56 protein-coding genes and 1 riboswitch (1 of these 57 only partly in view) are annotated in these 57,671 nt (G+C 71.2%); of the genes, 25 read left to right on the plus strand and 31 right to left on the minus strand.

Annotated elements, in window-relative coordinates:
• Positions 1-566: 566 nt before the first annotated feature.
• From LMI96_RS13500 to LMI96_RS13530, 7 genes are all read right to left on the minus strand, one after another.
• Complete coding sequence (locus tag LMI96_RS13500; RefSeq protein WP_228361858.1) at positions 567-2,093, minus strand: DUF4407 domain-containing protein; 1,527 nt, start codon at positions 2,091-2,093, stop codon at positions 567-569.
• Between the two features lie 87 nt (positions 2,094-2,180).
• Positions 2,181-3,020 carry an NAD(P)-dependent oxidoreductase gene (locus tag LMI96_RS13505; RefSeq protein ID WP_228361859.1) on the minus strand — a complete coding sequence of 280 codons (840 nt, stop codon included), beginning with the start codon at positions 3,018-3,020 and terminating at the stop codon, positions 2,181-2,183.
• A complete protein-coding gene (locus LMI96_RS13510; protein WP_223723090.1) occupies positions 3,017-3,802 on the minus strand; it encodes an enoyl-CoA hydratase/isomerase family protein in 786 nt (261 codons plus the stop codon). Before LMI96_RS13510 ends, LMI96_RS13505 begins: the two co-directional genes overlap by 4 nt.
• Positions 3,799-4,563 (minus strand): SDR family NAD(P)-dependent oxidoreductase, encoded by a 765-nt coding sequence (locus LMI96_RS13515; RefSeq protein WP_228361860.1) that lies wholly within the window; start codon positions 4,561-4,563, stop codon positions 3,799-3,801. Before LMI96_RS13515 ends, LMI96_RS13510 begins: the two co-directional genes overlap by 4 nt.
• Before the next feature lie 123 nt (positions 4,564-4,686).
• Positions 4,687-5,472 (minus strand): energy-coupling factor transporter transmembrane protein EcfT, encoded by a 786-nt coding sequence (locus LMI96_RS13520; protein WP_228361861.1) that lies wholly within the window; start codon positions 5,470-5,472, stop codon positions 4,687-4,689.
• A complete protein-coding gene (locus LMI96_RS13525) occupies positions 5,469-6,932 on the minus strand; it encodes an ABC transporter ATP-binding protein (protein WP_228361862.1) in 1,464 nt (487 codons plus the stop codon). Before LMI96_RS13525 ends, LMI96_RS13520 begins: the two co-directional genes overlap by 4 nt.
• Complete coding sequence (locus LMI96_RS13530; RefSeq protein ID WP_223723094.1) at positions 6,929-7,558, minus strand: ECF transporter S component; 630 nt, start codon at positions 7,556-7,558, stop codon at positions 6,929-6,931. Before LMI96_RS13530 ends, LMI96_RS13525 begins: the two co-directional genes overlap by 4 nt.
• A riboswitch (TPP riboswitch) is annotated at positions 7,552-7,662 on the minus strand. Its footprint overlaps the gene before it by 7 nt.
• A gap of 36 nt (positions 7,663-7,698) precedes the next feature.
• Here LMI96_RS13530 and LMI96_RS13535 point away from each other — a divergent pair.
• A complete protein-coding gene (locus LMI96_RS13535; protein ID WP_228361863.1) occupies positions 7,699-9,213 on the plus strand; it encodes a D-alanyl-D-alanine carboxypeptidase family protein in 1,515 nt (504 codons plus the stop codon).
• Positions 9,214-9,572: 359 nt separating this feature from the next.
• On the opposite strand, the gene LMI96_RS13540 is transcribed toward LMI96_RS13535, so the two are convergent.
• The 6 genes from LMI96_RS13540 to LMI96_RS13565 form a co-directional block, all read right to left on the minus strand.
• Positions 9,573-9,950 carry a PPOX class F420-dependent oxidoreductase gene (locus LMI96_RS13540; RefSeq protein WP_228361864.1) on the minus strand — a complete coding sequence of 126 codons (378 nt, stop codon included), beginning with the start codon at positions 9,948-9,950 and terminating at the stop codon, positions 9,573-9,575.
• Between the two features lie 43 nt (positions 9,951-9,993).
• The gene (locus LMI96_RS13545; protein ID WP_228361865.1) at positions 9,994-11,580 is read right to left on the minus strand and encodes an SLC13 family permease; all 1,587 of its coding nucleotides are present in this window, start codon (positions 11,578-11,580) and stop codon (positions 9,994-9,996) included.
• 186 nt (positions 11,581-11,766) lie between these two features.
• Positions 11,767-12,702 (minus strand): J domain-containing protein, encoded by a 936-nt coding sequence (locus LMI96_RS13550; RefSeq protein ID WP_228361866.1) that lies wholly within the window; start codon positions 12,700-12,702, stop codon positions 11,767-11,769.
• Positions 12,703-13,196: 494 nt separating this feature from the next.
• A complete protein-coding gene (locus LMI96_RS13555; protein WP_228361867.1) occupies positions 13,197-13,721 on the minus strand; it encodes a hypothetical protein in 525 nt (174 codons plus the stop codon).
• Entirely contained in the window at positions 13,718-14,548 is an 831-nt protein-coding gene (locus tag LMI96_RS13560) for an LssY C-terminal domain-containing protein (RefSeq protein ID WP_228361868.1), read from the minus strand. The genes LMI96_RS13555 and LMI96_RS13560 overlap by 4 nt, the downstream gene beginning before the upstream one ends.
• A 3-nt stretch (positions 14,549-14,551) precedes the next feature.
• A complete protein-coding gene (locus tag LMI96_RS13565; RefSeq protein ID WP_228361869.1) occupies positions 14,552-15,619 on the minus strand; it encodes an enoyl-CoA hydratase/isomerase family protein in 1,068 nt (355 codons plus the stop codon).
• Between the two features lie 108 nt (positions 15,620-15,727).
• Between LMI96_RS13565 and LMI96_RS13570 the strand changes: the two genes are divergently transcribed.
• A complete protein-coding gene (locus LMI96_RS13570) occupies positions 15,728-16,888 on the plus strand; it encodes an ATP-binding cassette domain-containing protein (protein WP_228361870.1) in 1,161 nt (386 codons plus the stop codon).
• Complete coding sequence (locus LMI96_RS13575) at positions 16,885-17,706, plus strand: ABC transporter permease (protein WP_228361871.1); 822 nt, start codon at positions 16,885-16,887, stop codon at positions 17,704-17,706. The genes LMI96_RS13570 and LMI96_RS13575 overlap by 4 nt, the downstream gene beginning before the upstream one ends.
• 122 nt (positions 17,707-17,828) lie before the next feature.
• On the opposite strand, the gene LMI96_RS13580 is transcribed toward LMI96_RS13575, so the two are convergent.
• Positions 17,829-18,218 carry a hypothetical protein gene (locus LMI96_RS13580; protein ID WP_223723104.1) on the minus strand — a complete coding sequence of 130 codons (390 nt, stop codon included), beginning with the start codon at positions 18,216-18,218 and terminating at the stop codon, positions 17,829-17,831.
• A gap of 125 nt (positions 18,219-18,343) precedes the next feature.
• Here LMI96_RS13580 and cofG point away from each other — a divergent pair, with 125 nt between their 5' ends.
• From cofG to LMI96_RS13640, 12 genes are all read left to right on the plus strand, one after another.
• The gene (gene cofG / locus LMI96_RS13585) at positions 18,344-20,797 is read left to right on the plus strand and encodes a 7,8-didemethyl-8-hydroxy-5-deazariboflavin synthase CofG (protein WP_228361872.1); all 2,454 of its coding nucleotides are present in this window, start codon (positions 18,344-18,346) and stop codon (positions 20,795-20,797) included.
• Positions 20,794-22,317: an NAD(P)/FAD-dependent oxidoreductase gene (locus LMI96_RS13590; RefSeq protein WP_228361873.1), complete on the plus strand. Its 1,524-nt coding sequence runs from the start codon at positions 20,794-20,796 to the stop codon at positions 22,315-22,317. Before cofG ends, LMI96_RS13590 begins: the two co-directional genes overlap by 4 nt.
• Positions 22,314-23,327, plus strand: coding sequence for a glucose-6-phosphate dehydrogenase (coenzyme-F420) (fgd, locus tag LMI96_RS13595; protein ID WP_228361874.1), 1,014 nt, complete (start codon positions 22,314-22,316; stop codon positions 23,325-23,327). Before LMI96_RS13590 ends, fgd begins: the two co-directional genes overlap by 4 nt.
• 166 nt (positions 23,328-23,493) lie before the next feature.
• On the plus strand, positions 23,494-24,141 hold the full coding sequence (cofC, locus tag LMI96_RS13600) for a 2-phospho-L-lactate guanylyltransferase (RefSeq protein WP_228361875.1): 648 nt from the start codon (positions 23,494-23,496) through the stop codon (positions 24,139-24,141).
• Positions 24,142-24,318: 177 nt separating this feature from the next.
• Positions 24,319-24,732 (plus strand): YbaB/EbfC family nucleoid-associated protein, encoded by a 414-nt coding sequence (locus tag LMI96_RS13605; RefSeq protein ID WP_223723109.1) that lies wholly within the window; start codon positions 24,319-24,321, stop codon positions 24,730-24,732.
• Positions 24,729-25,052, plus strand: coding sequence for a hypothetical protein (locus tag LMI96_RS13610; RefSeq protein WP_228361876.1), 324 nt, complete (start codon positions 24,729-24,731; stop codon positions 25,050-25,052). Before LMI96_RS13605 ends, LMI96_RS13610 begins: the two co-directional genes overlap by 4 nt.
• Before the next feature lie 62 nt (positions 25,053-25,114).
• Positions 25,115-26,323 (plus strand): hypothetical protein, encoded by a 1,209-nt coding sequence (locus LMI96_RS13615; protein ID WP_228361877.1) that lies wholly within the window; start codon positions 25,115-25,117, stop codon positions 26,321-26,323.
• Positions 26,320-27,324 carry an enhanced serine sensitivity protein SseB C-terminal domain-containing protein gene (locus LMI96_RS13620; protein WP_223723112.1) on the plus strand — a complete coding sequence of 335 codons (1,005 nt, stop codon included), beginning with the start codon at positions 26,320-26,322 and terminating at the stop codon, positions 27,322-27,324. The genes LMI96_RS13615 and LMI96_RS13620 overlap by 4 nt, the downstream gene beginning before the upstream one ends.
• A 146-nt stretch (positions 27,325-27,470) precedes the next feature.
• Complete coding sequence (locus tag LMI96_RS13625) at positions 27,471-28,196, plus strand: hypothetical protein (protein WP_228361878.1); 726 nt, start codon at positions 27,471-27,473, stop codon at positions 28,194-28,196.
• A gap of 376 nt (positions 28,197-28,572) precedes the next feature.
• The gene (locus LMI96_RS13630; RefSeq protein WP_228361879.1) at positions 28,573-28,746 is read left to right on the plus strand and encodes a hypothetical protein; all 174 of its coding nucleotides are present in this window, start codon (positions 28,573-28,575) and stop codon (positions 28,744-28,746) included.
• Between the two features lie 168 nt (positions 28,747-28,914).
• A complete protein-coding gene (locus tag LMI96_RS13635) occupies positions 28,915-29,229 on the plus strand; it encodes a hypothetical protein (protein ID WP_228361880.1) in 315 nt (104 codons plus the stop codon).
• A gap of 21 nt (positions 29,230-29,250) precedes the next feature.
• Positions 29,251-29,757: a hypothetical protein gene (locus tag LMI96_RS13640; RefSeq protein ID WP_228361881.1), complete on the plus strand. Its 507-nt coding sequence runs from the start codon at positions 29,251-29,253 to the stop codon at positions 29,755-29,757.
• A 30-nt stretch (positions 29,758-29,787) separates the two neighbouring features.
• Here the strand turns inward: LMI96_RS13640 and LMI96_RS13645 are convergent, their stop codons facing one another.
• The 14 genes from LMI96_RS13645 to hemE all read right to left on the minus strand — a co-directional run bounded on the left by LMI96_RS13645 (position 29,788) and on the right by hemE (position 44,558).
• Entirely contained in the window at positions 29,788-30,756 is a 969-nt protein-coding gene (locus LMI96_RS13645; RefSeq protein WP_228362024.1) for an NAD-dependent epimerase/dehydratase family protein, read from the minus strand.
• Positions 30,753-33,419 carry an alpha/beta fold hydrolase gene (locus tag LMI96_RS13650; protein WP_228362025.1) on the minus strand — a complete coding sequence of 889 codons (2,667 nt, stop codon included), beginning with the start codon at positions 33,417-33,419 and terminating at the stop codon, positions 30,753-30,755. The genes LMI96_RS13645 and LMI96_RS13650 overlap by 4 nt, the downstream gene beginning before the upstream one ends.
• Entirely contained in the window at positions 33,413-34,435 is a 1,023-nt protein-coding gene (locus tag LMI96_RS13655) for a 3-oxoacyl-ACP synthase III (RefSeq protein WP_228361882.1), read from the minus strand. Before LMI96_RS13655 ends, LMI96_RS13650 begins: the two co-directional genes overlap by 7 nt.
• A 151-nt stretch (positions 34,436-34,586) precedes the next feature.
• Positions 34,587-35,555: a 2-phospho-L-lactate transferase gene (cofD, locus tag LMI96_RS13660; RefSeq protein WP_228361883.1), complete on the minus strand. Its 969-nt coding sequence runs from the start codon at positions 35,553-35,555 to the stop codon at positions 34,587-34,589.
• 174 nt (positions 35,556-35,729) lie between these two features.
• Positions 35,730-37,052 carry a glutamate-1-semialdehyde 2,1-aminomutase gene (gene hemL / locus LMI96_RS13665; protein WP_228361884.1) on the minus strand — a complete coding sequence of 441 codons (1,323 nt, stop codon included), beginning with the start codon at positions 37,050-37,052 and terminating at the stop codon, positions 35,730-35,732.
• 237 nt (positions 37,053-37,289) lie between these two features.
• A complete protein-coding gene (gene hemB, locus LMI96_RS13670; protein ID WP_228361885.1) occupies positions 37,290-38,273 on the minus strand; it encodes a porphobilinogen synthase in 984 nt (327 codons plus the stop codon).
• Positions 38,270-39,088, minus strand: a complete 819-nt coding sequence (locus LMI96_RS13675; RefSeq protein ID WP_223723123.1) for a uroporphyrinogen-III synthase — start codon at positions 39,086-39,088, stop codon at positions 38,270-38,272. The genes hemB and LMI96_RS13675 overlap by 4 nt, the downstream gene beginning before the upstream one ends.
• Positions 39,085-40,068, minus strand: coding sequence for a hydroxymethylbilane synthase (gene hemC / locus LMI96_RS13680; RefSeq protein WP_228361886.1), 984 nt, complete (start codon positions 40,066-40,068; stop codon positions 39,085-39,087). Before hemC ends, LMI96_RS13675 begins: the two co-directional genes overlap by 4 nt.
• Positions 40,065-40,742: a hydrogen peroxide-dependent heme synthase gene (hemQ, locus tag LMI96_RS13685; RefSeq protein WP_223723125.1), complete on the minus strand. Its 678-nt coding sequence runs from the start codon at positions 40,740-40,742 to the stop codon at positions 40,065-40,067. The genes hemC and hemQ overlap by 4 nt, the downstream gene beginning before the upstream one ends.
• A gap of 72 nt (positions 40,743-40,814) precedes the next feature.
• Entirely contained in the window at positions 40,815-41,087 is a 273-nt protein-coding gene (locus tag LMI96_RS13690; RefSeq protein WP_223723126.1) for a hypothetical protein, read from the minus strand.
• Positions 41,084-41,485 (minus strand): phage holin family protein, encoded by a 402-nt coding sequence (locus LMI96_RS13695; RefSeq protein ID WP_223723127.1) that lies wholly within the window; start codon positions 41,483-41,485, stop codon positions 41,084-41,086. The genes LMI96_RS13690 and LMI96_RS13695 overlap by 4 nt, the downstream gene beginning before the upstream one ends.
• Position 41,486: 1 nt before the next feature.
• Positions 41,487-41,918 carry a hypothetical protein gene (locus LMI96_RS13700; RefSeq protein ID WP_228361887.1) on the minus strand — a complete coding sequence of 144 codons (432 nt, stop codon included), beginning with the start codon at positions 41,916-41,918 and terminating at the stop codon, positions 41,487-41,489.
• A 100-nt stretch (positions 41,919-42,018) separates the two neighbouring features.
• A complete protein-coding gene (gene hemG, locus LMI96_RS13705) occupies positions 42,019-43,476 on the minus strand; it encodes a protoporphyrinogen oxidase (protein ID WP_228361888.1) in 1,458 nt (485 codons plus the stop codon).
• Complete coding sequence (gene hemE / locus LMI96_RS13710; RefSeq protein ID WP_374197928.1) at positions 43,473-44,558, minus strand: uroporphyrinogen decarboxylase; 1,086 nt, start codon at positions 44,556-44,558, stop codon at positions 43,473-43,475. Before hemE ends, hemG begins: the two co-directional genes overlap by 4 nt.
• 86 nt (positions 44,559-44,644) lie before the next feature.
• On the opposite strand from hemE, the gene LMI96_RS13715 reads away from it, so the two are divergent.
• The 5 genes from LMI96_RS13715 (at position 44,645) to LMI96_RS16360 (ending at position 49,942) form a co-directional block, all read left to right on the plus strand.
• Positions 44,645-45,967, plus strand: coding sequence for a glutamyl-tRNA reductase (locus tag LMI96_RS13715; RefSeq protein WP_228361889.1), 1,323 nt, complete (start codon positions 44,645-44,647; stop codon positions 45,965-45,967).
• Between the two features lie 51 nt (positions 45,968-46,018).
• The gene (locus tag LMI96_RS13720) at positions 46,019-46,594 is read left to right on the plus strand and encodes an HhH-GPD-type base excision DNA repair protein (protein WP_228361890.1); all 576 of its coding nucleotides are present in this window, start codon (positions 46,019-46,021) and stop codon (positions 46,592-46,594) included.
• A gap of 149 nt (positions 46,595-46,743) precedes the next feature.
• Positions 46,744-47,307 (plus strand): hypothetical protein, encoded by a 564-nt coding sequence (locus tag LMI96_RS13725; protein ID WP_228361891.1) that lies wholly within the window; start codon positions 46,744-46,746, stop codon positions 47,305-47,307.
• 107 nt (positions 47,308-47,414) lie between these two features.
• Positions 47,415-48,800: a glycine--tRNA ligase gene (locus tag LMI96_RS13730; protein ID WP_228361892.1), complete on the plus strand. Its 1,386-nt coding sequence runs from the start codon at positions 47,415-47,417 to the stop codon at positions 48,798-48,800.
• 116 nt (positions 48,801-48,916) lie between these two features.
• On the plus strand, positions 48,917-49,942 hold the full coding sequence (locus LMI96_RS16360) for an FHA domain-containing protein (RefSeq protein WP_308015774.1): 1,026 nt from the start codon (positions 48,917-48,919) through the stop codon (positions 49,940-49,942).
• Positions 49,943-49,969: 27 nt separating this feature from the next.
• On the opposite strand, the gene LMI96_RS13740 is transcribed toward LMI96_RS16360, so the two are convergent.
• Genes LMI96_RS13740 through eccD form a run of 3 tightly spaced genes read right to left on the minus strand, consistent with a single transcriptional unit; the run spans position 49,970 to position 53,950 of the window.
• A complete protein-coding gene (locus LMI96_RS13740) occupies positions 49,970-51,286 on the minus strand; it encodes a S8 family serine peptidase (RefSeq protein ID WP_223723134.1) in 1,317 nt (438 codons plus the stop codon).
• On the minus strand, positions 51,283-52,617 hold the full coding sequence (gene eccB / locus LMI96_RS13745) for a type VII secretion protein EccB (RefSeq protein WP_223723135.1): 1,335 nt from the start codon (positions 52,615-52,617) through the stop codon (positions 51,283-51,285). The genes LMI96_RS13740 and eccB overlap by 4 nt, the downstream gene beginning before the upstream one ends.
• 4 nt (positions 52,618-52,621) lie before the next feature.
• Positions 52,622-53,950: a type VII secretion integral membrane protein EccD gene (eccD, locus tag LMI96_RS13750; protein WP_223723136.1), complete on the minus strand. Its 1,329-nt coding sequence runs from the start codon at positions 53,948-53,950 to the stop codon at positions 52,622-52,624.
• 287 nt (positions 53,951-54,237) lie between these two features.
• Between eccD and LMI96_RS13755 the strand changes: the two genes are divergently transcribed.
• From LMI96_RS13755 to LMI96_RS13775, 5 genes are all read left to right on the plus strand, one after another.
• Positions 54,238-54,558, plus strand: a complete 321-nt coding sequence (locus tag LMI96_RS13755; protein ID WP_223723137.1) for a WXG100 family type VII secretion target — start codon at positions 54,238-54,240, stop codon at positions 54,556-54,558.
• A 36-nt stretch (positions 54,559-54,594) separates the two neighbouring features.
• On the plus strand, positions 54,595-54,885 hold the full coding sequence (locus tag LMI96_RS13760) for a WXG100 family type VII secretion target (RefSeq protein WP_223723138.1): 291 nt from the start codon (positions 54,595-54,597) through the stop codon (positions 54,883-54,885).
• 114 nt (positions 54,886-54,999) lie between these two features.
• Entirely contained in the window at positions 55,000-55,386 is a 387-nt protein-coding gene (locus LMI96_RS13765; protein WP_228361893.1) for a hypothetical protein, read from the plus strand.
• Between the two features lie 62 nt (positions 55,387-55,448).
• Entirely contained in the window at positions 55,449-56,669 is a 1,221-nt protein-coding gene (locus LMI96_RS13770; RefSeq protein ID WP_223723316.1) for a S8 family serine peptidase, read from the plus strand.
• On the plus strand, positions 56,669-57,671 hold the 5' portion of the coding sequence (locus tag LMI96_RS13775) for a hypothetical protein (protein ID WP_228361894.1). It continues 317 nt past the right edge of the window; only the first 1,003 of its 1,320 coding nucleotides appear in the window; it begins with the start codon at positions 56,669-56,671; the stop codon falls past the right edge of the window. The genes LMI96_RS13770 and LMI96_RS13775 overlap by 1 nt, the downstream gene beginning before the upstream one ends.

Genomic DNA, 57,671 nt, shown 5'->3' on the forward strand with positions numbered 1-57,671 from the left:
CTCTGGAGGAGTTGGCGCGCACGCGGGGCCGGAACCCGCACCGCACCACCCCGGCGTAATCGCGCGGCGCCACTCCTCCGGGGCGCGAGCTGAGCCGGCGTCGACGTCGGCAGCCCCGCGCTAACTCCTCCAAAACGGGTGCCAGGCCCACAGCCAGGCCGCCCAGCGCCGATTCTGGAGGAGTTAGCTCGCACGTCGAGGCCGGAACCCTCACCGCCCGACGTAATCGCGCGGCGCCACTCCTCCGGGTCGCGAGCGGAGCCGCGCGCCGGGGGCGCACCTCCCGGCAGCGCGTCGAGGTGCGGCATCGGATGCGCGGCGAGGCCCCGCGGGCGCCAACCTCGCCGCTAACTCCTCCAAACGGCGACCCGGCCTGCAGCCCGGCCGCCCAGCGCCGACTCTGGAGGAGTTGGCCCGCACCGGCGCCGGTGCCGGCGCCAGCACCGTGCCGGAGTCCTGCGCGGCGCACCGCCGGGGCCGGCCGGGCGACCTCCCAACGGCGCCCACCCGCCCGCCCGAGCCGTGCACCCCGACGCCGGTGCTCCGACGCGCGTCGGCGCTCCGGACTAGACCTTGGTGACGATCGCGGCGCGCTCGCGCCAGGTGCGGGCGGTCACCCGGTCGAGGGCCACCTGGCGGCGCAGGGCGTCCGCCTTCTCGTAGAGCGACGGATCGCCGAAGCTCGTCAGCACCTTCACCAGCACCGGCAGAAGCTCGATCATGAAGAAGAGCGCCGCGATGAGCCAGTGCGCCCAGGCGAGCACGGGTTCCCGCTGCGACAGGCGCTCGAGCGCGGTGATCTGACTGAGGATGCCCTGCGCTCCGGCGTTCGTATCGGCGACGGCCGCCGCGCGCTCGTTGTAGGCGGCCAAGGCGGCGTCGTATTGCGCGCGTGCTGCCGGTAGCTCGTCTTCGGCCTGCTGGGTGTTCTGCGCGGCCGAGTTGGCTGCGGCGTCCGTGCCGGCCGCGTTCGCCGCGGTGAGGGCGGCGGTCGCCTGCTGCAGCTGAGCCGCGAGATCGTCGTACGAGGTCTGCGCCTGCGCGAGCTGCGCCTGCGCGGCATCCGAGCTCGCGCCCGACCCCTGCACGCCCGTGCACCCGGGAACCGTGCCCGCTCCTTCACCGGTGAGCTCGCACTGGTAGAGCGCGCGCGCCTGGTCGATCACCGTCTGCCGCTCGGCGAGTTGCGCCGTGAGCTGGTCGACCGTCTGCTGCGCGGCGACCGACTCGGCGGATGTACTGGAGGTACCCGCCACGATGCCGGTGGCCGCCTGGTTCTCGAGCGCACTCACGCGTGCACTCGCCGCGTCCAGCGCCTGCTTCTCCGGGCCGCTCGTGACCGCATCCTGATCCGACAGCGCCTGCGAGACGTTCGTCGAGGTGACCTCCCGCGCGATGTCGTTCTGGAAGATCTGCAGCACGAGCGGTTCCGCCACGACGATCCCGATCAGTGCGGCCATGATGACGCGCGGGAACGCCAGCCCGATGAGCCGCCAGACGTTTCGGGTGGAGCGCATCGTCGAGGTCAGGAAACGGTCGAGGTTGAAGATGATGAGCGCCCACACGATCGCGAGCACCACCGCGATCCACGGCGAGATCCGCACCCCGGTGACGAGGGCGAACAGCATCGACAGGGCCGACACGAGAGCCGTTCCCGCCAGCACGAAGAACATCTGCACAAAGCGGGGAGTCTCGGTCGGCACGTCATCGAGCACGTCGTTCTCCGCGCCGCCGAGCACCGCGAGCCGTCGACTCCAGGTCAGCCTGCGGCGGGACCGGGGCGAGCGGGGCCCTCGGGAGCGCGGCGGTCGTTCCGCGGGAGTCGCGTCGTCCGCGGGCGGATCCGTCGCCAGGGTCGCGGGGGTCTCCGGCTCGGGTGCCGTGTCCGTCACCGCCGTGTCCGTCACCGCTGTGTCCCCCACCGCCGGGGCAGCCTCCGGCTCGGGGCCTGCGTCCGCCGCGGCAGCGTCGTCGACCGCGGGCGCGTCGCCTCGGACGTCCGACAGGTACAGCGGGTCGCCCTCCGCCTGGGCGGGAACGGTGAATCGACCGTCGGAGCCGAACTCACCGGGACGATGTGCGGAAAATGACATCCGCTCAGGGTAGGAGTCGCAACTTGTGTAAGAGATGGATGCGGAGCGCTCCGCATCCATCTCCTACGTCACTCGAGCATCTCCGCGTCAGTCGAGGAAGATGTCGGGGAACAGCTCGGCATCGGGCGTGCCGGGCACCGCGGCGTAGCGCGAGAAGTCGGTCACGCCGGACTCGGTGAGCACGTCCTCGACCACGAGCGTCCGCCCGGTGCGCTCCGCCGCGGGCCGGCGCAGCACCTCGTAGGCCGCGTCGGCGTAGATCTCCGGCGTGCGGCTCGCGCGCATCATCCGTTCGCCGCCGAGCGAGAACTGCACAGCGGCGGTCGCGATCGTCGTGCGCGGCCAGAGGGTGTTCGCGGCGATGCCGTCGCTTGCGAATTCGGCCGCGATCCCGAGGGTCGCCATCGTCATCCCGTACTTCGCGAGCGTGTACCCGGTATGCGCGCCTAGCCACTTCGGCGACAGGTTCAGCGGCGGCGAGAGCGAGAGGATGTGCGGATTCTCGGCGTCCTTCAGCATCGGCACAGCAGCCCGCGAGAGCAGGAACGTGCCGCGCACGTTGACGTCCTGCATGAGGTCGTACTTCTTGGCCGAGAGGTCGAGCGAGCCGGAGAGGTCGATGACGGAGGCGTTGTTGATCACGATGTCGATCCCCCCGAACTCCCCCTGAGCCTTCATGACGGCGTCCGTGATGTCGTCGTCGTTGCGCACGTCGCCGACGAGCGGCAGCGCGCGTCCGCCCGCCTCGACGATCGCCGCGGCCGCCGTGTGCACGGTTCCTTCGAGCTTCGGATGCGGAGTGTCGGTCTTCGCGAGCAGCACGATGTTCGCGCCGTCACGGGCGGCGCGCAGCGCGATCGCGAGGCCGATGCCGCGGCTTCCGCCCGACATGAGGATGGTCTTGCCGGCGAGAGTGCTCTCGGTCATGAGGTTCCTTTCGAGCGGGACGAGCGTCCGGATGCGGCGGCGAACGCGGCGACGCGCGCGTGCGCGTCGGGGGTGTCGAACGCGGCGCCGATCGTCTGCGCCTCGTCGTCGAGGTTCTCTGCGAACGCCCGGTGCGCGCCGGTGCGGACGAGGCGCTTGGCCTGCCCGAACGCCCCGGTCGCGTTGTCGAGCCAGAAGCGGGCGATCTCGTCGGCTCGCGCGCCCGGGTCCGTCGCGATCTCCGCGATGAGTCCCCAGTCGAGCGCCTCGGCGGAGGACAGCGTGCGGTCTTGCAGCAGGAGCTGTAGCGCGCGGCGCTGACCGATCGCGGCCGGCAGCAGGGTCGACACCCCGAGGTCGGGGGTGAGTCCGATGTTCGCGTAACGGCTGACGAACTTGGCACCCTCGGCCGCCACGATGTAGTCGGCGGTGAGCATGAGCCCCAGCCCGCCGCCGGCGACGGCGCCCTGGACCGCGGCGACCACGGGCGTGTCGGATTCGACGAAGGCCCGGATGCCGGCGTGGATGACGTGCGCCGCATCCGTCACCGCGGAACCATCCGCCCCCGAGGTGGCCATCATCATCACGTCGCCGCCCGCGCAGAACGCGGGCCCGACGGCGTCGATGACGATCGCCCCGACGGCGGGATCCGACGTCACCTGGCGCGCGACGTCGCGCCAGCGCTCACCCATCGCGAAGTCCATGGCGTTCAGCCGGTCGGGACGATTGAAGGTGACACGGGCGAGGCCCGCCTCGACGTGGAGGAGGATCGAGTCGCTCATCGCGGCGCCATCCGGATCGCGCCGTCGAGTCTGATCGTCTCGCCGTTCAGGTAGCCGTTGCGGACGATCTCGAGCACGAGCGAAGCGTATTCGTCGGGCCGCCCGAGTCGCGCCGGGTACGGGACCTGCTCACCGAGCGAGTCCTGCGCGGCCTGCGGCAGGCCCTTCAGCATCGGGGTCTCCATGATCCCGGGCGCGATCGTGACGACCCGGATGCCGTACCGCGCGAGTTCGCGCGCGATCGGCAGCGTCATCGCGTGCACGCCGCCCTTCGATGCGGAGTAGGCGGGTTGCCCGATCTGCCCGTCGAAGGCGGCGACGGACGCCGTGTTGACGATCACTCCCCGGTCGCCGCCGACGCCGTCGGGAGCGGATGCGGCCATCGCGGCGGCCGCCTGCCCGATCACGTTGTAGGTGCCGACGAGGTTGATGCGCACGAGCTTCTCGAAGTCCGCGAGGGGCGTCGGCCGCCCCTCGCGGTCCAGCACTTTCGCGGGAGGGGCGATGCCGGCGCAGTTCACGACCACGCGAAGCGGGCCGGCCCGGGTCGCCGCGGCAACCGCGGCCGCGACCTGGTCGGGGTCGGTGACGTCGGCGGGCGCGAACGTGCCGCCGAGTTCGGCCGCGCGCTCGATGCCCGCGGACGAGGGCAGGTCGACGATCGTGACCGCTGCGCCCGCGGCCGACAGCCGTTGCGCGGTGGCGAATCCGAGGCCGCTGGCCCCGCCCGTGACGAGGGCGGATGCGCCCGTGAGGTCCATGCGTTCTCCTTCGAAGGACGGAAATCCAGTGTCAGCCTACGCGCGACTCGGTGCCACCGTCACCCCGCGTCCGCGCGGTCGCCGCCCGGCCCGCCACCGCCCGCATCCGGTCTTGGAGCAGGCTCAGAGCGCGAAGACGAAGGTCCAGCTGCCGGCGAGAACGGCGCCGGCGACGGATGCGGCGGCCACCGCGACGGCGAGCACCGCGAGCACCGCGTCGCGCCAGCCGAGCCGCGACGGCCGCGCCCAGGTGCGCACGCCGTCGGCGCCGAAACCCCGCGCCTCCATGGCGGTGGCGAGCTTCGTGCCCCGCCGGATCGACAGCACGAACAGCGCGAACGCCTGGCCGAAGAACCTCCGGATGCGGTGCTCGTCCGCCACCCCGCGTGCTCGTCGCGCCATGGCGAGTTCGCGCCAGTCCGTGACGAGAAGTCCGACGAGCCGCAGCCCGGCGAGCGCTCCCAGCACGAAGCGTGCGGGCAGGCGCAGCAGCTGCGCGAGGCCGTCGGCGAGGTCGGTCGGGTCGGTCGTCGCGAATAGCACGACGCTCGGGATGGCGATCGCGAGCACGCGCAGCACGATCGCCGCCGCGAGGTCGATCGACCCGTCCGTGATGCGGATGAGGCCCCACTCGGCGTAGACCTGCCCCGACGGCCGCCCGTACAGCACGGTCGCCGCGCCGCCGATCAGCGCAGCGATGAGGATCGGCCACGTCCGGAGCCAGAGCGCCCGCACCGGAAGCCGTGAGAACGGCAGCAGCACGAGGGATGCGGCCAGCGTGATGCCGGCGGAGACCGGGTCGATCGAGAGCAGCAGGGTGAGGGTGACGACGAGCGTCGCGCCGAGCTTCGTGACGGGGTTGACGCGGCCGAGGGGGCTTCGCCGCACGTCGAGTGCGAACAGGCTCATCGCGCCGCCGTCACGACGAGTCGCTCGTCGGCGAGCGCCGCGACGAGGCCAGGATCGTGCGAGACCATGCAGACCGCCGTTCCCGCGGCACGCACCTCGTCGATCAGTTCGGCGAGTTCCCGCCAGGTGCGCGCATCCTGCCCGTACGTGGGCTCGTCGAGCACCACGACCTGCGGCCGCGTCGCCAGCACGGTCGCGACCGTCAGCCGGCGCTTCTCGCCCCCCGAGAGGGTGAACGGATTCACGTCGGCCAGGCGGGCGAGTCCCAGCCGCTCCAGGAGCGGGTCGATCCGGGCGGCCACCGCATCCGGCGCCATCCCGAGCGCGCGCGGACCTACCGCGAGTTCGTCGCGCACCCGGGTGGTGAGCAGCTGATGCTCGGGGTCCTGGAAGACGGTGCCGATGCGGGTCAACAGCTGCCGGGACCGCCAGCGGATGGGGTCGGCCGCGGCGCCCGCGCGCAGCCCGTCGGCGGCGATGACCCGCCCCGAGACGGGCGCGAGCAGACCCGCGAGGGTCATCGCGAGCGTCGACTTGCCGGCCCCGTTCTCGCCCGTGACGGCGAGGGTCCGCCCGGCGCGCAGCGCGGCGCGGATCCCGGATGCGGCAACCACCGGCATCCGCTCCCCGAACGCACGGCGCCCGACGGCGAGGTCCTCGGCCGCGAGCAGTACGTCGGCCGTGCCGCTCCGGGGGGCGACGCGGGCCGTCACCGGAACGCCCGGCACCCACACGCCGGCGTCGCTCAACGTCTGCGCATGGGCGCCGAAGACGGCGGACGGCGCCCCGTCGGCCAGTACCCCGCCCTCGGCCGACAGCACGACGACCCGATCGACGTGCTGCGCCCACAGATCGACGCGATGCTCGACGACGACGAGCGTCGTGCCCGCCTGCGCCGCCCCGGCGACGACGGCGTCCCGCACCTCCACCGCACCGGCGGGATCGAGATTCGCCGTCGGTTCGTCGAGCAGCAGCAGCCCCGGTCGCATCGCGAGCGCCCCGGCCAGGGCCAGCCGTTGCTTCTGACCACCCGACAGCGCCGCGGTCGGGTGGTCGAGGGCGACGCCGAGGCCCACCGCATCCGCCGCCTCCCGAACCCGCGCGTGGATCTCGTGCGCGGGCACGCCCAGGTTCTCGCACCCGAACGCGATGTCGTCGCCGACGCGGGCGAGCACGACCTGCGCGTCGGGGTCCTGCAGGACGAGCCCCGCCCGTCCCCGCGCACGGAGGGGCGGCACGCCGTCGAGCAGCAGCTCGCCCGCACCGTCGCCGTCCTCGGCATCACCGAGGACCCCGGCCATGGCTTGGAGCAGCGTGGACTTACCCGCGCCGCTCGCGCCGAGCAGCAGCACGCGCTCGCCCGCCTCGATCGTCAGGTCGAGGCTCGAAACCGCCCACCGTCGCCTGCCGGCGTGCCGCCACCCCCACCCGCGCGCGACGACGCGCGCCCCGCCGCTCACGCGGCGTCGGCGGATTCCCGGGTCAGCGCCTGTCGGCCCGAGGCGAATCGGTCGAGGGCGCCGGTCGCGGCGAGCGCGCGGGCGACCAGCCACGAGCCGAGGCCCGCGATCAGGATTCCGGAGACGATGGCTGCCCCGAAGTAGATCGCACGCGGGCCGAAATCGTAGGCCGCGATCGACGAGAAGTTGGTGTCGAGCAGCGCGACGGCGAGGCCGGCGATCGCTCCCGAGGTGAGCGCGACGATCAGCCGGTAGTTCGCGTACGCGAACAGCGCGAAGCCGAGTTCGGCGCCGAGCCCCTGCACCACGCCCCACACGAACGTGAGAAAGCCCCACTGCGTGCCGACAGCCATCGACACGACGGCCGCGACGATCTCGGTGTACAGCGCTGCGCCGGGCTTGCGGATCACGAGCCCGCCGAGCACACCCGCGAACAACCAGCCGCCCGAGAGCAGGCCCTCCAGGCCCGGCAAGAACGCGAGCCCCGTGCTGAGCGGAGTCCAGGCCTGGCCCCAGACCCAGAAGATCACCCCGCTCGCGACGCCGATGACGCTGGCGACGACGATGTCGACGACCCGCCAGCGAGAACGACCCGAACGGACGGATGCGGACGTAGACGTGTGCATTGAATGCTCCTTCCTGCGCTGGCATGACCCAGATCAGGTTCGACGGTCGAAGCGTGGATTCGCTTCCTCTCAGCCCGGCACACCGGACTCCCGTGGTTGACGTGCCGAGTATAGCCCCGGGGTCGCGCTACCGTAGGCGAGTGACCGTCGAGCGCCCGATCCCGCAGACGCGGCGCGCATTGCGCGAGGGCGCGGCCAGCGAATCCGACCGTCTCGACACGGCGCCCGACCCGCTCGACGCCGATCCGGCCGCCGTGCCCGCGATGGTGGCATCCGCCGCTCTCCCCGCCGAATCGGTGACGGTCGTCATCCCGCCCGAGTCGCCCGCCCTCGGCTGGGTCGACGAGACGCTGGTCGTCGCCCGGGCCGCGCAGACGCCGCAGCTCGACACGGGCACTCCGGCCTACGTGCCCGTCACCGCCGACCTCCTCGCCCGCGCACCGCGCCGCTCGCCGCTCCGGCCGGGCGTACTCGTGCCGTTCGGCGTGTTCGTTCTCGTCATCGCGATGTACTGCGCCACGACCCTTTTCTGGCCGCTGTACGCCGTCGCCCCGGCGGTCGCCGACATCTACGTCGAACCCGTTCCCGCGGCCGCCGCCGCCGAACCGTGGCCGGCGACCGGCAGCGCGGCCGTCGCCGTCGAGGGAGTCGCCGCGCCCGCCGCATCCTCCGGCGATGTCGTGCCGATCGCGAGCATCACGAAGCTCGTCACGGCCCTGCTGGTGCTCGACCAGATGCCGCTCGCCCCCGGCGAGCAGGGCCGCGACTACCAGTTCACGTCCGCCGACCGCACCGACTTCCGCAACTACCGCGCCCGCGGCGAGTCATCGCTCGACGTCCCCGTCGGCGGTTCGCTGACCGAATACCAGATGCTGCAGGGCATGCTGATCGGCTCGGCGAACAACTACGCGAAACGCCTGGCGACGACGATCTGGCCGACGGATGCGGTCTTCGCCCAGGCCGCCAACGACTGGCTCGCGCAGCACGGTCTTTCCGGCATCACGATCGCCGATCCCACCGGCATCAACGCGGGCAACACCGCATCCGCGGAAGCGCTCATCGCCCTCGCCGACCGTGCCCTCGAGAACCCCGTGATCGCGGAGATCGTGCGCACCCCGTCGGTCGAACTCCCCGGCGCCGGTGTCGTCACCAACTCGAACCCGCTCCTCGCCGACCCCGGCGTGATCGGCCTGAAAACCGGAACGCTCGACGAGTACAACCTCCTCGCCGCCAAAGAGGTCGCGATCGGCGACACCACCGTGCGCATGTACGCCGCGGCCCTCGGCCAGCCCGACCGCGACACCCGCAACGCCGCCACCCGCGCCCTCTTCGCGCAACTCGAACAGGAACTCCAGCTCCGCCCCTCGGTCGCCGCGGGCACGGTCGTCGGACAGGTGCAGACCAAGTGGGGCGACGCCGTGCCGATCATCACCGCGGGCGACGCCGATGTCGTGCTGTGGAACGGTGCTGCCGCAACCGTGTCGTCCACCTTCGACCTCGGTGACCACCGCGACGACGGCGACGTCGTCGGCACCCTCGACGCGGTCGGCCCGCTCGACAGCACCGCCGTCGACCTCGTGCTCGACGGCGAGATCGACGAGCCCAGCCCGTGGTGGCGCCTCACGAACCCCCTGCAACTCTTCGGCCTCGTCTGACGCCGCGCCGCGCTGCCCCCCCCCCCCCGGCTCGCGTGTCGCAATGCGCCGTCGCGTGGCGCCGATTCGGTCACGTGAGCGCACCCGACCTTCGCTCACGTGACGCAATCCGCCGCCGCGCGGCGCCGATTCGGTCACGTGAGCGCGCCCGACCTCCGGCTCACGTGACGCAATCCGCCGCCGCGCGGCGCCAATTCAGCCGCGTGAGCGCGCCCGACCTTTGGCTCACGTGACGCAATCGGCCGCGCCGGCGGGCCGATTGCGACATGTGAACGAGTAGACCTCTGCGCCACGGCGGGGCGGGCGCGGCGGGCGCGGGCGGCGGGGGCGCGGCGGCGGGGGGCGAGACGGGGCGGGGATCAGGCGCGGAACTGGGTCGATCCGAGCACGCGCTCGACCTGGATCTCGAGCACGACACGGGCGGGGTTGGGACTCGGCTGACGGTAGCGGGCAGCGTAGAGCTCGACCGCGTGGGCGACCGCATCCGCATCCTCGACGATGCGCGCCGGGCCCTCGAAGCTGATCCACCGGCCACCGTCGACCGTGTTGACGGACGCCCGGCCGGTGCGTTCCACGTTGCGGAACTTCTGCGTGCCCCGGCTGCCGATGATGCGGACGACACCGTCGAGGTACGTGATGCCGACCGGCACCGAATGGATGCGACCGTCGCGGCCGAGCGTGGAGAGGGTGGCGAGGTGGTACTCGGACAGGAACTCGCGGGCGGCGTCGGTGATCACCCGACCAGCCTGCCACCTCCCGCTGTGCGATCGGGCAACCCGATCAGAACGGCCAGACGAGCGGCACGTAGAGAACGGCGACCGCGAGGAAGACCAGCGCGAGCGGCAACCCGAGACGCCAGTAATCACCGAATCGGTAGCCCCCGGGCTGCATGACCATGAGGTTCACCGGCGTCGCGATCGGCGTGAGGAAGGCCGCCGCGCCGGCGACGGTGAGCGCCATCATGAACGGCTGCACGCTCACACCGAGCGAGGCCGAGATCGACACCGCGATAGGGGCGACCACCAGCACCGTGGCCACGTTCGAGATGAACTGTCCCAGCACGAGCGTCACCAGGCAGACCACCAGCAGCGCGACGTACGGCGAGCCCGTGCCCCCGATGCGGAGCACCGCATCCGCCACGACATCGGCCGCGCCGGTCGAAACGAACGCCTGCGAAAGCGGGATCATCCCCGCGATCAGGATGACGGTGGTCCAGCTGATGGCCCGATACGCCTGCGCCACGGGAAGCGCCCGCGTCACCACCAACGCCGCGGCCGCCAGAAGACCGACCACGGCGGGCGGCACGACCCCACTGGCGAGCAGCGCGACCGTCAGCGCGAGGATGACGAGGGCTCGCTTCGCACCCCGACCCAGCGGAACCGCGCGCCGAAGCAGATGGGGCGAGGTCACCGCGATCACATCCGGCGAGCGCACGTAGCGGTCGAGCGACGCCCACGGGCCCTGCACGAGAACGGCGTCACCGGCACGCAGCCGCGTCATCTCGCCGGGGCGGGCCGCATCCGTCTCCGCATCCGCGCCGCGGCGCACCCCCAGGATGACCAGGCTCTCCGCCCGCGTCGTCATGCCCGCGCAGACGTCGCGCCCGATCAGGCTCGAGTGCGGCGCGACGAGCACCTCGACGACGCCCTGCTCGGCCGACAGCAGCGCGCTCGTCGTTGCGGAGATGTCGTAATCCCGGCGGAATGCGCGCGCGGCGTCGCGGATGTCGGGCGCCGCATCGCCGAGCTGCACCGGGATGCGCTCCGGCAGCAGCCGCGGACCCAGCACCGTCACCAGCAGCACGGTGAGCACGACCAGCGGCGCGCCCACGAGCGCGAACTCGAAGAACCCGAAGGCGGTGCCACCGGCGCTGACCGCCAACTCGGACACCACGGGATTGACCGGCGTGCCCGCGAGAGTGAGAAGCGACCCGGCGCTCGCCGCGAACGCGAACGGGATGAGGAGCTTCGAAGGCACGAGGTTCGCCCGCACCGCCACCACGACGACCACCGGAAGGAGGGCCGCGACCGCGCCGTTGATGCTGATGAACGCCGCCAGCACCGCCGCACACGCCGACACGATCGCGATCAGGCGGGCGGGCCGGGTGCCGGCGAGGGGCACGATCCGTTGCGCGAGCCAAGCGGTGACGCCCGTGGCATCGAGCGACTCGGACACAACGAACAGCGTCGCGATGAACAGCACCGTCGGATCACTGAACCCCGCCAACGCCTCCGGGAGCGTCAGCACGCCGGTCACCCAGAGCGACAGCAGCACCCCGAGGGACACGACCTCCAGCGGCACCTTGCCCGACACGAACGCGACGACCGCGACGCCCAAGACGACGAAGGTCACGATGATCGGGTCCACCCCGCCACGTTAGCCCGGCGCCCGGGCGGGCGTGGGGCTGGGGGCGGGAAAGGGCGGCGGGTCAGGGCACCACGCGGGCGGGCCGGCGGGCACCGGAGGGCGGGGCGGCGGGGCAGGGCAGCGGGGGGCCGGCCGGTCAGGGCACCGGAGGGCCGGCGGGTCAGGGCACCACGCGGGCAGGCGGGCTCAGACGAAGCGGACGGTCTGGTCCAGCCGCGTACGGATGTCGAACACCTCGTTGCCGCCGATGTCGCGCGCACCCGGCACACCGCGGCGAAGCACGGTCGACAGGGCGGACCGCCCGGCGACCACGACCGGAACCCCGCGCATCGAACCGAGCTCGGTGATCTGCTGCACGACGTCCGCATCCGGCAACACCACGATGGCGCCGCTGAACCGCACGCCGGCCGCGCGGGCGACCGTACGCATCCGTCCGAGCAGGTCGCTCACGGGAGAACCCGGAACCGCCGGCCCCACGATCTCGCCGCGGCGGAACCCGATCGGGCCGCCGAAGTCCTCCGACAGCACCCCGTACAAGCCGCTGGGCCCGAGCACGATGTGATCGAGCTTGTCATCGGGGCTGCCGCCCCGGCGAGCCGCCGCGACGTCGTGCCACACGCTGAAACCCATGCCGAGGTCGGCGACGGTGCGGGCCGTCGCCTCCTCAGCGAGCGCGTCGGCGAGCAGGCGCCGGATCTCGCGGGGCGCGGAACGCACGAGCTGGGCGTCGTACGGGTCCTCGAGCGGGGTGCCCCGACCGACCCACTCGCGGATCAGATCGAGGTAGCGTTCGCGGCGCCATCCGCCGGGCTGACCCGCCGAACGCGCACGCGGGCGGGTGTCGGCGCGCGCCCGCGGCGCGCTCCATCCGGCCGAGATGTCGCCGTCCTCGGGGTCGGGCGCCGCCGATCCGCGCCCGCGGTCGTACGCGGCGCGGGCCGTCGCCGTGCCGACGAGCTCCCAGGCGTGCTGCACGCGAACGAACAGCGCAGCATCGCCGCCGGTGTCGGGATGGGTCTCGCGCAGACGGGTGCGGAACGCCTTCCGCAGCTCGTCGTCGGATGCATCCGCCGCGACTCCGAGCACTTCGTACGCCGACGCGGACAACGGACTGTCGAACACGCCGCCTCCTTCACGCGCCCCCACGGCGCCCTTCAGGCTAACGCGCCCGCGCTGTGCAGGGACCGTGGGCCGCCAAGCGGGGCGCGGGGCAGCGCGCGGTGGCTGGTTCGAGGGATGTGGCACGTGAGTCGTCGGACCGGTGGGGCTGAAGTGAACACATGAGGCAGATGAGGCACCCCACCCGCATCCCATCCGACGACTGCGGCGGCATCCACGCGGAACCTACCCCGGCCGCGGCTCGGCTAGCCCCGAACCACGCGGCTCGGCCCTACCCGGCCGTCGACCGCCGCCGCGGCCCCGCCGCAGGCGCCTCGGCACGTGAGTCGTCGGACCGGTGGGGCTGAAGTGAACACATGAGACGGATGAGGCACCCCACCCGCACCCCATCCGACGACTGCGGCGGCATCCGCGCGAACGCGCCCCTCACCCCGCCCGCGGCGGATCCGCGCCGCGGGCGCCACGCGCCGCACCCGCCACCCACCACCCACCGCGGGTCAGCGCCGTTCGAACCGACGCGCGTAGGCGGCCGCGGAGCGGCTCGACAGCGCCAGCAGCACCAGGATGTCGAGCGAGAGCGTCACCAGGGTCGTGTGGATGCGGATCTCCTGCCCCTGCGCCCACCACGTCACGAACGCGGAACCGATCGAGATCGTCGAGAAGGTCATCACGATCACGCGGGGGATGTTGTGTCCGCGCAGGATCAGCACCGCGAAGGCTCCGTCCGCGAGGAGGACGAGCCCCATGACGACGGCGACCGCGATGAACCCGGTGCCGATCTGGTCGGGCGTAAGCGAGATGCCGGCGATGTCCGCGTCGGCCTCGCCCACGAGCGCGGGCCACTGCACGCCGAGCGAGAGCAGCCACAGCACTCCCGTGGCGACGCGGAGCAACACGAGCGCGGCCCCCGCGACCGTCGACATGGGGCGCTTCATCCCCGGGTCGAACGGCAGCGGGCGCGCCAGCCGCGCGGGCGACTCGAAGGCGGCGCGTTTGCGCGGGGCGCCGGCGGCATCCGTCATGCGGTCACCTCCCGCACGTCGATGATCGGCAGGTCGCCATCGGTGCGGATGCTGTCGCCTCCGCCGTTTCGGGCGTGATACCCGGTGGCGAAGTCGGCGATGACGTCGACGCGCACGCCGATGTCGGCGTCCCGGAGGGTGGCGACGATGTGGTCGCGCTCGATGTCGGTGTCGGCGTCGATGCGGTGGGTGACCTGGAGCGTGAACAGCGACAGACCGACCGCCGTGTCGAACGTTCCGGCGGCGAGCCAGTCGACGCGTCGCCCGCCGGGCAGCAACCACCCCTCAGGGCACCGCCAGAACCGCACGTGATGGCGCTGCGCGGGGTTGCCGGCGACCTCCTGCTGGTAGGCGAAGTCCTGCATCCGCCCGAAGAGGAACAGTGGACTCACGGGCGCTTCGTCGTAGCTCCGGCGCGCCAGGGTCGAGGTCACGATGCGCCACGACGTCGCGAAGGTCACCGGGTCGGCTTTGCGCCACCCGGCCGCGCGCATGGCCGATTCGATCTGCTCCGGCGACCCCATGAGCGCCAGATTCACGGGGTCGCCGAGCAGCCCGTCGCTCGTGCGCGTGCGTCCGATGAAGTAGTCCGGTACGTACACGGTGGTCAGGATGCGGTGCAGTCGCGGCAGCACCAGGTAAGCCAGCAGCACCCAGAACGCGATCGCGGCCGGCAGCCCCCACCATCCGACGCGGAAGGTCTCGGTGAAGCTCAGGTAGGCCAGCCAGCCGGCCGCCACCCCGGCGAAGACGAAAAAGAACCAGTCGATCGCGACACCGACCGAGTACGCGCGGCGATGCCGCGGTGTCGTCTCGGTCGCGGTCACGAGTCAGCTCCAGAGCGGGATGGCGGGTTCGTACGCGAGGGCTTCGGCCGCGATCCCCGGCGGCAACGCGTCGAGGGTCGGCGGCTTCCAGTGCGGTGTGCGGCCCTTGTCGATGACCTGTGCGCGGATCCCTTCGAGCAGGTCGGGTTGCGTGAGGGCGAACCAGGTGACCAGCGCGTATTCCTGCGCCAGCGCGGCACGCAGGTTCGGCAGTTCGCGAGCGCTCCGTACCGCCGCGAGGGTCACGGTCAGCGCGACCGGCGAGAGGGTGCGCAGTAGATCGGCGGTGGCGGCCGCATCCGGTTCGGGGCGCGCGTCGAGGCGCGTGATGATCTCGGCCACCGTGTCGGCGCTGAACGCGGCGTCGATCCAGGGGCGGGCCGTTTCGAGACCGGATGTCTCGGGGGTCTCATCGAACAGCAGCACCAGTTCGGCGGGCCCGGTCGGGTCGGCGCGCGTCTCGAGCGCGTCGCGGAACCCGTCCAGCCGTTCGACGGGCACGAGGTGGTCGGCGAAACCCGCGTAGATCGCGTCGGCGTCGGCCATGGTCGAGCCCGTGAGCGCGAGGTACTCGCCGACGCGACCCGGCGCACGTGCGAGCAGCCACGTGCCGCCGACGTCCGGGGTGAACCCGATGCGCGTCTCCGGCATGGCGAGCGCGGACCGCTCCGTGACGACGCGGAAGGCCGCGTGCCCGGCGAGGCCGATGCCGCCGCCCATGGTGATTCCGTCGGCGAGCACGACGAACGGTTTCGGGTACTCCGCGATCCGCGCGTTCAGGGCGTACTCCGCGCGGAAGAACTCGGCGGCACCGAACGCGCCGGCCGTCATGATCTGCTCGCGCAGCACGCGGATGTCTCCGCCCGCGCAGAGGCCGCGCTCCCCTGCTCCCTCGAGCAGGACCATCTCGATGTCGGCGTCGTGCTCCCACGCGTCGAGCGCGTCGGACAGGATGCGGACCATCTCGATGTCGAGCGCGTTGATGGCGCGCGGGCGGTTCAGGATGAGGCGTCCGACGCCGCGATCGGCGTGCACGAGCACGGGGGCGGCGGGGGCTTCCAGGTCGGTCACGCTCGACACGTTACCCCCACCCCGCTCGCCGACTCGGCGTCGCGGATGTCGCTGGATCGTGAGGATTCGGCGGCTTTCCGGCAGGATGGGAGAAAGGGAGGTACTCGCATGCCAGATGGCCAGGTGCTGGAGTTCTCCGAGGTCACGAAACGATTCCGCGGCGTCGACGCTGTCGCCGGACTCACGGCGCGCATCGAACCGGGCGTCGTCACCGGGTTCCTCGGCCCGAATGGCGCGGGCAAGACGACGTCGCTGCGGATCCTGCTCGGACTCGTCGCCCCGACGTCCGGTCGCGCCCGCATCGGCGGTTCGGCCTACGGCGAGCTGCGGCATCCGCTGCAGACCGTCGGCGCTGCGCTCGAGGCGTCGAGCTTCCACCCCGGACGCTCGGCCGCGAACCACCTCACCGTCTACGCGCAGGCGGCAGGGCTTCCGCGGCGCCGCGTCGACGACGTCCTCGGCCTCGTCGGCCTGGCCGATGTCGCGGGCCGGAAGGTCGGCGGGTTCTCGCTCGGGATGCGTCAGCGCCTCGGTCTCGCGACCGCGCTGCTCGGGGACCCCGGCGTGCTCGTGCTCGACGAACCGTCCAACGGCCTCGACCCCGAGGGCATCAAGTGGATGCGGACCCTGCTGCAAGCCTTCGCCAACGAGGGTCGCACCGTGCTCGTCTCATCCCACCTGCTCGGCGAGATCCAGCAGACGACCGACCGACTGCTGATCATCGCGCGCGGGCGGCTCGTGTTCGAGGGCAACATCGAAGACCTGGCCGAGGCATCCGAGTACGCGACGATCGTCGACGCCCCCGACCGCAACGCCCTCGTGTCCGCGGTGACCGCCGCGGGCTACACGTTTGATGTGCTGCGCACGGGCCTCACCGTGCACGGCGCAGAGACGGTCGACATCGGCGCCGTCGCCGCGGCATCGGGCATCACGCTGTCGACGCTGCAGCGTCGCGGCCCGTCGCTCGAGGAGGTCTTCCTCCAATTGGTGGACGGCACCCGCGTACACGCCGGGGTCGCGGCGGCGGGCGACGCCTCAGCGGACGCGGACGCGGACGCGGACGCGGATGCGGATGCGCCGCTCGCGGATGCGCCGCTCGCGGATGCGCCGCTCGGCGACGCCGCACAGCCGCTCGCGAACGCGACGGCGGATCCGGAGGAGGCGACCACAGTGGGCGCCGAGGTCTCGAACGAATCGGATCCCGACGAACCGCGCACCGAACAACCGCGCACCGAACGCACCGACGCCGGCGAGGGGGGTGCCCGATGAGTCTCGCCCACGCGACCCGGTCCGAACTGACCAAGCAGTTCAGCACCTCCATCTGGTGGATCCTCGCGCTCGTTCTCGCCGCCTACCTCGGCGTGACCGCGGCCGGACTCGCGTTCGCGATCGCCGCATCCGACACCGGCATTCTCGGCGGAGCGACGCAGGGACTCCCGACCGGCGCCGGCGCGGCATCCATGCTCTACAGCCTGGCGTCGGCCGTCGGCTACGTCTTCCCCCTCCTGATCGGCACGCTGCTCGTGACCGGCGAGTTCCGTCACAAGACCCTCACGCCGACGTTCCTCGCGACGCCGCGCCGCGGCCGGGTCATCTGGGCGAAGCTCATCGCCGGGGCGATCTTCGGACTTCTGTACGCGGTCCTCGCGCTCGTCGTGACGGTCGGGCCGGCCGCCGGCATCTTGGTCGGATTCGGTCTGGACACCGGTCTCGACAGCACCGATACCTGGGCGATGCTCGCCCGCATCCTGCTCGCCTTCGTACTCTGGGCGATCATCGGGATCGGCGTCGGCCTCGCCGTGCGCAATCAGGTCGCCGCCGTGGTCATCGTGCTCGCGTTCACCCAGTTCATCGAGCCGCTGCTGCGATTCGCGGGCGCGTTCGTCGAGGCCCTCACCGACGTGGCGCGCTATCTGCCCGGCGCGGCGAGCGACACCCTCGTCGGATCGAGCATCTTCACCGCGGCGATGTCCGGCACGGCTGGCGGCGGCCTGGAGTGGTGGGGCGGCGCGCTCGTACTGCTCGGTTACGGGGTCGCGCTGACCCTGATCGGCTACATCGCGGGCTGGCGACGCGACGTCACCTGAGCCGCATCGCGGTGCCCGGGTGAGCCGACCGCCGCGCGATGCAGTCAGCAGCTCAACCGCGGCGAGCCCTGCCGCCCGGTGCAGGTCGACACAACCGCGGCGAGCGCCGCCGCGCAGCGCGTTCAGCCGGCGAGGTCGGCGACGTCGGCCGGTTCGGTTCCGCCGTCGACCCGGAGCGCCTGCGCGAGCTCGACACCGTAGCGCGTCGTCAGGATGATGCGCTGGAACTCGTCGTGACCGTCCAGGTCGATGACGACCCCCGGGCGGCGACGACGGATGAGCGCGAAATCACGGCCACCGGCGTAACGCCAGGTACCGGAAGCAAGCGTGGCGGGGATGTGGGTGCCGGGAGCGCGAACGCCGCGGAGCCAGGTCCAGGCATCATCCGTGAGCTGCACCCGGGTGATCGATGACCGCGCGACGACCACATTCCGTTTGCGGAATGCGAGCGCTCGCTCGGCGACCGACATCACGATCTCCAGCTGAGCCGAGTCGAGCATGAGGGTCACCATGCCTACGATTCTGCCAGCGGGAGCGCCCGGGCGAGACGCCTTTTGCTTACGGACAGGCAACGATCGTGTTGCGCCGATCCGGTTCACGTGACCCCGCCGACACATCTCGGTGGAACACTGGTCAGGTGTCTTCTCGTCCCTCCGGAGCTGTCGCCGCGCCCGTCCCGGATGCGGACGCGGATGCGGTCCCCCTCGCCGACGCCCTGACGCGCGCCCGGAGCGGCGTGCCTCTGCCGGTCGCGGACGTGCTCGCCCTGCTGCACGCGCACGGGCCCGAACGAGACGCAGTGTTCGCCGCCGCTGGCGCGCTCCGCGACGAAGGGCTCGCCCGGGCCGGACGGCCGGGTGTCATCACGTACTCCCGCAAGGTGTTCGTCCCGCTCACGACACTCTGCCGCGACCGCTGCCATTACTGCATCTTCGTCGACACCCCCGGGCAGCTGCTCAAGAAGCGCAAACCCGCGTACATGTCTCCCGAGCAGGTGCTCGCCGTCGTCCGCCAGGGCGCCGCGCTCGGGTGCAAAGAGGCGCTGCTGACCCTGGGCGACCGCCCGGAGGACCGGTGGCCCGAGGCCCGCGCGTGGCTCGACGAGCACGGCTTCGCCTCGACCCTCGACTACGTCGCGCACATCGCCCGCCTCATCACCGCCGAGACCGGGATGCTCGTGCACGCGAACCCGGGCGTCATGCACGACGACGAGCTGCGGATGATGCGGCCCCTCGCGCCGTCGATGGGCATGATGCTCGAGACCACCTCGCGCGACCTGTTCGAGACACCCGGACAGCCGCACTTCGGGTCGCCCGACAAGGACCCCGCGCTGCGTCTGCAGGTGATCGAGGATGCGGGGGCCGCCCGCATCCCGTTCACGACAGGAATCCTCGTCGGCATCGGCGAGACGGTCCGCGACCGGGCCGAGTCCCTGATCGCGCTGCGCGACAGCCACGCCCGGCACGGGCATCTGCAGGAGATCATCGTGCAGAACTTCCGCGCCAAACCCCGCACCGCGATGCAGGACGTACCGGATGCCGACCTGCTGGAGTACGCGCTGACCGTCGCCGTCGCGCGGCTCGTCATGGGGCCCGATATGCGGGTGCAGGTGCCGCCGAACCTGTCGGACACGACGGAGTTCGACCTGCTCGTCCGGGCCGGAATCGACGACTGGGGCGGCGTCTCGCCGCTGACGGCCGACCATGTGAACCCCGAGCGGCCGTGGCCGCACGTCGACGACCTCGCCGCACGGACCGCCGACCTCGGTTTCACCCTGCGCGAGCGTCTCACCGCGCACCCGGAGTACGTGCGCGACGCCGCGGCGTGGATCGACGCGTCGCTGCACGCGCCGGTCGCCGCGCTCGCGGGCCCGTCGGGTCTCGCCACCGTGGCGGGTGAGGCGGGTGCTGCGGATGAGGGCGGTGCCGCCGTCGTCGAAGCGGGTGCTGCCGGTGGGGTCGGTGCTGCCGGTGGGGCGGTTCCCGCGAGCAGCCGCACTCGCATCACCGCGACGGCCCTGGCGGAGCGAGCCGCCGCCGACCCGCTGAGCCTCGACGACGCCGAGTGGGTCGCGCTCCTCGAATCGCGCGGCGCCGACCTCGACACCCTCACCGCGACCGCCGACGACGTGCGCCGCTACACGGTGGGCGAAGCGATCAGCATCGTCGTGAACCGCAACCTGACCTCGACCGGCTTCCGGCGCACGGGCGCCACCTCGGCGGCGGAATTCGACCTCGCGGATGCGGCCGCGATCGCCCGCGACGCCGCAGACCTCGGCGCGACCGAGCTGTGCGTGCAGGGTGTGCTGCCCGCGGGGGAGGATCCGTCGTCCTACCTCGACCTCATCCGCACGATCCGCGCCGCAACTCCCGGAATCCACCTCCACGCCTACCGCCCCCAGGACGTGCGCGACCTCGCCGACCGCGGCGGCCTCGGCCTCGACGGTGCTCTGGCCGCGCTCCGCGACGCGGGTGTCGACACGATGCCGGGCACCGGCGTGAAGGTGTTGTCGGAGCGGGTGCGAGCGCGAGTGGCGCCGGGCGATCTCGAGATCGACCGCTGGGTCGAGGGCATCACGGCCGCCCACCGCGCCGGCTTCCATTCCACGAGCGTCCTCTTCTACGGGCACGTCGAGACCGCCGCCGAGCGGGTCGCGCACCTGCGGCAGCTGCGCCACATCCAGGACGACACCCGCGGATTCGCCGAGTTCGTGCCGATCCCCCTGCCCGGACCCGACGGCGGCGTGCCGCTCGTCGCCGGACGCGCACCGCTCGACGAACACCGCGCGATGGTCGCGGTCTCGCGCCTGATGCTCTCGGGCAGCATCCCGCACGTGCAGATCCCTTGGACGCGCCACGACCGAGCGGTCACCGTCGAACTTCTCCGCGCCGGCGGCGACGACCTCGGCGGAACCCTGCTCGACGGTCGCGTGCGCCCCGAAGCCGGTATCGAGCACGGCAACACGCTGCCGCTCGCGGATGCCGCGCGCCTCGCCCGCACGCTGTTCCGCCCGTTCCGCCAGCGCACCACCGACTACCGCGAGCCGGCTTCCACCCCCGCCCGCCCCACGACCGCGGCGGAGCGCGGGTGACCGTCGACGTCGCGATCGTCGGGGCGGGCTTCGCCGGGCTCGCGATGGCCGGCGCGCTTCGACGGGCGGGCCGCGAGTCGTTCGTGGTCCTCGAACGCGGAAGCTCCGTCGGCGGCACCTGGCGCGACAACACCTACCCCGGCGTCGCGTGCGATGTGCCCTCGCACCTGTACGGGCTGGCGCAGCATCCGTGGCCGGACTGGTCGGGCACCTTCGCGCGCGGCGACGAGATCCACCGCTATCTGCGCCACGTCGCGGATGCGGAGGGGCTCCGCGAACGGCTGCTGCTCGATACCCCGCTGCTCGCCGCCCGCTGGACCGGATCCGCCTGGGAACTCACGACCGGTGGGCCCCGCCGGTCGACCGTCCGCGCGCGACGCCTCGTGCTGGCCTGCGGGCGTCTCACGGAACCTCGCATCCCCGAGATCCCGAATCTCGACGCCTTCACCGGCCCGATCTTCCACTCCGCGCGCTGGGATCACACCGTGCCCCTCGCGGGGCGCCGGATCGCCGTGGTCGGCACTGGCGCATCCGCCGTGCAACTCGTTCCCGAACTCGTACGCCGCGGCGCCGAGGTCGTGCTCTTCCAGCGCACACCGGCCTGGATCGTGCCCCGCGGCGCCGTCGACTACTCCGCAGAAGAACGCCGCCGGCTGGCCGCGCATCCCGATGAGCTCGCCGCGCTCCGCGCGCAGCTCTACCTCAAGGGCGAGCAGAGATTCGCGTCCCGGTCGGGGGATGCGGATGCGGCCGCCGCTGCCGAACACGACGCCCGTGCGCACCTGGCCGCCCAGGTCGACGACGTCGCGCTGCGGGCCGCACTCACCCCGGACTACGCATTCGGATGCAAGCGCGTGCTGCTCTCGGACGACTTCTACCCGGCCGTGGCGTCGGACGCCGTGACGTTCGAGGCATCCGCGCTCGACCGCGTCGAGGGCGGCGCGCTCGTGGCCGCATCCGGGGCGCGGCATCACGCCGACGCACTCGTTCTCGCGACGGGTTTCGCCGCGTCGGAGCAGCCATACGCCCACCTGGTGATGGGCGAGGACGGCGTGACGCTCGCCGAACACTGGGCGGGCGGCATGACGTCGTTCGCCTCGACCGTCGTGTCGGGATTCCCGAACCTGTTCGTGCTGAACGGCCCGAACGCGTCACTCGGCCACAACTCGTCGGTGCTGATGGCCGAGGCGCAGGCCGGGTACGTCGTCGGCGTACTGGCGCGGGCCGAAGCGGCGCCGAGCGGGAGCAGGTCCACCCAGGCTCCCGAGGCCCCGGCGCTGCGCGTCGACCCCGACGCCGAACGGCGCTACACGCAGCGCATCGATGCGGCCGCCGCATCCACCCCCTGGATCCGCGGCGGATGCGCCAACTGGTACGTCGACGAGCGATCGGGGCGGTTGACCCTGCTCTGGCCGGGCACGGTCGACGCGTTCCGGGCCATGCTGGACGAAAGCGACGGGTCGGAATTCCTGCCCGCCGGAACACCCCGCGACCCCTCGCGGGCGAGAGGAGAATCATGACGGTTCCGTTGCGTTTCGGGTACAAGGCCTCGGCCGAGCAGTTCGCGCCCGACCAGCTCGCCGACTTCGCGGTGCTCGCCGAGGAGGTGGGCTTCGACTCGGTGTTCATCTCCGACCACTTCCAGCCGTGGATGCACGAGGGCGGACACGCTCCCGCCGCTCTCCCCTGGCTCGGCGCCGTCGGCGCGCGCACCTCGCGCGTCATCCTCGGCACGTCGGTGCTGACCCCGACCTTCCGCTACCACCCGGCCGTCGTCGCGCAGGCCTTCGCCACGCTCGGCGTCATGTTCCCGGGGCGCATCATCCTCGGCGTCGGCACGGGCGAGGCGCTCAACGAAGTGACTCTCGGGCTCGACTGGCCCGATCCGCCGGAGCGCTTCCAGCGTCTGAAGGAGTCGATCGCGCTGATCGAGAAACTCTGGGCCGACGAGCGCGTCACCTACGAGGGCAACTTCTGGCACGTGACGGATGCCACGGTGTACGACCGTCCGACCACCCCCGTCCCGATCTACATCGGCGCCGCCGGACCGGCCGCAACCAAGCTGGCCGGCCGCGTCGCCGACGGCTTCATCACGACCAGCGGCAAGGACCCGAAGCTCTACACCGACACGCTGCTGCCCGCCCTCGCCGAGGGCCTGGCGAAGGCCGGGCGCCCGGATGACGCCATCGACACCCTGATGGAGGTCAAGGTCTCGTACCACCCCGACCACGCCACGGCGCTCGAGAAGACGCGGTTCTGGGCACCGCTGGCGCTCACCGCCGACGAGAAGATGGGGATTCACGACCCGATCGAGATGCAGCGGCGTGCCGCCGAACTGCCGATCGAGCGGGCCGCGTCGCGGTTCATCGTCTCGACCGATCCCGACGAGCACGTCGAGAAGATCGCTCGGTACGTCGACCTCGGGTTCCGCCACCTCGTGTTCCACGACCCGGGTGAGAACCAGGAGGAGTTCCTGCGCACCTACGGTTCGGAGATTCTGCCGCGCCTGCGCGCCCGGTTCGGCGTGTGACGGCGCCTTCTCCCGTCGTTCACGCTCGTTCGGGCTCGACAACTCCTCCAAAAGCGCCGTCTCTGGGCGCGCAGAGGCGAATCGACACCGATCTGGAGGAGTTAGCCGGCGTCACGGCCCGAGCCTCGGCGCTATCTCGCGCACAACACCGGAAGAGCGGCCCCGAATGAGCGCCGAACGCCCGTCGGACGGCGGGTCTCCCGAGGTGCGCTCACCCGGCTGGGTCGTCGTCGTGCCGCTCAAGCCGGCCGCGATCGGCAAGTCGCGCCTGCGCGACGTCGACGAGCAGCTAGTGCGCGCGATCGGACTCGACACGGTCGCGGCGGCGAGCGCGGCCGCGACCGTTGCCCGGGTGATCGTCGTGACCGCGGATGCCGCCACCGCGGCCGCCGCGGCGAGCATGCCCAGCGTCGAGGTGGTGGCCGAACCCGACCCGTCCGGGCTGAACGCGGCGATCGCGGCAGGCGCGGCGACCGCCGCGAGGGCTCCCCGGGCCGCCCTGCTGGGCGATCTTCCGGCGCTCCGACCCGGAGACCTCGACGCCGCGCTGGCGGCGGCCGCATCCGTCGACCACGGCGTGGTGCCGGATGCGGAGGGCACCGGCTCCACCCTCGTCACCGCGGGCGCGGGCATCGCGTGGCAGTCCGCGTTCGGCGCCGATTCGCTCGCCCGCCATACCGCGCTCGGCTTCACCCTGCTGCCGGTGCCGGCATCCTCGACCCTGCGTCGCGACGTCGACACGGCCGAGCAGCTGGCGGATGCCGCCGTCCTCGGCCTCGGCCCCCGCTCGGCCACCCTCCTCGCCCCGCGCTGATCCCCCGCTCGGCCGCCCCGCGCTGATCCCGCGGCCACCCACCCGCGAGACAGCATCTGCGCAACGAGACGTCGGTCGAGAGCCAACGTCTCGCCGCGAAACTGCCGTCTCGCGGGTTTTCCACAGGAGGGAGGGGCGCGGCGCGCGAGGGGCGAAAGGGCGATCTAGGCTGTGCGGGTGAGTGACTTCTTCGCGGCGGGAGCGGATGCGGATGCCGCCATCGCCCGCATCGAACAGCAGATCGCGGATGCCCAGCGGCATGCCGAACGGGCGCGGGAGTTCCAGTCCGAGATCGAGAACGTGCGGGGCGTCGCGCGGTCGCCGCGGCGTGAGCTGCAGGTCACGGTCGACGCGTCGGGCCGCCTCGCCGCCATCGATCTCTCCGACGCCGCCATGGAGCTGGCTCCGCGCGCACTCGCGAAGCTGATCGTCGACACGGCCAACGCCGCCCAGCGCGATGCGGGCGGGAAGGCCGTCGACATCGCGGCGGAGGCCTTCGGCCGCGACTCGGGTGTGGTCGCCCAACTCCAGGCCGAAGTCGACAAAGCCCCGCCATCCGCGGATTCCTCGACCTCGACGATTCGGGAGTGAGCATGGCCGGTCACATCGCGGTCGATCAAGACCTCATCACCTCGCACGCGGCGCGCGTCGAGGTCGTCGCCTCCGACATCGCGGTCGCGCGTGATGCGGCCGGTTCGACGAGCATGGGCGGCGGAGCGTTCGGCGTGCTGTGTTCATTCTTGGTCGGTCCCGCGTCGCTCGCGGCCTCGATGGCGCAGCAGACGGTCCAGGCCGCCGAGGGGATGGTGCGCCGGAGCGCGACCGAGCTCCGCGGGGTCGCCACCGACATGGCCGCGTTCGAAGACGACGTCGTGCAGGGCGTCGCCGCTCTCGAGTCGAGCCTCGGGTGAGCACGGCGAATCCGCTCGTCGCCGCGCCTGTCGACACGGCGACGCCGTTCAGCGGGGCGGGAGTGCTCGACTCCGGCAGTCAGCTCGTGACGGCGATCGAGTCGGGCGACTGGGCGCAGGGCGCGATGGCCGGTGTAGGCGTAGCCCTCGACACCGCGGCCACCGTCATCGATCCGCTCGGCTCGCTGATCGCCGCGGGCCTCGGCTGGCTCATCGATCACCTCGAGCCGCTCAAGGGTTGGTTCAACGACTTCACCGGGGACGCGGGCGAGGTCGCGGCTTTCGGCCAGACCTGGGCCAATGTCCAGTCCCAGCTGCAGACCTCCGGCGACGAACTCGCGCGCATCGTCGGCGATGTCGACGAGCTCGCCGGTGAGGCGATGGATGCGTACCGCCGCTTCCAGTCCGAATCCGCGCAGCACATCAGCGCCGCCGCATCCTGGGCCGGCGCCATGTCGACCGGACTGCAGATCGCGTCGACCATCGTGCAGATCGTGCACGATCTCGTGCGCGATGTGCTCTCGCAACTCGTCGGCTCGATCATCTCCTGGGCGGCGGAGGCGGTCTTCACCCTGGGACTTGCGACCCCGGTGATCGTCGGGCAGGTCACAACGCGGGTCGCCTCGCTGAGCGCGAAGGTCGGCAAGTACGTCACCGACGCGATCTCGTCCTGCAAGTCGCTGTCGAAGCTGCTCGACGAGCTGACCGCCCTCCTCCGTGAGGCGGGAACGCTGTTCGACGGCGTGCTGAAGGGTGGTGGGCCGTCGGGCCGCGGTCCGCACGGACCTCTTCGATCAGAATCGCCACCGACACCCGCGCGGTCGCCGGATGGGCCCCCGACGTTTCGGACGGCCATTGATGACAATGTCGTAGACGTACCGCGCCAGGATTTACCGCCTGGGCTCGCATCAACATTCACCGACGGCCAGTATCGAACTGTGGAAACTATTGAACCTGTTGAGTTGTACCGCGTGTACGGCGGCGACGCCAGCCAAACGGGCGGGTTTGCGACCACCGAGTACGCCACAGACCGCCTAACGGCGATGGACAGGTCGGCGTTGAACCCAGAGTGGAACAACACCAGGGAATGGCAGGCCGTAATCGACGTACCCGCGGGACAAACTCTGCAGATTGGTCAGGTCGCGCCTCAGGTCCTGGACGACGGTCGAATACTCCCGGGAGGCGCAGACCAGATTCTCCTCCCCCAAAACTGGGATCCATCCTGGATTAGGAATGTCGAGCCCGTACCGCCTATCGGGGATACCCGTTGAGCGCGCGCGACCGGTACATCGAGGCGCTGATCACGGCAGATGAGATCGTGCGCGAGATGCCGGAACGTGCGCCGGACGATCCTACGGGTGTGGAATCAGAGACCAAGGCGGCGCTGCGCGTCGCACTGGCAGACGCCGTTCGGCGAGCACGTGATGGCGACGTAACGCCCGGTAGCGCAACTGCAGCGTCCCTCAGCCGCCGGCTGGTTGACGGCAATGGGACCCGTGACCCGTCCGCCACCATCTACTCCGCGTTGGAAGCGATTGACGCTGCGCGCGAAGAAGCCGTCAGCGGCGCCCTGCAGCTGCTGCCACCCGCAACACTCCAGTCACTGGCCGAGTCCGGGCCGACCGTTCCTCCGTCGTATCTCCCGCTCATCGTGCGCTTCGCCCTTCTCGTGCCGACAACGACCGACGCAGACAGAAACACGCGTCTCGTCTCTCTCCAGTCGACCGGCGGACTCCGAATGATTCCTGCATTCGCGTCCCGCGGGCAGTTGGACCGTTGGTCCGCGCAAGCCCGGGCGGACTCCACGTCGGTGTCGCTCACCCAGATCGAGACGCTTCTCCAACTGGCTCAGCGTGCTCAGGTCGACGGAATCGTCATCGACCCGGGTGGCCGGAATGTTGTCATCCCGATCGACAAGTCACCACTGCTGGAAACCCATGATGCTCGCCTACCGGCGCGTGTGCCTCTTTCCTTCGGCGGAGCCGCGAACGTGAGCCCCGAACTTGTGGCGGCCGCACGGCGCGCGGCACAGAATACGCCAGGCGTGTCTGCCGTTTACGCTGTGTCCGTGGTGGAGGGCACCGCGACCCCGCGACTCGTGTGGGTGGTGAAGAACGATGCGGCTGACCAGACGGCCCTGCGGGCATTCGCGAACCACTTCGTCGCATCCGTCCCGTCGGGCTCGCCAATTGACATCCTGGATGCGGACACTCCACTGGGGCAGGCCGTCCAAGAATCCGTCAGCCCCGTGTACCGCGATGAACAGGGCTGACCTCAAGGAGCGATTCAGTGACACCTACACCTCGCGCGGCGACCGCGGGAATTCCTGAACCGCCCGACTTAGCGAGAGAGAACGGTTCGCGACAGCGATCGATAGAGACACAGCCCGACGAGAATTCGGCGAGGAGAGCCTCGACCTTGCCTGAAGCGGAGGAGAGCGACACGGACAGCACGACTGTCGGCACGGACCTCGCGCGGCTCCTGCGCCGGCACTGGGGTGCGCGAGCCAACTCCAACGAGTTCATCCGGAGCAAGGGAATCGCCTCGGTCGTTATCTACGACGCGTGCAAGGTCACTCTCGCGGGCGACCCGGACGGAGTACGCGTCTGGACGCAGCCGGCTCCGCCTGCCACCACGCCCCGCGTGGATGTGATCGTGCCGCGTGAGGACGTCGACGGTGTACTCAAGGACATCGACGCCGCATGCCGTCTGGCCTTCCCGCCGGCGTTCATCCACCGCTTCGACGAGTGGGCGAACTCGGGCGGAGAACTCAGGTCAGGGGGTTCCGACGCTTCGCCACGCGTGCCCGGACCCACTCTGACCGACGCCGATCTGGACGCGGAGATTCATAACTTCTGGAGGGATTCTGCGGTCGTCGTGCCGGGCGACGATTCACTGTCCGGCGACCTCCGACGCACCATCCGCCTGTACGACATGATTAGCGTCGTCGTCGTCCGAAACGAGCCGCACAAGCAGCTGACGGGAGGCATCGTCGTCGGCGACGGCGTCGAGAGTTCCGATTTTGGGACGTGGTTCACGGCCGACCACCCGGACGCGGAAGGACTGCGAGAGCTCATGCAGAGGCTCGATGGCTGGGTCCGGCTGAGACTGGGGCGACCGGCGTCGACCCTGGCACCGCGATGAACGGGTAGAGAAACCCGCTGACCTGGGCAGTAATCCTGATATTGGCCTCTCGTGACGTCGATACCGCCTGACTGGAACAGCCAGGGCTGCGAGGTGTGCAAAGCCCAATGGATGACCGGACAGCAACCGCAGCGAATAGCTGTCAACGCAACCCTGCACGAGACGCTTTACTGGTGCCGGGTGTGCGGGACACTCTGGGTCGAGACCGAGCGATTCGCTGCGGCGATCGACAGCGCGACCGCCCGACGGGACTTCGGAGAGGGGAGCCTCGATACCATCTGATGACGGAACGTTCGACGACACGTACTTCTCCCGCCAGGATCGGTTCTCCGTGGGGACCGAGCGGCCCTCTGGACGGTTCTCCCTCTCGATCCCGGTGAGCAACGGAGTCGTCGACTACGAGGAATACTACGAGCTCACCGAGGCGCAGTACGACGTGTTCGTCGCGGACCGCGCCTCCGCCGCGACCTTCGCCGAAGAGTGCCGGAAGCACGAGCACGACGCGCTCCTGCTGCGCAAGCCCGGATCCAACCGCGGCACCCCCGTGTGACGACGGAGCCGGCCCGACCGTGTGCACAAATCAGGAGAAACAGGGGCCGCAGGCGCGGCGACCACGAGCAGGCGGCCGGTCTTCCTGCGTTGTGCACGCGTCAGCCGGCGCACGCGCGGAGAGCGCGACGCGGATGACGGACCGCCGCGCGCCCGAGAGGAGGAATCCGTGAGCAGAAGCGAGCCGAGTCCCGCGGATGTGGATGCGGCGCTCATCGCCTATGTGGGCCGGGGCCGCACCGGGGTGCCCACGGCGGCGCCCGATGCCGTGCGCACACTCGGCGCCCGGAACCCGGACGCCCTCCTCGCCGAGGTCGAGGCGACGCTGCACGTCGCCGACAGCATCCCCTTCGATGATGTCGCCCCGTTCGACGACGGACTCCGCGGACGCCTGTACCAGAGGCTCCGCGACCTCTTCCCCGAGCGTGGAGACGACGCGATCGAGGCCCTCGGAGGGCGGTGGGCCTACTTCACCCTGAGATGACGCCCGACGTAGGATCTCCCCGTGGACGAGCGAACGACGGGCGACGGGAGTACCCCTTCGGAGCTGAGCTGCGACGTCTGCCGAACCGGTGTCTACTCCGGCGGTCAGCCGCGATTCGTCGTCGCAACCTCCGGCGTCGATCTGCTCTATCGCTGCGACGCGTGCGGCACGTGGTGGATCGGCAACGAACGGGCAACGTGGCCGGCCACGTGGGCCGAAGCCCGCACCCTCTCCCCCGACCACGTGGCAGCAGCAACGTCGGCGCTGAGCCACGGGGTCCGCGCTTATGTGTGGGGTGCCGGCGGGTCCATCCCCGGGCGGCATCCAGAACTCGTCGACGATGCGGCCGTGCGGGAGAGGGTCGAGGACGTCATCGCCGAGGCCGACAACATCCGACCGGATGCCGGTGCCACCGACCTGAATTCCTGGGCCGCGCGCGAAGTCGCGGCGATCTCCACGCGCCATCCCGAACTCGACGAAGCCGCCCTCCGCGTACTCCGGGACCTCCTCACGTGGACGTGGCGCTGAGCGCCCGCCGGCGAACGGAAACCGCGCGACTCAGAGCGCGTAGGACGCGGCGAGGCGCCTGAGCCCCTCGTCGATCGACACCGCAGGCTCCCATTCCAACGCGGAACGGATCCCGCGCTGGTCGAACCAGTGCGCGGTCGACAGCTGCTCCGCGAGGAACCGCGTCATCGGCGGCTCATCGGCACCGGGGCGCACGGCCCAGACACGCTCCACGACCGAGCCGGCCGCACGGGCCACCCCGGCCGACACGCTCCACCGGGGCGGACGCACGCCCGCGGCGCGGCAGATCCCGGCCATCAGCTCACCGACCGGGCGCGGCTCGCCGTTCGTCAGCACGAACGCACGCCCATGCACGCGATCGACGTGCGCGAGGGCGGCGACGATTCCGGATGCGGCGTTGTCGATGTAGGTCGAATCGATGAGGGCGGTGCCGCCGTTCAGGAGCGGGAGGCGTCCGCGCCGTGCGCGATCGACGATGCGTGCCACGAGCTGCGGGTCCCCCGGCCCCCACACGAGATGCGGGCGGATGGCGACGACATGCAGGTCGTCGCCATCGCGTCCGAGCGCGAGCAGCTCGGCCTCCGCCTTCGTGCGGGCGTACTCGCCACGCGCGTGCGCCGGGTCGGCGGGCTCGGCGCCGACGCCCGCGAGGGCAGCGCCCGCGTGCGCCACCGAGGGCGACGACACCTGCACGAACCTCGACACCCCGGCGCGCGCGGCCGCGTCGAGCACGATGCGCGTGCCGTCGACGTTGATCCGCCGGAAGTCCGCAGGGTCGCCCGCGAGCGAGACCTTCGCCGCGAGGTGCACGACGCCGTCGGCGCCCGCCATCCCGCGCGCGACGAGCGCCGCATCCGTCACCGAACCGAGCAGGTCGGTCACGCCGGGTACGCCGGAGGGGCGGCGCTGCAGCGTCCGCACCTCGTGGCCCGCGTCGACGAGCGCCGACGCGACGGCCTGGCCGAGGAATCCGGATGCCCCGGTGACGAGCACGATCACGGCGCCGTGGGCCGTTCGCCGGCGAGGATGCGATCGGCCCACGCCGATAGGCGCGCGCGATCGATCTTCGAGTTGTGCCGGATGTCGGTGGGCAGGCTCGGAACGACCAGCACCGCCACGATCGGCAGCTCGGAACTCGCGCGCACCGCGGCCGCGAGGCGGTCATCGGCGATGGCCGGGCGACGAGCGGCGGGCAGCGTCTCGACGACCGCCACCGCATTCCGAAGCCCCTGCGGCCCGACGCCGACGACCGCGGCGCGACGCACACCCGGCAGGCGCTCCACGTCCTGCTCGGGGCCCACCGGGGCGACGGGCCCCTCCGCGGTGACGATGACGTGCGGCAGGCGCCCCTCGACCCAGAGTCGCCCGTCCGCGTCGAGGTGCCCGACGTCGCCGGTGCGGTGCCAGCGGCGGCCGTCCGCATCCGGAACATCGCGGATCGCCGCGCGATCGGTCAGCCAGAGCCGGTCGTAACCGGTCTTCAGGTGCGGGGCCGAGATCACGATCTCGCCCAGCACGCCCCGCGACTCGGACGGGGCCCCGGATGCGTTGCCGTCGGCGTCCAACGCGCTGATCAGCACCCGGTTCTCACCGATCGCCGAGCCGACGCACACACCGCGATCGGGCGCGGCCTCGGCCGCACGGATCCCGTCGAGCGTGATGTCGGTGACGAGCAGGCACTCGGTCATGCCGTACGGCGTGTGCGGCACGGCGTTCGGCATCAGTTCGCGGGTCGACGCGAGCAGGCCCGCCCCGATCGGAGCGCCGGTCGAAAGGAACGTCTGCACCTCCACGAGCGCCGCGCGGTCGTCCGCGGTCAGCGCATCGGCGGTCGCGACGACGTTGAGGATGGCGGCCGGCGAGAGGAAGACGATCTTGCCGCGCGATTCCCGGACCGCGGCGGCGACGGCGGATGCGGTCAGCGTACGCGGCGCGGACACGTCCATGTCGGGCGTCACCGAGCGCGTTCCGAGCGCCGGGCCGAGCAACGCGAACGGCGCGAAGCCCGTGACGAGCCCGGTGTCGGGCGTGACCTCGAAGTGCCGGCCGAGCGTGTCTCGCAGCGCGGAGAGCTGCCGGTGCGTGTAGACGACGCCCTTCGCCGGACCGGTCGATCCGGAGGTGAACAGGATCGCCGCGAGGTCCTCGGGGCCGGGCGCCTCGGGCAGGTCGCCGCCGCGGACGACGAGGTCGGACAGCGAGGCGGTCACCCCGAGCGCGCGTCGAACGGGCGAGGGGAGGCGGGTCGCCGAGATGCGGATACCGGGCCAGCCCAGCGCGCGTGCGGCGGCGAGCCCGGTGCGCTCGCCGATGACGTACGACGGCCGCGCGCCGCGCACCGCGCGGGAGAGGCCCTTCACGCCGAGTCCCGCATCCGCCACCACGACCACGGCCCCGATGCGCAGGCACGCGTAGATGACGGCGGTCAGCGTCGCCCCGGGCGGCACGAGCAGCGACACCCGGTCACCGCGGCGCACGCCGAGGTCATGGAGCCCCGCCGCGATGCGGCGAACCCGATCGTCGAGCACGCGCCAGCTGACCCGCATCGGCACAGCGGGGCTCATGTCGATCACGGCCGGACCGTCGTCGTCGCGGCGCGCGTCGAGCGCTGCCCAGAGCGGCGTGAACTCGGTCTCGGCAGCGGTACGGACGGCACCGCGCTCGCGCGCCTCGCGGCGAGTAGCCGGCGCATCCGACTCCCCCACGATGCGCGCACGGTTGTCGTCGAGCCAGCCGAGCACGGCGTCGTCGTACGCGCGGTCCTCCGCGAGCAGGTGTCCCGCACCCTCGAATCGGTGCACATCGGCGTGCGGCAGGCGGGTGATCAGGTCGTCGAGATACCGCTCGACGAAGACGGGGTCGCGCGGCCCCCAGAGCAGCAGCGCGGGAACCTCGAGCCCCGCGACGCCCGCGGCGATCCGCTCGAGTTCGGCGTGACTCGCGTGCCGGCGATCGACCGGGATGTCGTCGACGAATCCGCCGACACCGCCGCGGCGGGATGCCCCGCGATACGGCGAGCGGAACGCCGCCTTCACGTCGGCAGCGAGCGCGGGCGAGGCGAGCGCGAGGGTCGTGTCGAGGAACGCAGAGGTTCGCACCGTGGAGGCGGCGAGCATCCCGCGCGCCCGCGCGAGCCGCAGCGGCGCCGGAATCGGCACGCCCTCCGGATGGTGCACGGCGGTGTTGAGCAGCATCACGCCCGAGAGCTGGCCGGGGTGATCGACCGCCCAGCCGAGCGAGACGACACCGCCCCAGTCGTGCCCGAGCGTCACGACCGGACCCTCGATCCCGAGGGCATCGGTGAGAGCCCCGAGGTCGCGCACGCGCGTCGCGAGACGCCGGGTCGTTCCCGTGCGCTCGGAGAACCCCATGTCGAGCTGGTCGACCGCGATCACGCGCCACGCGGTCCGGCCCGCCTCCGCCGCGGCCACCGACGCCGACACGAGCGCCCGCCACAGGTACGACCACGTCGGATTGCCGTGCACGGCGAGGACCGTGCCGGCGACGGGCGCACCGAGGCGCGCGAGCTCGTCACCCGTGTCGAGCAGATGCCAGCGCCGGATGCGGCCGCCATCCGCCGCGTGCTCCGCCACCTCGACGGTCCGCGAGAAACGCGGATCGACACCCGGGAGGTCGGACGGCAGCACCGGGGAGGTCACCAGGCGATCTCCATCATGGCGGTGTTGAGGCCCGATCCGACGCCCATGAGCAGCACCCGATCGCCCTTGTTCAGCGTCGACTGCTCCTCGGCCAGAGTGATCGGGATCGAGGCGGGACCGACGTTCCCGAGCCGCGGGAAGGTCGTCGGCACCTTGTCTTTCGAGAGTTTGACGGCCTTCACGATCGCATTGGTGTGCACCGACGAGACCTGGTGGGTGATGTACCGGTCGACCGTCGACCAGTTCCACTCGGTGGAGGCCTCTTTCCAGGCCGAGACGACCAGGTCGAGCCCGCCCTTCAGCAGAGCCTTCGCATCCGTGAACATGCCGTCGACACTGCCGACGCAGAGCTCGTGGAACTGCGTCGCCGCGCGCGTCACACCGCCGAGGATGCGGTGGCCCTCCGGGTGCTCATCGGCACGGCCGAGCACGGCCGCGGCGGCGCCGGACCCCAGAGTGAGCGACGCGAACTCGCTCATGAACTGGTCGCGGTCGACGTCTTCGCGCTGCAGGCGCTCGATCGTGTTGACCTGGATCTCGTCGGCATCCTCGCCGTTGACGATCAACGCGTAGCGGATCTGCCCCGACTCGATCATGCTCGCCGCCACGCTCATGCCGTTGACGAAGCCGAGGCAGGCGTTGGCGATGTCGAAGTTGATCGCCGAACTCGGCATCCCGAGGCCGTGGTGCAGTCGCACGGCGACCGACGGCTCGAGGTGCTTGCGGCTCACGGAGGTGTTGATGACGAGACCGATCTCGGACGCATCCACCCCGCTCTCGGCGAGCGCCTGGCGCCCGGCCGCGACGGCAGCGTCGTCGGACGACTCTCCCGCGGCCCAGTTGCGCCGTTCCACGACACCCGCGACGCGTCGCAGCAGTCCGCTGCGCAGCCGCAGCCGCGAGAGCGCGGACGAGAGGCGGTCCTCGATATCGTCCGAGGTCGTCACCCGCCCGGGAAGAGCGCTCGCCACGGAAAGCAGCGAAACGTTTGCGAAGCGGGCAGTCGAATTTCCAGCCACGGAACCTCCGTCGGAACGAGGCGTTGGCGCGATCGTTCAAAGCATCAAGTTTACGCGGCGCACATACGCCGGAGTGCATGATGCGCCCGGCAGCGATATGAGGTAGCTGTGACTGCGCGGCGTCCGCCCGCGCCGCGGCGACGGCGGTGCGTCAGGCCCGGAGCGCGGCGTCCGCGATCGCGGCAGAAGCGTCGACGTCGGTCATCCACAGCGGAGCGACGAGCGGGCGGATTCCGACGGCGTCGACGGATGCGGCCGCCTCCGCGTCCTCTTCCGCGAGCAGCCACGCGTCGAGGATCCCGTCCTCCGCGCGCGCTCCGTAGTGCGCCGCGACGGCGGCGGCGCTCGTCTCTACGCCGATCGCGGTGAGGCAGACGTCGGCCATGCCCCGCACGACTCGGCCGCCGATGATCGGGGAGACACCCACCACGCGTGCGCGCGTCGCCCGGAGTGCGTCGCGGATGCCGGGGACCGCGAGGATCGGACCGATCGACACGACGGGATTCGAGGGGGCGACCAGCACGATGTCGGCCCCGGCGATCGCCTCGACGACGCCGGGGGCGGGCACGGCGTTCTCGATGCCCGGGTTCTCAAATGCCGCGGGGGCCAGGGTGGCACGATGGCGCGTCCACCACTCCTGGAAGTGCAAGCGGCCGCCGTCTTCGAGCAGGACGTGCGTGTCGACCTCGGTGTCGGTCATCGGCAGCATCCGGACCCCGAGCGGCCACCGTCGCGCGAGGCGTTCGACGACCTCGGTCACGGTCGCGCCGTTTCGCAGCCAGCCCGTGCGGGCGAGGTGCGTGCCGAGATCCAGGTCACCCAGCGTGAACCACGGCCACCCCGCACCCCACGCCTGCAGCTCCTCGTTGACGCGTTCGGTGTCGCCGGCGCGTCCCCACCCTCGCACGGTGTCGTTCTGCCCGCCGAGGGCGTAGAGCACCGAGTCGATGTCGGGCTGCAGCCGCACACCGCTCAACCAGAGATCGTCGCCGGTGTTCACGATCACGGTCGCGTCGGGTGCGCCCGTGCGCCGGAGCGCTTCGCGCACCCCCAACGTGAACTTCGACCCGCCGACCCCGCCGGCGAGCACGACGACGCGGGGGGCAGAGGACGCAGTCACGCGTCCCAGTCTGTCAGCCCCCGCACGCCACCTCGCCCCGCGTGGCACCATCTTCGGGTGTATCCCGTCCGGGCGCACCGCCGCCCCCGGTTCGGGGCACGATCCTGCGGTTGGGGCACGAAAATGGCGCCCCGACCGCACGAATGTGCCCCAAACCCCCAAGGGGGAGAGAGGTCAGCGGCCAGCGGATGCAGCGGCGCGCGCGGCCGCGGGCAGCGCGGCCAGCACTGCCGCGAGGGCATCGTCGTCGTGTGCGGCAGTGAGGAACCAGGCCTCATAGACGCTCGGCGGCAGCGAGACACCCGCATCCAGCATTGCGTGGAAGAACGCCGGATACCGCCAGGCCTCCTGCGTCTGCGCGGCCGCGTACGAATGCGGAGCCTCGGGCAGGAAGGCCACACCGAACAGCGAGCCCGCGCGCGGGACGGCGTGCGTGACCCCGGCGATCTCGAGCGACCCCGACAGTGCCGTCGCGATGGCGGATGCGGCGGCATCGACCTTCGCGTACACCTCCGGTGTCGCGAGTCGGAGCGTCGCGAGCCCCGCGGCGACCGAGAGCGGGTTCCCCGACAGGGTGCCCGCCTGGTAGACCGGGCCGACCGGCGCGAGGGCGTCCATCACATCGGCGCGACCGCCGAGGGCAGCGAGCGGCATGCCGCCACCCACGACCTTGCCGAACGTGAAGATGTCGGGCGCATAGTGCTCCCCAGCCTCCTGCTGGAGACCCCAGAACCCGGCCGGGTGCACGCGGAAACCGGTCAGCACCTCGTCGAAGATCAGCAGCGCGCCGTGCTGATGCGCGATGTCGGCGAGCGCCGCGTTGAAGCCGGGCTCGGGCGGAACGACGCCCATGTTCGCGGCGGCCGCCTCGACGATGACCGCGGCGATCCGATCGCCGTGCGCCGCGAACACCTCGCGCACCTGGTCGAGGTCGTTGTAGTCGATGACGAGCGTCTGCGCGGCGATCGCGGCGGGCACACCAGCGGAACCGGGCAGCGCGAGCGTCGCGACGCCCGAGCCGGCGGCGGCGAGCAGCCCGTCCGAGTGTCCGTGGTAGTGCCCCGCGAACTTCACCAGCAGGTCACGACCGGTGTAGCCGCGGGCGAGTCGGATCGCCGTCATGGTCGCCTCGGTGCCGGTGGAGACGAGGCGCACGCGATCGATCGGGGCGGCGTCGCCGACGCGCACGCGCTCCGCGATCAGGGCCGCGAGCTCGACCTCCCCCTCGGTCGGCGCGCCGAACGAGAGTCCGCGGGATGCGGCCTCCTGCACGGCGGCGACGACCTCCGGATGCGCGTGCCCGAGCAACGCAGGACCCCACGACGCGACCAGGTCGACGTAGCGGGTGCCGGCCGCATCCGTCACGTAGGGTCCCTGCGCGGACGCGAGGAAGCGCGGTGCCCCGCCGACCGACCCGTAGGCGCGGACGGGCGAGTTCACGCCGCCGGGGATGACCCGCTGGGCCCGGTCGAACAGCTCGTCGTTACGGTCGCTCATGGTTCTCCTCATCACACGTGTCGATCATTGTTCGCCCGACGCGGTTCACGGCCCCAGCGGAGCGCGATGTTCTCTGCGCGAGGCTGGCATCGGGTCTGGCGGGAGCCGCCCGAAGGGCGGCGGGGGCATGGCTCGCGCAGAGAACGTCGCGCGCAGCGTGCGGTGCACGAAACCGAATCCTCCGCTGATCTCGGTCGGACCGCACCCGGCGCGCGGGACGCGCCGGCCGAGAGCACGTCACCGCGTCTCGCGCAGCCAACCGGCGGCCTCGACGGCCCAGTAGGTCAAGATCGCGTCGGCGCCGGCACGACGGATGCCGAGCAGCGATTCGCTGATCGCTCCGCGGCGATCGATCCACCCGTGGGCCGCGGCGGCCTCGATCATCGCGTACTCGCCCGACACCTGGTACGCCCAGACCGGCACATCGACGGCGGCGCGCACGTCGGCGAGAACGTCGAGGTAGGGCATGGCGGGCTTCACCATGACGATGTCGGCACCCTCCTCGACATCCGTCACGGCCTCTCGCACGCCCTCGCGGGCATTCGCGGGGTCGAGCTGGTACGCCCGGCGATCGCCCTTCAGCTGCGAATCAACCGCCTCGCGGAACGGACCGTAGAAGGCACCGGCGTACTTGGCGGCGTACGCGAGCAGGATCGTGTCAGCGTGGCCGGCGTCGTCGAGCGCCGCGCGCACGTGGGCGACTTGGCCGTCCATCATGCCCGACAGCCCCAGCAGCGGCGAGCCGGCGTCGGCCTGGGCGATCGCCATCGCCGCGTAGCGCAGTAGGGTTTCGTCGTTGTCTACCGCGCCGTCTGCGCGCAGCACGCCGCAGTGACCGTGGTCGGTGTATTCGTCGAGGCACAGGTCGGTCTGTACGACGAGCGCATCGCCGACCTCCTCGACGACCGCGCGGGTGGCCACGTTCAGGATGCCGTCGGGGTCATCGGCCTGCGACCCGATCGCATCGCGCACCTCTGGAACGCCGAACAGCATGATGCCGCCGATTCCGGATGCGGCCGCATCCGCCGCCGCCCGGCGCAGCGAGTCGAGGGAGTGCTGCACGATGCCCGGCATCGAGCCGATCGGCACGGGCTCGGTCAGCCCCTCGCGCACGAAGGCCGGGAGCACGAGCTGGGAGGGCACGAGGTGCGTCTCGCGCACGAGTCGGCGGACCGCCGGCGACTGCCGGAGACGCCGGGGGCGGTGGGTCGGAAAGGTCACGGCGGAAATTCGTCGGCGGCGTGCGGCAGGGCGAACTGCGACACGGCTTCGATCAGGGCCTCGACGGTCTGACGATCGGCGATGACGTCGACGCCGAGTCCGGTCTGGCGCGCGTCCTTCGCGGTGCGCGGACCGATCGCGGCGATGACCGTTTCGGACGGAATCTGCGGGAACTGCAGGTAGACCTGCTCGGCGACCGAACCACTCGTGACGAGGATGACGTTGATGCGACCGGAGGCGACGTCTTCGGCGATGCGGTCGGTGACCGGAACACCGACGGTGCGGTACGCGACGACGCTCCGCACCCGGTGTCCGGCGTCGATGAGGCTGCGGGTCAGCACGGGCTTCGCGATCTCGCTGCGAAGCGTGAGGATGTCGCGGGCCTCGGGTTCGAGGGCGATCATCTGCTCGGCCATGCCCGCGGCGGAGTTGTCGCGGTCGGGCACGAGGTCGACCCGATAGCCGGCTGCCTGGAGAGCGGCGGCGGTGGTTTCACCGACCGCTGCGACCTTCGTGGTGGCCGGAATCACCGCGCGGTACGCGAACAGCACGTCGACGGTGGTCGCGCTGGTCATCGTCACCCAGTCGAACTTGCCCGCTGCGAGGTCGGCGAGTGCCGCCTCGAGGGATGCCTCATCGTTCGTCGGCGCGAAATTGATCAGGGGCGCGACGACCGGAACCGCACCTTTGGCGCGAAGGGCGGCCGCAACACCGTCCCCCCAGGGTCCGCCGCGGGGCACGAGGACGCGCCAGCCCGCGAGGGGCTTGTCGGCGTCGTGCCGTTTCACTGTGTCGTGCATGGCTGTGGCTTTCATGGTGCAACCTCGGCTGCCCCCCGGGCGAGCAGCTCACGAGCGATGTCGTCTCCGGTGCGCCTGGCACGCGTGACGGGATCCGCGTCGTCGGCAGTGTGTGCCCCATTGCCACTGCCCGATTCCCCAGCATACCGGTCCGCCATGATCACGGTTCGGTCCAGGCCCACCCGGGCGCTTCCGTCGGGGGCGTAGACGAGGGCGCGCACCCGCAATCCGTCGCCGTGCCACTGCGCGTGCACGCCGACCGGGGCGGAGCATCCCGCGTCGAGTCCGGCGAGCACCGCGCGCTCCGTCGTGATGGCGACACGGGTCCGCAGATCATCGAGTCGGGCGATCGCCTCCCGGAGTTCGTCCGGGGCGTCGTCGCGCGTTTCGACGGCGAGTGCGCCCTGACCGGGAGCGGTCGGCCACTCGGCCAGCCCGAGCGGTTCGCCGACCAGTCCCTCCGCGACATGACCGAGACGGGCGAGGCCCGCGGCCGCGAGGATGACCGCATCCAGTTCACCGGTGCGCACCCGCGCCATCCGGGAATCGATGTTGCCGCGGATGTCCTGCGTCCTGATCCGCGGGTTGCGCATTGCGATCTGCGCCATGCGCCGGGGGGATCCGGTGCCGACGACGGCGCCGGTAGCGAGCGCGTCGAGCGCTGTGCCATCCCGGGTGAGAACGACATCGCGCGCATCTTCGCGCGCGGGCGTCGCCGCGATCACCAGGCCGGGCGCCGCGGCGGTGGGCAGGTCCTTCAGCGAGTGCACGAGCAGATCGCACTCGCCCGCGAGCAGAGCCTCGCGCAGACGGGTCGCGAACACGCCGCGGCCACCGAGCACCGACAGTGAGGCGCGGGAGACATCCCCTTCGGACGTGATCGGCACGAGCTCGACCGGCCGGCCGGCGGATGCGGCGAGCGCATCCGCGATCTGCTGCGACTGCGCGGTCGCGAGGGCGCTGCGTCTCGTGCCGAGCCGGATGGCTCCGCTCACGCGAGCACCTCGGGGATGGCGGACGTCGGGATCCGTCGTCCGGTGAAGAAGGGCACCTCCTCGCGGACGTGACGGCGGGCTTCGGTGTACCGGAGCTCCCGCATCATGTCGACGAGGTCGGTGAGTTCGTCTGCCTCCATCGGCAGCATCCACTCGTAGTCTCCGAGCGCGAAGGACGCGACCGTGTTGGCGACCACGCCCGTGAACGCGGCGCCCTTGCGACCGTGGTCGGCCAGCATCCGGCGGCGTTCCTCTTCGGGAAGCAGGTACCACTCGTAGCTGCGCACGAACGGGTAGACGCAGAGCCATTCCTTCGCGTCGACGCCGCGGAGGAAGCCGGGCACGTGCGAGCGGTTGAACTCCGCATCGCGGTGCACGCCCATCGCGTTCCACACGGGCAGCAGCGGCCGCAGCAGCTCGGTGCGGCGCAGGCGCCGCAGGTCGCGCTGCAATGCCTCGGCCTCGGGGCCGTGCAACCAGATCATCAGGTCGGCGTCGGCGCGCAGACCGCTCACGTCGTAGAAGCCGCGCACCGTCACACCGCCGGCTTCGATGTGGTCGACGATCGCCGCGAGTTCGGCGTCATCCGCCTCCACCACGGGGCTCGAGGGGTCACGGCGCAGCACCGCCCACAGGGTGTACTGCGCGGATGCGGTCTCAGCGGGCGAACTCATGGCTCCAGTCTCTCCCCGGCGTCGGCGCACGGCAAACGCACCCGTCCGTGCGAAGGCGTGCCGCGGGGTGGGTCAGCGGATGTACAGGCGGATCGCGCCCCAGACCGCAACCCCGAGGGCGACGGCGGTGCCGACGACGGCGGTCGTGGCGATCGCGGGGTCACGGCGAGCGAACGCGCGGAACTCGGAGATGCGCTTCTCGGCCTGCCGGGTGGCGCGACGCGGCAGGTTGCCCTTCTCCTCGATGGCGGCGAGCGCGGCCTTCAATTCGGCGCGGGCCTTCTCGACGGGATCGGTGATCCCGAGGGGAACGGCGGTGCGGGGAACGGGGATGGGGGAACTCACTGGCCTGCCTCCTTCACGGCGCGCACGTCTTGGGCGATCGATTCTGCGGGGTTGCCCTTGCCGATGCGCTTGAACCGGAAGAACCCGAGCAGTGCCAGCACGATGGCGATGAGCAGCATGGCGCCGAACACGACCAGAGCCGACAGCCAGACCGGCCACCACGACGACAGCCCGGCGATCACGAAGGCGCCGAGCGCCGGGATCGACCAGAACAGCACGAACAGCGCACCGACGACCCAGCCGGCGCCGATGCCGGCGTTCTTGGCCGCCTTCGACAGCCAGGTCTTCGCGGAGGTGATCTCGGCGACGACGAGGTTGCGGACGAGCTCAGGGATCTCGCCGACGAGAGTCAGCAGGCTCTCGTCGGACTTGTCGCGGAAGCCTCGGGGCGTCGTCATGTCACTTCCCGCTGGCGGAGCCGGTGGCGGGCTTCGACGCAGAACTCGCGCTCCGCGACGCCGCGCTGCGTGCGCCGGCCGTCAGGTCTTTGACCGCCTTCTCCGCCGCTTCCGCGGACGCGTCGGCGGCGTCTTCGATGTCGTCCTTCGCCTGATCGCCCGCGTGGATGGCGGCGTCCAGACGCTGACCCGGTGTGCCCTTGGTCGTCGCGGCCTTCGACACCTTGACGGCGCCCGACCAGAGTGCGCTCGGCACGGCGAGCAGCGCGGACTTTCCGAGGTCCTGCACCTTCGCGACCTGCTTCTGCACCGGATCGAGGTTCCAGACCTTCTCGGCCTGCTCCTTGATCTGTTCGTAGCGCTGACGCCCGGCACGGGTTCCGAGCACGTAGCCCGCGGCCAGTCCGAGGACGAGTCCTGCCTTGCCCCTCATGGGGTCTCCTCACAGTCGGGGTGGATGGAGCTGAATCTGCCTCACACAGTAGCCGCCGTATTCCTCGAACGGCATCCACTTGACAACGTCCGCATCCGGATCAGTCCGCGCGGGGTGCGGAACCCATCGATCCGAACAGCGCCGCGCGGCGCACGCGGTCGGCCTCGCCGATCGCGTCGGGCACGACCTGGGCGAGACCTGTGCCACTGAGCCACGCGCCCACCGCGCCCAGCCCGGGCACGGCGCGGATCGCTCCGCGGGCGGCGGCCATCGCCGCGGCCCGCCCGATCACGGAACCGGGCTGCGACTGCACGTACCGCTCACGGTGGGCACCGCGCAGCTGCGCCGCGTCGAGCGGAACACCCAGCAGCACGGACGCCTCGCGGAGCGCGAGTGCGGCCGCATCCGCGTCATCGAGCGTCTCGGAGGCGGGCGCCTCGCCCTGCGCGCCGAACGATACCCGCACGACATGCACGCCCTGCCCCGCCGCGCGAGCGACCCAGTCCCACTTCGCGGTGGCGTGGGTCAGCGCCTTGGCCTGCGAGGAGTGCGGCACGGTGAGCACTCCGTTGCCGCGGGGGTGCGCATCGAGAACGGATGCGGCGAGCACGAGCGTCACGATCTCGACCACGGGCGCCTCGGCGGTCCGGGCGTCGAGCGCGGGCACGAGAGGCGTCAGCATCCGCCGCGCCTCCGCCTCGGGGACGGCCACGATCACGACATCGGCGGGGACGTCGTCTCCCGCGCGCACGACCCACGCGTCGTCGACGCGATCGATTCCGGCGACCGGTGTCTCCGTGCGGATGTCGACGCCGAGAAGCGTGAGCTGGTCGATGAGAGCGTCGACCAGCCGCGTCATCCCTCCGTCGAGACCGGCGACCGCACCGCCCGGCACCACCCGTCGGCCGCCGCGCAACTGCGCCACGGCGCCCGTCAGGGAACCCGCCCTGGTGAGCGCGGCATTCAGCCCGGGAGCGGCGATGTCGACGTCGATGTCATCGGGGCGCGCCGAGTAGACACCGCTCGTCACGGGCGCGACGAGCCGGTCGAGCACCTTCGCGCCGAGCCGCGAGCGCACGAGAGTGCCGAGGCTGCGGTCGTGCCCGATCGTGAGGGGCGGGCGAAGGCGGTCGAGGTAGGCGCGCCAGACGCCGCCCCAGCCGATCACGCGCCGGACGGCCGGATCCCACGGGTTGTCGGGGATGCCGAGCACGCCCCCGGCCGGCATCGGCGCGGCACCCCCGCCCGGAAGCCCGGTCACCCACGCCCCGTGCGCCGACGGTGACACGACGGCGTCCGCGAGCCCGAGCTCGTCGATCAGGGCGCGCACGTGGCCGCCGCGGGTCGCGTAGCTCTCCGCTCCGACATCGAGGCGCAGCCCGGCGACCTCGGCAGAACGGAGCACCCCGCCCACCCGATCCGAACCCTCCAGCACCGTGACCGGCATGCCGACCTTCGCGAGTTCGAGTGCGGCGACGAGGCCGCCCACTCCCCCGCCCACGACGACGACCCGGGTGTCTCGCGCGTGCGCGATCAACTCGGGAAGCGGCTCGGTCACGCCGAGACCTCGTGCGCGAGCGCGACGATGCGGGTCAGGACGTCGGGATCCGTGTCGGGGGGAACGCCGTGACCCAGGTTCAGGATGTGCGCGCGGGCCGCTGCGCCGCGCGCGATCACGTCGCGGACGTGCGCTTCGACGACGTGCCACGGCGCATGCAGCAGCGCCGGGTCGATGTTGCCCTGCACGGTGATGTCGGGGCCGAGCACCGCGGCCGCCTCATCGAGCGGAGTGCGCCAGTCGACGCCGACCGCATCCGCCGTACCGTCGAGGCGCATGTCGCGCAGCAGATGCGCCGTGCCGACGCCGAAGTGGATGCGCGGGGTGTCGATGCCGGCGAGCGCCGCACGCGAGTGCGGGGCGACGAACGCACGGTAGTCCGCCACCGACAGCGATCCCGCCCACGAGTCGAACAGCTGCACGGCCGAGGCGCCCGCATCCGTCTGCGCGCGAAGAAAGGCGTGCGACACCCGGGCGAGCCAGCCCGCGAGCGCGTGCCACGACTCCGGGTCGGCGTGCATCATGGCGCGGGCGCGCAGGTGCTCCTTCGAGGGCCCGCCCTCGACGAGGTAGGCCGCGAGCGTGAAGGGGGCTCCCGCGAAGCCGATGAGCGGCAGGTCGCCGAGCTCTCCCACGACGATGCGCACGGCGTCGCGGATGGGCTGTGCCGCCGCCGCCACCTGCTCGGGATCGACGGCGACGATCTTCGCGACATCGGATGCGGTGCGCACCGGGTCGGCGAACACCGGGCCCCGGCCGGGCTCGATCTCGACGGCGATCCCCGCGAGGCGGAGCGGTACGACGATGTCGCTGAAGAAGATGCCCGCATCGACGCCGTGGCGGCGCACCGGCTGCAGCGTGATCTCGGCGGCGAGTTCGGGCGTGAGGCACGCGTCGAGCATGTGCGTTCCCACCCGCAGCTCGCGATACTCCGGCAGCGAGCGACCCGCTTGGCGCATGAACCAGACCGGGAGCCGGTCGGTGCGCTCGCCCCGGATGGCGCGCACGAGGGCGGAGGCGGACGGCCCGGCGGGGGCGGGCGCGGAGTCGACGACGGACGAGGACGGAGGCAGGGAGCTCACGCCGACATCCTCGCACTGGTCCCTGACCGGGCGCCCGGATGCGGGGGCCTCCGCCGCCGCCGCGGAGCGGGGCGTAGAATGTGGGGGTGCTGCTGTGTGTGAGCGCGAGTCACAAGACCGCGTCCTTCGACCTCCTCGAGAGGCTCAGCATCCACACCACCCCGATCGCCCCGCTAATCGCCTCGCACGACGAGTGCGTGCAGGGTGCCGTGGTCATCGCGACCTGCAACCGGTTCGAGGCCTACGTCGACATGGACGAGCCCGTCACCGCGGCCGGTGCAGTCGCCCTCGAAGCCGCCATGACCGCAATCGAGAACGCGACCGGAGTCGCGGCCGATGAGCTCACGTCGTCGTCGCGGGTGATCTCCGGCGACGCGGTCGCCGAGCACCTGTTCGCCGTCGCCGCGGGTCTCGAGTCCGTCGTGGTCGGCGAGGGCGAGATCGCCGGGCAGGTGCGACGCGCGCTCACCGAGGCGCGTTCGGACGGCACGACCTCTCCGGAGCTCGAGCGTCTCTTCCAGCGGGCGTCCGAGGCGCAGCGCGACGTGAAGAACGCGACGGCGCTCGGACGCGCGGGCCGCTCGCTCGTACGCCTCGCTCTCGATCTCGCGACGAGCCGCATCACCGACTGGAGCCGTCAGCGGGTGCTGCTCGTGGGCACCGGCTCGTACGCGGCCGCGACCCTCGCCGCCCTCCGCGACCGCGGCGTCACCGACATCACGGTGCATTCGCCCTCGGGCCGCGGCGAGAAGTTCGCCCACAAGCACGCCATCGCCTGGGCCGACCGTGACGCCTACCCGTCGGCGGCGCGAATGTCGGACCTCATCATCACGTGCACGACAGCCGAACACCATGTGCTCGACGCCGCGATCCTCGGGGGCGGCGCCACGGGCGCCGCCGGCTGCCCGGTCGGGCGCGAGGGCGGACGCCGTCTCGTCATCGACCTCGGCCTCCCCCGCAATGTCGACCCCGATGTCGCCGGCGTCCCGCACACCGATCTACTGGACCTCGAGACGATCCGCCTGCACGCCCCGCTCGAGGAACTGCAGGCGACGGATGCGGCGCGCGCCCTCGTGCAGGACGCGGCCCGGCGATTCGCGGTCGTCGGCGAGCGCCGCACGCTCGCGCCGGCAGTCGTCGCGCTGCGCTCGCACGCGACGGCGTTGCTCGAGTCAGAGATCGAGCGCGCTCGCGCGAAGGGCGACGACGGACGCACCGAACAGGCCCTCCGGCACCTCATGGGCCGCCTGCTGCACACCCCGACGATGCGCGCGCACGAGCTCGCCGAGCAGGGCCGGGCCGACGCCTATCTCGACGCACTCGACGCCCTTTTCGGCCTGCAGGTCGATGCCGCGTCCCTCTCGATGGACAGCCCTGCGCAGGACGACCGCACCGATCTCGCCGGCTGAGAGCTGCGGGCACAGCACTCCGACGGGCGCGCCCGGTGGGACGATAGGGCGATGACGCTGCACATCACCGACGACGCCGCTGCCGACGACCTGCTCACCCGGAACCCCCTGGCATTACTCATCGGCATGCTCCTCGACCAGCAGGTCGCCATGGAGACCGCGTTCGCGGGACCGCTGAAGATCGAGCAGCGCATCGGCGCGGTGGATGCGGGAACGCTCGCGGAGTACGACCCGGAAAAGTTCGCGGCGGCGTTCGCCGAGACCCCGGCAGTGCACCGATACCCGGGCTCGATGGCAGGGCGCGTGCAGCAGCTCTGCGCCGACCTCGTGCAGAACTGGCACGGCGATGCGGCCGCCCTGTGGACGGAGGGGAACCCGACCGGACCCGAAGTCCTGAAGCGCCTGAAGGCTCTGCCCGGATTCGGCGAGCAGAAGGCGAAGATCTTCCTGGCACTCCTCGGTAAGCAGTGCAGCTTCGCGGGCGAAGGGTGGCGGAAGGCCGCCGGCCCGTACGGCGAAGAGGGCTCGTTCCGCAGCGTCGCCGACATCACGAGCCCCGAATCCCTCGCCGAGGTGCGCGAGAACAAGCGTGCCGCGAAGGCCGCGGCGAAGGCGGCGAAGGACTGATCGCCGGGACGCTCAGCGGACTCAAAGCGTGCCTCCGGTTACCCTGAACGCATGCCGCTTCCGGGGGAGGCGCCGTCACCGGCGCGCGAAAGAACCCACTCACACCACCCCGCTGCACGCACCCTCCGAGCACGCCCGCGGGTGACCAGATGACCCGGCGGCACGCCGCATCCGGGGCGATCGCCCTGCTCGCCGTGGCGCTCGTGCTCACCGCGTGCAACGCGCAGCCCCGCCCGGCACCGAGTGCGACGGCGCTTCCGAGCGGTGTCACCGCGACCCTTCTGCCCGCGACTCCCGCGCAGACGGCGGACGAGGCCCGCGTCTGGATCGTGAATTCGACCGCGGCCGACCTCGCTCTCACCCGCCTGCGCATCGACGCCCCGGTCTTCGAGGGCATCGGCCGCAAGGCCGACGGCGGGGCGATCGAGGTCGCCGCCGGCAAGAGCGCCGAGATCGTGATCACCCTGCCCGCGATCAACTGCAACGCCGACCGGCCCGCATCCGCGATCCCCACGACCGACGCGACGCCCGAACCCACCGGCACCCCGGATGCGGCGGCCACTCCCGCGGCGACCCCGGCACCGACCGCAGCGCCCGACCAGACCACCGCAACGATCGGGTTCGCCCTCGGCGCGGCGATCGGTGTCGCTGTCGAAGAGCTCGACGACCCCGAGGGCGTCATCGCCGCCCGTACCGCCGCCGCCTGCGACTGACCCGCCGATCCGGCCGAACCCGGCCGAACCCGGCCGACTAGAATCGAAGCATGCGACGCCATCGGCGTCCGCCTCCCCGCGCCTTTCTTCCGACCATTGGAGCCACCGTGGCCGAGCAGTCCCGTCTCGACAAAGTCATCGCCCTGGCCCGCCACCGCGGGTTCGTCTTCCAGGCGGGCGAGATCTACGGCGGCTCCCGCTCCGCCTGGGACTACGGCCCCCTCGGCACCGAGCTGAAAGAGAACATCCGTCGGCAGTGGTGGCAGACGTTCGTGCGCGGCCGCGGCGACATGGTCGGCCTCGACTCGTCGGTCATTCTGCCCAAGCGGGTGTGGGAAGCATCCGGGCACATCGCGACCTTCACCGACCCGCTCGTGGAGTGCCTGCACTGCCACAAGCGGTTCCGCGCCGACACGCTGATCGAGGACTTCGAGGCCCGCAAGGGTCGCGCGGCCGAGAACGGCCTGCTCGACATCCCGTGCCCCAACTGCGGCACCAAGGGTCAGTACACCGAGCCGAAGGCGTTCTCCGGCCTCGTGAAGACCTACCTCGGGGTCGTCGACGACGAGTCCGGCCTGTACTTCCTGCGTCCCGAGACCGCCCAGGGCATCTTCGTGAACTTCTCGAACGTGCTCACCGCGAGCCGCAAGAAGCCGCCATTCGGCGTCGGCCAGGTGGGAAAGGCGTTCCGGAACGAGATCACCCCCGGTAACTTCATCTTCCGCACCCGCGAGTTCGAGCAGATGGAGATCGAATTCTTCACCCCGCCGGCCGAGGCCGACGAGTGGTTCCGCCACTGGGTCGAGGCGTGCTGGAACTGGTTCCTCGATCTCGGCATCGACCCCGAGAACATGCGCCAGTACGACGTCCCCGAAGACGACCGGGCGCACTACTCGGCGGGCACGATCGACGTGGAGTACCGCTTCGGCTTCCCGGGCAAGGAGTGGGGCGAGCTCATGGGGGTCGCCAACCGCACCGACTTCGACCTCACGAACCACTCCGAGGCATCCGGTCAGAGCCTGTCGTACTTCGACCAGGCCAGCGGCGAGAAGTACGTGCCGTTCGTGATCGAGCCGTCGTTCGGCCTCACCCGCTCGATGATGGCGTTCCTCGTCGACGCGTACCGCGAAGAAGAGGTGCCGAACGCGAAGGGCGGGGTCGACACCCGCACGGTGCTGAAGCTCGACCCGCGCCTGGCTCCCGTCAAGGTCGCGGTGCTGCCCCTCAGCCGCAACGAGCGACTGTCGCCCATGGCGCGCGACGTCGCCGCCGACCTCCGCACCGACTGGAACGTCGACTTCGACGACGCCGGCGCGATCGGTCGCCGCTACCGCCGGCAGGACGAGATCGGCACGCCGTTCTGCGTGACGGTCGACTTCGACTCGCTCGACGACCGGGCCGTGACCGTACGCGACCGCGACACGATGTCGCAGGAGCGTGTGCCGCTCGGCGACCTGCACGCCTACCTCGCGGAGCGTCTGCGCGGCGCCTGACCTCATCCGAAGTGGTCTCCCTGCGAGAAGGCAAGGGGCTCCGCCCCTCGGATGAGGCCCGGTAGCGTGAGCGGTGGGGCCTCGGGCGGCGCGGCCCATCGGGAAGCGGAGAAGCAGTGGACGACAGCACGGTCGCTCTGACCATCGTGATCGTGGTGGCCGTGTTCGGCGTCATCGTCGCCGCCGGCTGGCACATCTGGTACGCGCTGGGCCTCGCACGCGTCTTCGCCCAGCACGAGACGGATACCTGGCGTGCATGGGTGCCGTTCATGAACGATGCCGAGGTGCTCCGCCTCGGCCGCGTCGATCCGGTGAAGGTCGCCCTCTTCCTCGTGCCGATCGTCAACGTGTACGCGCTCGTCCTGAAGGGGATCGCCGCGCGGCGCCTGGATGCGGAAGCCGGCCGCGGCGTCGGATCCACGGTCCTCGCGGTCATCCTGCCTCCGGTGTGGGCGATGCTCGCCGCGCAGACCCGCACGCCGGCGCCCGTCGCCGCTCCGGTGGAAGCAGCCCCCGCGCCGGGAGTCGCCTTCCCCACCCCGGCCGCGGCGATCGCCTCCGTCGCGCCGCCGCGCCCCGCCGGCGCCATCATCGACGCTCCGCCAGCCCCCGCACAGCTCGCACCGGCGGCTTCCACCCCGCTCGCCGCGCCCGCCCCGACGGCCAGCCCTCTTCCGCCCGCTCCCCCGGCGCCGGTCGTCCCGGCGGCCGCAACACCCCCGGCCCGCCCCGTCGAGATGCTCGAGGAGCCCGCTCCGCTCACGCGCCGCGCGCGCCGTGGCGGCGAGGATGCGACTGCCGTCGTCCGCGCACCCGCCGCCTGGGAACTGCTGCTGCCGACGGGCGAGACCGCGCCCGTCACCGCACGGGTGATCGTTCTCGGTCGGAACCCCTCGGCGACGGAGCCCGGAGCGCAGTACGTCGCCGTCTCGGATGAGGCCCGCACGGTGTCGAAGAACCACGCCCGCGTGGAGTGGAACGGCGCAAGCTGGTCGATCACCGACCTCGGGTCGACAAACGGTGTCGCGGTCGTCGACGCGGCCGGCGTGGAGCAGATCCTGCCTGCCGAGGGCACCGCATCCGTCACCGAGCGGTTCGTGCTCGGTGACGCCGTGGTCGTGCTGCGCCAGACCACGGTCTGACCGACCGACCGACCGACCCGGCCGCGGTCAGCCCGCTCGGGTCTCTTCGTCGCGGTAGAGGCCGCGCCCCACGGGAGCGCTCGAGGCCGTCCGTTCTCCGCGCCGGCGAGCGATGAAGACACCGATCGCACCGGCCGCAGCGAGCAGGATGAGCGCACCGAGGCCGATGGAGAAGCCCATGATCGTGGCTTCCGCGTCGAGTGCGGGCTCGTTCGTGACGCGTACCGGCGCCGCCGCGACCGGCGTCGCCTCGTCGGACGGAGCGTCGACGAACGGGCTGGCGGGGCCGCGGATGCCCGAACCCGGGATCAGCGCGATCGCCTCGTAGGGCTGGACGATGCCCCATCCGGACGTGTCGTCGCGCGCGTCGGGATCGGCACGGACCGCCGTCGCCTCGAGCCGGTACGCCCACTGGGCCGGGGTCTCGTTCGGGTGCGCCGACGCGACGAGGGCGGCCGCAGCCGAGACGTACGCCGCCGCGAAGCTGGTCGCCGGGGTGTCGCCCGCGTAGGCGCAGTCGCCGCCGACGAACGAAGTCGTCATGATGTTCTGTCCGAGCGCGCTCACGGCGACGTGCGGACCGTGGATGCTGGCATCCGTCACGACGCCGCCCAGATCCGCCGCGGCCACCCCGAGCACACCGGGGATCCCGGCAGGATACCGCTCGCCGTCGGTGTCGTTCTCTTCGACCGCGAGCGTGGAGTCCCGGTTGCCGGAGCTGCCGATGATCAGGCTTCCGCGTTCGGTCGCGTAGGCCACCGCGTCACGGAGAACCGCCGCATCCTGCGTCGTGCTCATCGAGACGTTGATGATCTGAGCACCCTGATCCGCTGCCCACCGGATGCCGTCCGCCAGGCGGGGCGTCGACGGTCCGAGACCGGCCTCGACCTGCTGCTGCTCGACTCCCGCGAACACCCGCACCGAGAGGATGCGGGCCGCCGGGGCAAGTCCCTCCACGGACGATCCGTCGATGAGGCGAGCGGCGATCTGGCCGGCGATCGCGGTCCCGTGCCCGTAGGTGTCGGTGAGCCCGGACGGGTCGGTTCCGTCGCCCACGAGATTGATTCCACCGGAGACGGCATCCCGCAGGTGCGGGTTGGCGGCGTTCACGCCCGAGTCGACGACGGCGACCGTGACTCCCTCGCCGCGCGTCTCATCCCACGCGAGCGTGCTCTGCATCAGGTCGAGCGCGGGGATGGGGTCGGTGATCCGCGTCGATGCCGTGCACTGCTCCTGAGCCGCCGTGCGTACCGGCGGAGCGGCCTGCGCGGGGGAAGCGACGAACACTCCGGTCGCGACACCCGCCGCGACGATCAGCGCGAGGGCGCGCGGGACGCGACTCATCCGGCCGGCGTCGCCATCGACGGCGACGTCCCCGCGGCGTCTTCCGACAGCGCCGGGCCGGTCTTCAGCAGATCGATCCAGACATCTCCGACGGGCCCGATGTCGGCGACCTGGTAGCCCAGACGGGCGACCGTCTCCTCGGTCGCCCCGGGCAGCGGGTACGCCGTGCCGGTTGCGTCGACGAGGGTGACGATGCCGGTGCTCTGCTCACCGCGACCACCCGCGCGCAGAAGCGCACCCGTGCCGGGTTCGACGTGCACACCGGCGGAGGCCTCGGTGTCGGCCGATTGCACCGCCAGCACGGAGTGCGCCTCGGTGCCGTCGTCGACGAGCAGCGCACACGCGCGTTCGTCACCGTCGATCGACTGGAATCCGGAGGCGGGCCAGTCCTCGCCGCCCGCCGGTCGCGCGCTCGTGCCGAGACCCGAGATGTCGGCGCCGGAGACGTCGATCGGTGTCGCCGATGCTCCTGCACCCAGCTGGTACAACTGCCACGCGAGCGGGCTGAGTTCGGCGAGTTCGCCGTTGCTCTGCACGAGGAGACGTTCGGTCTCGGCCGTGCCCGTCAGGTGCACGACGTCGCCGACCGCGAGATCCGCGCCCGGGACGACGTTGCCCTTGCCCGCAACCACGAGCGGCTCGAGCGGGGTTCCCGGAGTGAACAGATTGAGCCAGTCGGATGACACGTCGACCGGGTTGAGCGCCGTGATGCCCGCGGCGCGCAGAATCGCGTCACTCTCGCCGGCACCGACCGCGTAGCTGCGCTCGCCATCGATGACGTACCGCTCGCCATCCGATTCCACCACGACCGCTCGTCCCGCGGCCGCCTCGGCGGACGCGGCACCGATCTGCACGTCCACGCCGGCATCGTCGGTGACGCACGCGCTCCACCCGGCGTTCTGCAGTCGGTCGGGGGCGGGTAGCTCGTCGGGGGCACCGACGATACCCAGCGTCGACCCGAGAGCGACGCCCTGCAGGTTCGACTGGTCGGTCGAGATCACCGCGAAGTCCTCGGAGGGGAGCAGGAGACGTGCGCTCGCCGTGTTGATGACCGGATGCAGCGCTCCTTCGACCGTGACGAACCGCGCTCCGGTGTCGGAGACGAGGATCAGCTTCCCGTTCTCCCACCCGTTGGGCAGACCGGGGCGAATGAGGCCCCAGAAAACGCCCACGAGGATCACGGCGACGGTGAGCGCGATGGCCGCGATGACGGCACGCAGCGGAGCCGTGGGCTCCAGCTCCTTCCCGCCGGGGGCACCGCTGATGAAAGCGGTGAGGAGGCGTCGGCGCGAGAAGGTCTGCGCCTCGATCAGGTCGTTCTTGGTCGCCATCGGGTCAGGCCAGTCCGGCGGCGAGCACGCCGAGCGGGAGAAGCACCGCAAGGACCAACAGCTCGGCGGTGTCTGCCAGACGGGTCAAGCGGGTCCGCGCACGCGGGGACAGGATGGTGATCGTCACAACCGCGACCGTCGCGACTGCGATGACGATCATCAGCACCGTCCGCAGCCCCGGTTGTGCGAGCGAAACGGTGAGCCCCGACACGGCGAGACCGATCGCGCCCACGGCCATGACCGCCAGCACGCTGCTTCGCGCGTAGGCCTGACGAGAGGGGAACATCATCGCGAGGAACGCCAGAGTGGTGAGCGCCGCCCCGAGCGCGTTGTGGGCTGCCACCAGAGGAGTGGCCGCGAGCACCGCGACGCCGAGCGCGATCCGGAGTGCGACGAGCGTGCGCTGCCCGCGCGCCGCGCGCTGCGCCACATCCTTGGCGTTGATCGGCACCGGGTCGTCGAAGATCTCGGCGTCGCTCTGGGGGGAGATGACCCGGATGCGGGTCGAGCTCAGCACGAGCCACGGCAGCGCGCCACCGAGGGTCGCGACGATGCCGATCATCAGGGCGTACGCGCCGGCATCCACTCCGGGGAGGAGTGCCGATGCGGCGGCGGTGAGGGCGATGATCCCGCCGGCAACCAGCGGAACGAGCTGCACCTCGGCTCGGTCGGGCATGAGCGCGAGGGCCGTGCCACCCGCGACCAGCGCCGCGAGCCCTGCAGCAGCGAGCGGCCAGCCCCAGAGAGAGAGGTCGGCTGGAACGGCGAGGTATCCGGCCAGACCGGCGAAGACGGCCGCAGCGACGCCGAGGCCGTGCCCGGCCTCGCGTTGACCGAGGCGCCCGACGACCGCGGCGACGGTGAGCAGCACCACGGCGCCACCCCCGGCGATCAGTGCGCCGACGCCGAGTCCGCGACCGGCGGAGAGCAGAAGGATGGCACATAGCCCCAGAAGGGTGAGGCTGACCGCGAGCGCGGTGCGCGCGTTGTCCTGCGCGCTCCACGGCTTGTTCTGGCGCCCGGTGGCGTCGATGACGGCTTCGACGATGTCGTCGTAGACACGGGGTGCCGCGAGGAGTCCGCCACGCGCGAGCGTCAGCACCTCGCCGTCCTCGACGCCCTGGGCGGCTGCGCCCTGGGCGACGTCGAGAACCGAGCCGTCCGCCTTCTGCAGGGCGTAGCCGGCATAGGTCATCGTGGGGTCGAGGACTCCGAGACTCCGCGCGAAGCCCGGGAGGAACTCGATCAGCGGCACCTGGGCGGGCACGCCGATGTCGAGGCGACGGCCTTCGCTCTGCACCGAAATACGCAGCAGCGCTCGTGGCGCGCTCATGGTCTGGGCCACAGTGCAGTTCCCCCTCGACGTGATCCCTGATGCCATCCGGTCGGCGCAGGCAGACGGATCGCGCGGTCAGTCTACTGTTCGACCCGAATATCGATCTGCCCCTTGCGCTCAGTTCGTAAACCAGGGTCAATGTGAGAGAAATCTCATCGGATCGTGCTGTGCACAACTGGCAGAACGCCCGGTGGTTGCTTAGCGTTTCCTTGGTTGGTTTGCTGCTTCCGGTTCGTGGGGGCGTGGCCGGCTCCAGGTAACGACCATCGAACAGGAAGAGGGGGATGAACGTGGCAGATCAGATTTCCGCTGAAGAGGGCGCGCTCAAGCGCGGCGCTCAGGCAGTGAACACGGCGAAGGCCGGTGTCGACCAGCAGGTCAAGAAGGTCCGTGGCGAGATCGAGCAGGTCGCCGGATTCTGGACCGGCGCGGCCGCCGGTGCCTACACGCAGCTCATGCAGCGGTGGAACCAGGAGACCACGAAGCTCAACGAGGTTCTCGTCACGCTCGAAGAAGCCCTGTCGGGCACCGAGCGCGACCAGGCCGCGTCCGAAGAGTCGCACCAGCAGACCATTTCCGGTCTGTCGTCGATGATGGGTTCCTGACGCCTCGCGGCTCAGGTAACAGGAAAGGTTTCGAACATGCAGTCGATGTCAGTTCGTCCGGAGCAGGTCATCGCTCTCGCTCAGCAGATCCGTAGTGGTGCCAACGGCATCAAGTCGCAGCTCGAGCAGCTCGAGTCCGAGGTCGGCAAGCTCCGCTCCTCGTGGAACGGTGAAGCACAGACCGCGTATGACGACGCTCAGCGCAAGTGGAACCAGTCGCTCGTCGCGCTGAACACGCTTCTCGAGCAGATCTCCTCGAAGACCGAAGAGATCTCGCAGGGCTACGTCTCGACCGACAAGTCCGCCGCAGGGCGCTTCGCGCTCTAAGCACCGCAGGACCTGTGGGCCGGGGCCGCTTCGAGCGACCTCGGCCCACACCCGCAACTCACTACGTCACAGCCGCACGTCTTCGCAGGACCGCGCGCACCGGGGGAAACACAGATGAGCTTCATCGGCATCAACTTCGACCAACTCACGCAGAACATCACCAAGCTGCTCGAGCAGGCCGCGACCATCCCCGACCGGGCCGCGGTTCGACAGGTCGAGGGCGCTGGGGAGGAGCCCGCACAGGCCAACTATCGCAAGCAGCTGACGAGTACGGTGGCCAGCCAGCTCGCGAACGAGATTGACAGCGTGCGTAAATTCGTCGAGGCAAACGCGGCTGCGTTCCAGAAGGCCGCCGCGTCGATGCAAGAAACGGAGGGTGCAGACTCGCTGGCCGCCCGTCAGGCGGACGCCCTCGTCCAGGATGTCGTCGCCGCACCGTCCGCATCCCCGGCGCCGGGCACGCCGCCCGCACCGGGTAACACCGGTTCCAAGAAGTGGTGAACTCGTCGCGGACGCCGCGTCACATCGCGTTCGGAGCTACTCTCGCCGTCATCACGGTGAGCATGTTCGCAGGAGCTCCGGCCCTGGCTGCCTCGCCTGCCGACGCGAACTGGTGGTACGACGCTTATGGCGTAGACCAGGTGCACGCGGAAGGCATTACTGGCAAGGGCGTGAAGATCGCCGTCATCGACGCTCAGATCAACCCCGACGTTCCCGACCTGCAAGGCACAGACCTCACCGTCTCGCCAGAATCGGCGTGTGCAACCGCGTCTCCGACGGACAGCAGCCCCACCGGCGACTCGATCCACGGCACGACCATCACCGCGATGCTCATCGGCAATGGGTCCGGTGCCTCCGGCATCCGCGGCATCGTTCCCGACGCGTCCGTGACGTTCTACGCGAGCGGACCGACCGAGTCGGACTGCGCGCCCCGCCCCGAAGCTGAAGCAGCCGATCTCTCCGGGAACGCCTGGCTCATGCAGAAGGCCCTGGATGATGGCGCGGACATCATCACCACCTCCATCGGAGGCGGCAAGGTCGGCAACGCAGACGACCTCGTGGTCGCTCAAGCAATCGCCCGGCAGGTGCCCGTCATCGCTGCAGTTCCCAACGATGCCAACGAAGGAGGCACGACGCCGTGGTCGTTCCGCGGCGTCGTGGCGGCCAATGCCGTCGATGCGAACCAGCAGCTGCTCTTGAACAGCCTTCAGGTCCCGAACGTGTCGTTGGACGTGACGCTGGCGGCACCGGGCGGGGGCCTGGCAACGCTCGGCACCGCCGACGGATGGGACTCGACGCGGACAACCAGCGGGGCATCGTTCGCTGCCCCGCTGATCGCGGGAATCTTCGCCGCCGCGAAGCAGAAGTATCCGGACGCGACGAACAATCAGCTCATGCAGTCCTTGGCGCACACCACGGGCGGCGAAGCCCACCCGCTCGAATACAGTGCTGACAGCGGGTACGGGTATGGCATCGCGTCTCTCGCCGGTGCGCTCAGCCAAGATCCGCGACAGTACGACGACGAGAACATCGCGCTCGGCAAGGGCTCGGAATATCCGACGGACGAATCGATCGCCGCCGCTTCGGCGACGCCGGGGACGCCTTCGTCCGCTCCCGAGTCGACATCGCTACCCGCCGCAGACCCTCAAGAGAACGCCGATGCGGCACTCGGCGGCGCATTCGTCATAGGCGGAGTCGTCGTCGCCGTTGTGATCATCTTCGCTATCGTCCTGACGATCGTGCTCGTCAGAAGAAGTCACCGCGTCAACCGAAGGGGGCAGTAATGAGCAATTGGGAACAGGCGCTGCGCAATATCGCGGAGGGTGCGCGGTGGGAGCTGCCCGCACTCGGACAAGTCAAGATGTCGCTCGAGCAACTGAGCACGCTGATGACGAGGGTTGCGAGCGACACGGGTTTCACAGGCGATACCGATACGGCCGCGATCAGCGGTTTGGACGAGGCCCGCGGATCTGTGCAGGACATGATCGCCTACCTCGATAACCTGCCTGAGGTCGTCGAAGTTGCCAACCGCCGCCGAGACGAAGCGCAGCAGATGCTGTCACAACTCGACTCCGGCGGGCTCTCGCCCGAGCAGACGACGGCGATTCGAGCCGCTGCGGCCGGGTCGACGGTTGTGTTCGGCGGTTTTTCCGTTATCGCGGGCGAAGGGGCCATTGCCGCGGCGAACTGGTTCATGGGCGATCAGCGCGAGAAGCAGGCGCAGAAGGCCGTTGAGGAGATGAGCAACCGCCTCGACCAGGACGGGCAGACTCTTTCACCCCCGCCCAAGTTCCGGTCGTTTGAAGACGGCGACGGCGGAAACGGCGGGGAGGGCGGCGGCACGCCGCCCTCCGTCACCGGGCCTGGAACGGGCGGAGGCCCGAGCTACGAGCAGTACCCGGACTACAACATGCCCGGCGGGAGCGGCAGCGACTTCTCCGGCATCGGTAATGACACGGGCGGCGTGATCAGCGACCCCGGCATCAACGACCAGCCGACGTTGCACACGCTGCCGCAGCCCGTGTGGATCACTCCGAACGACCCCGTATACGTCACTCCGACGCCCGATGGCCCGATCATCGGAACGGTACCGCCCGGAGGCTCCGGCGGTGGCGGTGGAGGCGGTCTCGGCGGGGGACTCGGCGGCGGGCTCGGCGGCGGAGGCGGGCTCACGTCCGGCTTGATCGCCGGAGGTGGCGGCGCCGCAGCGCTCGGTGGCCTGGGCCGCGCGGCCGCGGGTGGCCTCGGGCGCCTCGGTGGCGGGCTCGATGGAGCCGGCGGAGCGG

Source organism: Microbacterium sp. cx-59 (assembly GCF_020805625.1).
Taxonomy (GTDB): Bacteria; Actinomycetota; Actinomycetes; order Actinomycetales; family Microbacteriaceae; genus Microbacterium.

Excerpts from the sequence above, each read along its gene's own strand:
- LMI96_RS13520 (WP_228361861.1), bottom strand. The coding sequence starts at position 5,472 with ATGAGCCTGTTCGCACTCGACGTGCGGCGAAGCCCCCTCGGCCGCGTC.
- LMI96_RS13720 (WP_228361890.1), top strand. The coding sequence starts at position 46,019 with ATGACGCTGCACATCACCGACGACGCCGCTGCCGACGACCTGCTCACC.
- cofC (WP_228361875.1), top strand. The coding sequence starts at position 23,494 with ATGAGCGCCGAACGCCCGTCGGACGGCGGGTCTCCCGAGGTGCGCTCA.
- LMI96_RS13770 (WP_223723316.1), top strand. The coding sequence starts at position 55,449 with ATGTTCGCAGGAGCTCCGGCCCTGGCTGCCTCGCCTGCCGACGCGAAC.
- eccD (WP_223723136.1), bottom strand. The coding sequence starts at position 53,950 with ATGAGCGCGCCACGAGCGCTGCTGCGTATTTCGGTGCAGAGCGAAGGC.
- LMI96_RS13700 (WP_228361887.1), bottom strand. The coding sequence starts at position 41,918 with ATGAGGGGCAAGGCAGGACTCGTCCTCGGACTGGCCGCGGGCTACGTG.
- LMI96_RS13500 (WP_228361858.1), bottom strand. The coding sequence starts at position 2,093 with ATGTCATTTTCCGCACATCGTCCCGGTGAGTTCGGCTCCGACGGTCGA.
- LMI96_RS13555 (WP_228361867.1), bottom strand. The coding sequence starts at position 13,721 with ATGACGGATGCCGCCGGCGCCCCGCGCAAACGCGCCGCCTTCGAGTCG.
- LMI96_RS13755 (WP_223723137.1), top strand. The coding sequence starts at position 54,238 with ATGAACGTGGCAGATCAGATTTCCGCTGAAGAGGGCGCGCTCAAGCGC.
- LMI96_RS13570 (WP_228361870.1), top strand. The coding sequence starts at position 15,728 with ATGCCAGATGGCCAGGTGCTGGAGTTCTCCGAGGTCACGAAACGATTC.
- hemQ (WP_223723125.1), bottom strand. The coding sequence starts at position 40,742 with ATGAGTTCGCCCGCTGAGACCGCATCCGCGCAGTACACCCTGTGGGCG.
- LMI96_RS13765 (WP_228361893.1), top strand. The coding sequence starts at position 55,000 with ATGAGCTTCATCGGCATCAACTTCGACCAACTCACGCAGAACATCACC.
- LMI96_RS13575 (WP_228361871.1), top strand. The coding sequence starts at position 16,885 with ATGAGTCTCGCCCACGCGACCCGGTCCGAACTGACCAAGCAGTTCAGC.
- fgd (WP_228361874.1), top strand. The coding sequence starts at position 22,314 with ATGACGGTTCCGTTGCGTTTCGGGTACAAGGCCTCGGCCGAGCAGTTC.
- LMI96_RS13505 (WP_228361859.1), bottom strand. The coding sequence starts at position 3,020 with ATGACCGAGAGCACTCTCGCCGGCAAGACCATCCTCATGTCGGGCGGA.
- hemL (WP_228361884.1), bottom strand. The coding sequence starts at position 37,052 with ATGAGCGACCGTAACGACGAGCTGTTCGACCGGGCCCAGCGGGTCATC.
- LMI96_RS13515 (WP_228361860.1), bottom strand. The coding sequence starts at position 4,563 with ATGGACCTCACGGGCGCATCCGCCCTCGTCACGGGCGGGGCCAGCGGC.
- LMI96_RS13725 (WP_228361891.1), top strand. The coding sequence starts at position 46,744 with ATGACCCGGCGGCACGCCGCATCCGGGGCGATCGCCCTGCTCGCCGTG.
- LMI96_RS13675 (WP_223723123.1), bottom strand. The coding sequence starts at position 39,088 with ATGAAAGCCACAGCCATGCACGACACAGTGAAACGGCACGACGCCGAC.
- eccB (WP_223723135.1), bottom strand. The coding sequence starts at position 52,617 with ATGGCGACCAAGAACGACCTGATCGAGGCGCAGACCTTCTCGCGCCGA.
- LMI96_RS13510 (WP_223723090.1), bottom strand. The coding sequence starts at position 3,802 with ATGAGCGACTCGATCCTCCTCCACGTCGAGGCGGGCCTCGCCCGTGTC.
- LMI96_RS13740 (WP_223723134.1), bottom strand. The coding sequence starts at position 51,286 with ATGAGTCGCGTCCCGCGCGCCCTCGCGCTGATCGTCGCGGCGGGTGTC.
- LMI96_RS13530 (WP_223723094.1), bottom strand. The coding sequence starts at position 7,558 with ATGCACACGTCTACGTCCGCATCCGTCCGTTCGGGTCGTTCTCGCTGG.
- LMI96_RS13760 (WP_223723138.1), top strand. The coding sequence starts at position 54,595 with ATGCAGTCGATGTCAGTTCGTCCGGAGCAGGTCATCGCTCTCGCTCAG.
- LMI96_RS13580 (WP_223723104.1), bottom strand. The coding sequence starts at position 18,218 with ATGGTGACCCTCATGCTCGACTCGGCTCAGCTGGAGATCGTGATGTCG.
- LMI96_RS13695 (WP_223723127.1), bottom strand. The coding sequence starts at position 41,485 with ATGACGACGCCCCGAGGCTTCCGCGACAAGTCCGACGAGAGCCTGCTG.